Source organism: Achromobacter sp. 1011811831 (assembly GCF_059760905.1).
Genome location: NZ_JCBANG010000002.1, coordinates 1 through 56,256, shown reverse-complemented (window position 1 = coordinate 56,256; position 56,256 = coordinate 1). Strand labels below are relative to the sequence as shown.

Sequence of the window (56,256 nt, the reverse complement as noted above, 5' to 3'; positions counted from 1 at the left end):
AAGGCGCGACGGCACGGACGGCCGGGCAAGGCGGCGTTGGCCGGGGCAACGCCCCGGCCGGGGGGATCGGATCAGACGCCGGCGATGGCCATCTGCTCGATCAGGATCGAGCCCGTGGTCTTGGTGCCGCGCGAGATGACGTCGGCGCCCACCGCCACGATCTGGCGGAACATGTCGTTCAGGTTGCCGGCGATGGTCACTTCCTGCACCGCGTGCTGGATCTTGCCGTTCTCGACCCAGTAGCCGAACGCGCCGCGCGAATAGTCGCCGGAGACGTAGTTCACGCCCTGCCCGATCAGCTCGGTGACCAGGAAGCCCGTGCCCATCTTGCGCAGCATGGCTTCGAAATCGTCGCCGGCCTTGGTCTGGATGGAGCTGAAGGTCAGGTTGTGCGAGCCGCCAGCGTTGCCGGTGGTGGTCATGCCGAGCTTGCGGGCCGTGTACGAGGACAGGAAATAGCCTTCCAGCACGCCGGCCGTCACCACGCTGCGCTTGCGCGTGCGCACGCCTTCGTCATCGAACGGCGAGCTGCCCATGGCGCCGCGCACGTGCGGATCCTCGGTCAGGTTGATGTGCGACGGGAAGATCGGCTTGCCCAGGGCGTCGAGCAGGAAGCTGGCCTTGCGGTACAGCGCGCCGCCGTTGGCCGCCTGCGTCAGGGCGCCGACCAGGCCCAGGGCCAGCGGCGCCTCGAACAGCACCGGGAACTTGCCGGTGCGGATACGGCGGGCGGACAGGCGCGACAGCGTGCGCTCGGCGGCGTAGCGGCCCACGGCCTCGGGCGAGGCCAGGCGGGCCGGGTCGCGCTCGGACGTGTACCAGTAGTCGCGCTGCATGCCATTGCCGCGGCCGGCGATCGGCGCCACCGACAGGCTGTGGCGCGAATAGGCGTAGCCGCCCAGGAAGCCACGGGTATTGCCCATGACGAACTGGCCTTCGTAGGTGCCCACCGAGGCGCCATCGGTATTGGTGATGCGGGCATCGACCTCGCGGGCGGCGCGCTCGGCGCGCAGGGCCAGCTCGGCCGCCTCTTCGGTGGACACCGGCCAGGCGTGGTGCAGGTCCAGGTCGGGGAATTCGGTGGCCAGCTGGTCGGCGTCGGGCAGGCCGGCGGCCGGGTCGGCGGCGGTGTGACGGGCGATGTGCCAGGCCGCTTCCACCGTCTGGCGCAGCGCCGCCTCGGAAAAGTCGGAGGTCGAGGCCGAGCCGCGGCTCTGGCCGGCGTAGACCGTCAGGTCCAGTGAGCGGTCGCGGGTCTGCTCGACGGTTTCGATGTCGTTCTTGCGCACCGAGACCGACAGGCCCAGGCTCTCGGAGACTTCAGCCGCCGCGTCCGAGGCGCCGATCTGGCGCGCGTAGGCGAGGGTTTGCTCGACGAGTTCGGAAAAACGCGCGTGATTTGCCGCCAGCGGCAGGGATGATGTGGGTTTGACCATTGCTGTCCAATTTGCAGAGACGGTTATCATAGCCAAGTCTGTCATTGCGCAGTTTTCCATGAATTCCCATCCCGAAGAAGAATCCGTCGACGAAGGCTACGACGAGAACGGCTACGACCGTCCCAGCAAATCCCAGATCAAGCGCGACATGCACGCGCTGCTGGACCTGGGCAAGCAGCTGATCGCCCTGTCGCCCGAACGCCTGAAACAACTGCCGCTGGCGGAACGCCTGTACGAGGCCATCCGCATGGCCCAGCGCACCACCAGCCGCGAGGGCCTGCGCCGCCAGACCCATTTCGTGGGCAAATTGATGCGCGACGCCCCCGCCGAGGAAATCCGCGCCCAGCTCGACGTCTGGGAAAACGGCTCGCGCGAGGAAACCGCCGCCATGCACCGGCTGGAGACCCTGCGCGACCGCCTGCTCGACGATGACGAGGCCCTGACCCGCCTGCTGGAGAACAATCCGCAGGCCGACGTGCAGCACCTGCGCGCCGTGATCCGGGCCGCGCGCAAGGAAAAGCAGGCCAACGCCGCCCTGCTGCAAGGCCAGGAACCGCAAAAGAAGCAGTACCGGGCGCTGTTCCAGGCGCTCAAGGCCCTCATCCACTGATTCCGCCCATGACCGCCACGACCGACCTGCTCGACTGCATCGAGATCGAAACCGCCCCCAACCCCACGCACGCCGTGATCTGGCTACACGGGCTGGGCGCCGACGGCAACGACTTCGCGCCCATCGTGCCGGAGCTGGACCTGCCGGCCGGCAGCAAGGTGCGCTTCGTGTTCCCGAACGCGCCGGTGCAGCCGGTGACCATCAACAACGGCATGGCCATGCGTTCCTGGTACGACATCCTGGTGATGGATCTGGTGCGCGTCGAGGACGGCGCCGGCATCCGCCGCTCGGAAGCCGAGATCCACAAGCTGATCGCGCGCGAGAACGCCCGCGGCATCCCCACGTCCAACATCGTGCTGGCCGGCTTCTCGCAGGGCTGCGCCATGACGCTGCACACCGGCCTGCGCCTGCCCGAGAAGCTGGCCGGCATGATGGGCCTGTCGGGCTACCTGCCGCTGCTGGACACGGCCGAGGCCGAGCGCCACGGCGCCAATGCGCGCACCCCGATCTTCCTGGCCCACGGCACCTTCGACCCGGTCGTGCCGCTGGCGCGCGCCAAGGCCACGCTGGCCGAGCTGCAGCGCCTGGGCTGCGACGTGCGCTGGCACACCTACGGCATGCCGCATTCCGTATGCGCCGAGGAAGTAGCCGACATCTCGCGCTTCCTGCGCGAAGTGCTGGGCTGAGCAAATCAACGACCGCCCCCCGGATACGCCACCTGCAGCGTAGATAGCAGGCGCTACCCCATCGAGGCCGCACGGAGCCGGCTCCGCCGGTCCGTAGCGGCGCCCCCCTGGGGGGAAGCGCGCAGCGCTTCGGGGGGGGTCCTAAACCTCGAGCCAGACCCGCCGCATGGTCGGATCTTCCGGGTCGGGATCATTGGTGAAACCCAGGCTGGTCATCAGCGCCAGCATGGGCCGGTTGGTCGACAGCACCAATCCGTCTATGTACTCCAGCCCCTGCTCGCGCGCCGCGTCGATCAGCGCCGACATCAGCTGACGCCCCAGGCCGCGGCGCTGCCAGTCGTCGCCGATCACCAGCGCGTACTCGGCGCCGCGCCCGTCCGGGTTGCGCAGATAGTGCGCGAAGCCCACCAGCACCTCTCTCGGATGGCCGCGATTGGCGGGATTGGGCACCAGCGTGGCGGCGACCAGCGCCAGTTCGCGGTGATAGTCCACCTGGGTGTAGCGCGACACCATGCGCGGCGTCAGCTCGCGCATCATCGACACGAAACGCATGTAGCGCGAGCGCTCGGACAGGCCGCGGATAAACTCCTGCAACGACTCGGCGTCCTCGGGACGGATCGGCCGCAGCACCCACGGGATGCCGTCGTTGAAGCGGCGCACCTGCACCAGCCGCGCCGGATACGGGTGGATCGCCATGTGCGGGTAACCGGCGGTCTGCGGCGTGGCGCAGCCTGGCGTTTCGGTCAGCGTCATGCGCAGTCCGCCCGCGCGCAACTGGGTTTCGCCGGCGTAGAGCGGATCGATGTCCAGCGACTCGATGTCCGGCAATTCCGAGACCAGCTCTGACACCTGCACCAGCGCCTGCTGCAGCGCCTCGGCCGCCAGATGGCCGACGCGCGGCGCCAGCACGCGGCGCCATAGCCGGCTGCGCTCGATCAGCTGGCGCGCCAGGAAGCCGTTGAGCGGCGGCAGGTCCATGCCACGGTCGGATTGCGACAGGAAGGCATCCGGGCCGCCCGCGCCAAAGCGGATCACGGGACCGAATTGCGGATCGCGGCGCACGCGCACCGCCATGGGACGCGACTCGGGCTCGGCCGAGGCCACTTCCAGCGGCGCATCGCGCAAGGGCACGTAGAACAGCGCCAGCAGGGTACGGATCTCGGACGTGTTCAACTCGCGCCGGCATTCGGCGCGCACCCGCGCCAGCAGGTCCCGGGCCGCGACCAGGTCGGGGACATGGCTGGCGGGCTCGGGCGGCTGGGTCTGCAGCAGCAGTTGTTGGTTGTAGTGATGCGTGGCCAGCACGCCGAAGGCGTCGGCCGCGGATTCGGGCGTGCGGAACGCCGAGGTGCCCGCGTCGTCCAGCATGCGCCTCAGCGGCCGCATGCCGGCATCGCCCATGAAACAGGTCACCACGGGCTTCCTGGCCTTGGGCGCGACCTGGGCCAGATCGCGCGCCACGGCCGGCATGTCGGCCAGCGCGTCGGGCGCCAGCAGCACCAGCACGCCGTCCACGCCGGCATCGTCCAGCACGGCGTCGAGGATCGCGCGGATGCGCTCGGGCGTCAGCGGCACATAAGTGATGACGGGATTGGCGATGGCCGCGTCCGGCTCCAGCATGGCCGCCAGCGCCCGCTGCGTCGCGGGCGTCAGCTCGGCCTTGAGCACGGCAGCGTCCGGGCCGATCAGGTCCATGGCCAGCTGCGGCGGTCCGTTGCCGTTGGAGATCAGCGCCACGCGCCGCCCCTTTGGCCGCCGGGTATAGCCCAGCACCTTGACCGCCGAGAACAGCTGCACGAAGTAGCGCACCCGCACCGCGCCGGCGCGCCGCAGCGCGGCGTCGAACACCGCATCGCTGCTGTCGGCGCCGTGCTGGCCGGCCTTGAGCACGATGACCGGCTTCACGCTGGCGGCGGCGCGCAGCACGCTCATGAATTCGCGCGCCGGTCCGACATCTTCCAGATAGAGCACGATGCTGTCGGTGCGCGGGTCGCTGGCCAGGTAGTCCAGCACCTTGGACAGGCCGACCACGGCCTCGTCGCCCAGCGAGACGGCGACGGAAAAGCCGATGTGCACGTCCTCGGCCCAGTCCATGACCGCCGCCATGATGGAGCGCGACTGCGCCAGCAGGGCCACCCTGCCCGGGCGCGCCAGCACCGGGTGCTGGCTGAGGTTCAGGCCCGCGTGCGGGCGCTGCGCGCCGAACGAGCGCGGCCCCAGCAGTTCGCAGCGGTTTTCCTCGGCCCAGGCGCGACACAGCGCCAGCGTGCCGCGCGGATAAGGATCGGGCAGTTCGTGCGGCAGCAGGATGACCGAGCGGGGCGACAGCGCCGCCAGCCGGCGCAGCGTTTCCGGCAGTACCGCCGGCGACACGCAGACCAGGACCAGGTCGGGACGCTCGCCCGGCGCCAGGCCGTTCAGGCTGGCGGGCAGCTCGGGCGCCTCGCCCACGGCGCAGTCGACCACCGTGCAGCGGGCCTTGAGCGCCGGCGACAGGGATCCCGCCGCCGGCAGGGGCCGGTCGGCCACGATCACCAGCGAACCGGGTTCGAACATCGGGGCCAGGGCGTGTCGCAGCATGGGGTGGCGGGGCGCGATTCGGGCGCTAATCTAAAATAGCGTCCATCGTAACAAGACCAGCCCGCCACATGTTTGATGTGGCCCCTGCCGGACGCCGCTTTGTGGCGTCGCCGCCATCACCGCTACGCTTCCTATGACCGCCAACGCTTCCTCCCCCATCCGCACCCGCTTCGCGCCCTCGCCCACCGGCTTCCTGCACCTGGGCGGCGCGCGCACCGCGCTGTTCTCGTGGGCCTTCGCCCGCCACCACCAGGGCACCTTCGTGCTGCGCATCGAAGACACCGATGTCGAGCGCTCCACGCCCGAGGCGGTGCAGGCGATCCTGGACAGCATGGACTGGCTGGGCATGCAGCCCGACGAGGGCCCGTTCTATCAGATGCAGCGCATGGACCGCTACCGTGAAGTGGTCGCGCAGATGCTGGCCGCCGGCACCGCCTACCACTGCTACAGCTCGCCCGAGGAAGTGGAAGCCATGCGCGAGGCCGCCCGCGCCCGCGGCGACAAGCCGCGCTACGACGGCACCTGGCGTCCCGAGCCGGGCAAGACCCTGCCGCCGGTGCCCGCCGGCCGCCAGCCCGTGGTCCGCTTCAAGAACCCGCAGGATGGCGCCACCTCGTGGAACGACATGGTCAAGGGCGTGATCAGCTTCGACAATACCGAGCTGGACGACCTGATCATCGCCCGTCCCGACGGCACCCCCACCTACAACTTCTGCGTGGTGGTGGACGACTGGGACATGGGCATCACCCACGTGCTGCGCGGCGACGACCACGTCAACAACACCCCGCGCCAGATCAACATCCTGCGCGCGCTGGGCGCCGCGCTGCCCGAATACGGCCACGTGCCCATGATCCTGGGCCCGGACGGCGAGAAGCTGTCCAAGCGCCACGGCGCGGTCAACGTCATGGAATACGACAACGAGGGCTACCTGCCCGAGGCCATGATCAACTACCTGGCCCGCCTGGGCTGGAGCCACGGCGACGACGAGCTGTTCAGCCGCGAACAGCTGGTGAGCTGGTTCGACACCCGCCACCTGTCCAAGTCCGCCTCGCAGTGGGATCCGAAGAAGCTGAACTGGGTCAACGCCCACTACATCAAGCAGATGGACGACGCCGAGCTGGCCGAGCGCGTCGCGCCGCGCGTGGCCAAGCGCGGCGGCCATCCGGAAAAGACCAACCTGCCCGGCATCATGGGCCTGCTCAAGGACCGCGCCGAAACGCTGGAACAGCTCGCCGACGGCGCCATGCTGTTCTGCGGCGAGTTCAAGCCGGCCCCCGCCGAGCTGGCCGAACAGCACCTGACGCCGGCCGCGCGCGAGGCGCTGGCGGACTTCGCGCAACGCGCCCAGGGCACCGAATGGACCCGCGAGGCGCTGTCCGCGCTGATCAAGGCCGTGCTGGCCGACCGTGGCCTGAAGATGCCGCAGCTGGCCATTCCTCTGCGCGTGGCGGTGGTGGGCCAGACGCAGACGCCGGCGGTGGACGCCGTGCTCGCGCTGCTGGGCAAGGAAACGGTGCTCGCGCGCCTGGCCTCGGCCTGAGGCTCGCGCCCGGTCATGCAACTGTCCCTGGACGACCTGGCCAATCTGGCGTCACAACGCCCGATCGGCGGCCGCCATCCCTGGGACAGCAACGACGAGGCCCAGGTCGATGGTTTCTACCGGCACGTCTGCGCCGAACTGGAGCGGACGCTGCCAGCGGCCTCGCGTATCGCCTGGGGACACTATGGATCGGGCTACGCGTCCTTCGTCGACGCCTGGTTCTACCGCGAGGAGCGTGATTTCAAGACGGGCAAGGGCGACCAGCATATCGGCCTGGTGATCCTGCTGTGCCGGCTGGCGCCCTGCTTCGTCTTCATGCAGGGCGAGAAATGGCGCCATGCCACGGGCGGCAGCAGCTACCTGCCCGCGCTGGACATGGTCGACCGGCTGGACTCGCCGGCGGTCGCGGCCCTGGCCGAGCGTGCCCAGCCCGTGCTGGAGCGACACGGATTGGCACGTGCCAGGCGTGCCGAACTGGAAGCGCCGCTGCCGCCGGATCTGAGCGTCCCCACGATACTGTCCGATCCGCCCTACGCCGTGTTCGACGCCTTGTTCCACTGGGAAGACTGAAACACGCGGCCAACTGGCCGCATGTTTTCTTGGCCGCGCCCGCCGCCTCAGGCCGTGGCCGGCGCCGCTCGGCGCATGAGCGCCCAGGCGAAGCCCGCGCCCAGCACGGGCAGCATCACGGCCGAACCGCCGAACAGCGCGGCCGCCCCGATCTCGTCCACCACCGCGCCGGCCAGCGCCACGCCGGCGGCCTGCCCCATGAACAGGCAGGACGCGAACCAGGCCACGGCCGTGCCGCGCGCGGACGGCACCATCTGGGTGGCATTGGTCTGCAAGGTGGCGTGCAGCAGGTAATAGCCGAAGCCTGCCAGCACGCTCGCCGGCAGGCTCCACACCCAGGCCGGCCCCAGCAGATAGGACAGGAAGGCCACGCCCAGCACCAGCCCGCCCGCCACCGCCAGTCCGCGCTCGCCGAGCCGCTTGAGAATGCGCCCGGCCACCACGGTGTAGAGCAGTCCGCCCACCGCGTAGACGGCCACCAGCGCGCCGGCGGCCGTCAGCGAAATGTCGAAGCGCTCGTGCAGATAGGACGGGGCAAAGGCCAGCGCGCCGAACACCAGCAGCCCCTCGATGAAGACCGTCGCCAGCACCACGCGCGGCCAGGGCGCGCCCAGCACCAGCCGTGCCTGCGCGACAAAGCCCTGGCGCGCGCCGGCGGCCAGGCCCGCGCCCAGGCCGGCCGCCTGCTGGCGCCGAACTTCCTGGCGCAGCAACAGGCCGACGATCAGGTAACCGCAAACCAGCGCCGCGAAGGCCCAGCGCCAGCCCACCGTGTCGGCGAACAGGCCGCCGGCGAGCTGGCCGGCGGACATGCCCAGGATGGTACCGGTCAGGAAACGCGCCAGCGTGGCCTGCCGACGCTCGTAGGGAACGGTGTCGCCGATCCAGGCCATGGACAGCGGCACGATGCCGGCCCCGGCCGCGCCCGACAGCGCCCGGCACAGCACCAGCACGTCCAGCGACTGAGCCATGACCGCGCCCGCGCTGCCCAACGCACAGGCGAAAGTGGCCACGCTGACCACGCGGTACTTGCCATAACGGTCGCCCACGGGACCGAAGAACATCTGCAACACGCCATAGGCCACGGCGAAGGCCGTGACGGCGCGCGCGGCCTGCCCGGTGGTGGTGCCGAACTCGGCCGCGAGCTGCGGCAGCATGGGATCACAGATGCGGAAGGCGCTGGCGCTGACGAAGGCGGCCAGGGCAAGCAGCGCGATGGCGCGCACTTCGGAGGACAGGGCGGGCATGATGGCCGGGACGTGGTGGCAGGCGAAACCCGCACCTTACCGCAGCCTGCCGCGGCCGGCCCGGCCGCCGGGCGAAATGTCCGCCCGGCGCAACGCTCAATACGGCAGGCGGTAGCCCTGCGGCATGCGGCGGGCGGTCACGACCTGGCCGCCGGACTTCAGCTCGCGCAGCGTCAGCTTGGCCTGCTCGACCTTCTCGACGCGGTAGCGGTTCAGGTAGATGGGATCGTCGAAGTCCACGATCTCGCCGTTCGAGACGGTGGTGCGCATGGTGTAGACGCCGTCGGCCACGGTCCAGCAGCCGCTCTCGCGCAGGGCCGGACGCGTCTTGCGGCCGATCTTGAGCTGGGTCTCGTACGCCATGGAGCCATCGGCGCGCAGCACGGTCAGCGACTGGAAGTCGCCGCTCACGCCACGCGGCTTGGAACTCGAATACCAGGTGCCAACCATCGGGTCGCCGCTCTTGACCGGCACGCAGGCCGGCGGCTTGGGCGGTCCTTCGGGCTTGGCCTCGGTGATGGCGGCGGGCTTCCTGGCGGCGCAACCGGCCAGGATCAGGGCGACGCCAAACGCGCCGGCCATACGCAAATACAGACTGCTCATGAATTCCTCAACACGTCCGCCGACGCGCCGCGCCGATCCCCCGGCGCGCCCCTCGCGCGACAAACATCACGCACTCTAAAGAGGGCATGATGAAGAATCAACGACGATTGCTGCGACGGCGCGCGCGTAGTGCAATTGCGCAACAGTCGATCTGGAGCAAGACCGGTTTTAGCGCTGGAACCCGCAAAAATGCGTTGGTTTCAAGCGACACGGCGTCGGGCGCGCACGATGCCGACGCACGGGTATGTCGCGGCGCTCTGTATATATAGAGCGCCGCGCATTCGTCACCATGCCCGCGCCTCACAGCGGCAGGCGCTGCTCGTGCTTGATCTCGCGCAGCGCCACGATGGTGCGGGTCTGGCGGATGCCCGGCATGTTGAACAGGAAGCGATGCAGGAAGCGGTCGTAGGCCTCGGGGCTTTCCACCAGGATCTTCAACAGGAAGTCCGAGTCGCCCGTGACCGCATAGCATTCGAGGATCTCGGGCGCGTCGCGCACCGAGCGCTCGAAGTTCTCGACCGTGTTCGCGGAATGCCGCTCCAGGCTGATCTGCGCGAACATGCAACCCAGACCGACCTTGGCCCGGTCCACCTGCGCGCTGTAACCCTGGATCACGCCGCTGGCTTCCAGCGCCTTGACCCGCCGCCACACCGGCGCGGCCGACAGGCCGACCTTGTCCGACAGCTGCTGCGCCGAGGCCCGGCCGTCCTCCTGCAGGGCCTTGAGGATGTTGATGTCGGTCTTGTCCATATGGCTTTGTCTCCAGTTTTGATCTGATTATCGGCAAAACGAAATATTCATTGCGAATTATAGGGATAGCACGATCCGATAACGCAATAAACCCGATGCTCCGCGAACCTATCATGGTGCCAAATTAGGAGCATCGACCATGGACGGCACCCCCGCCCCCGAACCTCAGCTGGATCTCGACTACCAACTGGGCGACAACCTCACGCGCAGCACCGGCCGCATTTTCCTGACCGGCACCCAGGCGCTGGTGCGCATCATGCTGACGCAGCGCCGGATGGACAAGGAGCGCGGCCTGAACACGGCCGGCTTCGTGTCCGGCTACCGCGGATCGCCGCTGGGCGGCGTGGACATGGCCATGTGGAAGGCGCAGAAGGCGCTGGACGCCAACCAGATCAGCTTCCTGCCCGGCATCAATGAAGACCTGGCGGCCACGGCCGTCATGGGCACGCAACAGGCCGGCATGCGCGCGGACCGCAAGGTCGATGGCGTGTTCGCCATGTGGTACGGCAAGGGTCCGGGCGTGGACCGCGCCGGCGACGCCCTGCACCACGGCAATGCCGCGGGCGCCTCGCGCAACGGCGGCGTGCTGGTGGTGGTGGGCGATGACCATACCGCCGTCTCGTCCTCGATCCCGCACGCCAGCGAGGCCTCGCTGATCGGCTGGCAGATGCCCATCGTGCATCCTTCGTCCATCGACGAATACGAGACCTTCGCGCTATGGGGCTGGGCGCTGTCGCGCCACTCGGGCGCCTGGGTGGCGTTCAAGGCCGTGTCCGAGACCATCGAGTGCGGCCATTCCTTCGCGCCCGCGCTGCCGCAGCGCTACGACATGCCGGCGGACCCGGACCTGCCGCCGGAAATGCTGGAGTACTCGGCCCGCGACTTCCTGTCGCTGGCGGTCGAGACGCGCATGAACCTGCGCATGAAGGCGGTGGCCGCCTTCGCGCGTCGCCACAGCATCGACAGGCTCACCTGTCCGGCGCCCAAGGCCGTGGCCGGCATCGTCACGGTCGGCAAGGCGCACCTGGACACCATGGAAGCGCTGGCGCGGCTGGGCGTGGACACGGTCACCGCCAACGCGCCGGTACGCATCTACAAGCCCGGCCTGACCTGGCCGCTGGACGCCGAACGCCTGCTGGAATTCGCGCGCGGCCTGTCGCACATCCTGGTGATCGAGGAAAAGGGCGCGGTGGTCGAGAGCCAGATTAAGGACCTGCTGTTCAACCTGCCCGACCGCCCCACCGTCATCGGCAAGAAGGGCTTTGACGGCGAAGCGCTGGTGCCCTCGGCCGGGCAGCTGCGTCCGTCGCTGCTGGCGCGGCCGCTGGCCGCCTGGCTGACCCGCGCGGCCGGCTTGCCCGCCGCCGGCGACCTGGCCACCTTCGATTGCCAGGCGCCGCTGTCCAACGAGGCCGACGGCATGCGCCGCCGCCCCTACTTCTGTTCGGGCTGTCCCCACAGCACCTCGACCAAGGTGCCCGAGGGCAGCCAGGCCCTGTCGGGCGTGGGCTGCCACTACATGGCTGCCTGGATGGACCGCGACACCGGCGGCCTGACCCAGATGGGCGGCGAAGGCGTGGACTGGATCGGCCTGTCCCGCTACACCAATATGCCGCACGTGTTCCAGAACATGGGCGAAGGCACGTACTACCACTCCGGCTACCTGGCCATCCGCCAGGCGGTCGCGGCGCGCGCCAACATCACCTACAAGATCCTGTTCAACGACGCCGTGGCCATGACCGGCGGACAGCCGGTGGACGGCCCGATCTCGGTGCCGCAGATCTGCCAGCAGCTGCGCGGCGAGAACGTGGCCCGCATCGTCGTCACCTCCGACGAACCCGAGAAATACCAGGGCGTGGACCTGGGCGGCATCCGCGTGCACCACCGGCGCGAGCTGGACGCGCTGCAGCGCGAACTGCGCGAGATTCCCGGCGTCACCGTGCTGATCCACGACCAGACCTGCGCCGCCGAAAAGCGCCGCCGCCGCAAGAAGAACCAGTTCCCCGACCCGGCCCGCCGCATGCTGATCAACAGCGCGGTCTGCGAAGGCTGCGGCGACTGCGGCGTGCAATCGAACTGCCTGTCGGTGGTGCCGCTGGAAACGCCCTACGGCCGCAAGCGCGCGATCGACCAGTCCAGCTGCAACAAGGACTACTCCTGCGCCGAGGGCTTCTGCCCCAGCTTCGTGTCCGTCATGGGCGGCAAGCCGAAGAAGAGCGCCGCGCCCAAGGCCGACCAGGAACGGCTGCAGCAGCTCATCGCGCAACTGCCGGCGCCCGCGCCGGCCGCGCTGGACCGGCCGTACCGCCTGCTGGTGGCGGGCATGGGCGGCACCGGAGTCATCACCATCGGCGCCATCATTTCCATGGCCGCGCACCTGGAAGGCCTGTCGGCCGCCGTGCTCGACCTGACCGGCCTGGCGCAGAAAGGCGGCACCGTGGTCAGCCACATCCGCCTGGCGCCGGCCGGCGCCCAGCCCGGCCCGGTGCGGCTGGACTGGCAGCAGGCCGACGCCGCCATCCTGTGCGACCCGGTGGCCTCGGTGGCGCCGGACTCGCTGGGCGCGCTGCGCCACGGCCACACCCAGGTCACCGTGAACACCTACGTGGCCCCGGTGTCGGACTTCACCCGCAACCCGGATGCGGCCATGCGCCCCGAGGCGCTGCTGGCCAAGATCCGCCACGCCGCCGGCGACGCGCACACCGCCGCGATCGACGCGCACGCGGCCGCGCTGGCCCTGTTCGGCGACAGCATCCTGTCGAACATGTTCATGCTGGGCTATGCCTGGCAGCGCGGCGGCGTGCCGCTGTCGCACGCCGCCATCAACCGCGCCATCGAGCTGAACGGCGTGGCCGTGGCCGCCAACCGGGCCGCCTTCGACAGCGGCCGCCTGGCGGCGCACCAGCCCGACGCGCTCTCGACCGCGCTGCGGCCGCGCGCCCAGGTCGTGCAGCTGCATGTGCCGGAATCGTTCGAGCATGCCGTCGCCCGCCGCCTGGCCGACCTGACCGCCTACCAGGACGCCGGCTACGCCCGCCAGTATCAGGACGTGGTCGAACGGGTCGCGGCGCGCGAGCGCGAACTGTCGCCCGACGCCAAGCCGCGGCTGGCGCTCGCGGTGGCGCGCAGCCTGTTCAAGCTCATGGCCTATAAGGATGAGTACGAAGTGGCGCGGCTCTACACCGGCGACGCGTTCCGGGCCCAGCTCCAGGACCAGTTCGAAGGCGAATACAGCCTGCGCTTCCACATGGCGCCGCCGATCTTCGCGCGCAAGGATCCGCGCACCGGCGTGCCGCGCAAGATGACGCTGGGTCCGCGCACCATGACCGCGCTCAAGCTGCTGGCGCGCTTCAAGCGCGTGCGCGGCACCTGGCTCGATCCGTTCGGCCGCACCGCCGAGCGCAAGATGGAACGCGCCCTGATCGCCGAGTACCGCCAGACCGTGGATCAGTTGCTCGACGGCTTGAACGCGGACAAGCTCGAACAGGCGGCCACCATCGCCGCCCTCGCGGAAACGGTACGCGGCTTCGGCCACGTGAAGGCCGCCAACGTCGAGAAGTACCGGACCGAGTTGGCGCGCTTGATGCAAAGCTATGTGGCGCCTGCTCCTCGCGACATGCCCCTGCGCAAAACCGCGTAAACACTCGCTCTCACGAGTCCGATCCTGGGCGCGCCTTGCTGGGCGCGCCCAGTGCATTTCGTAACAATCTTTTGGAGGAATGGTCACATCTTCTTCTTGTAGCTGTCTTAGTCGATCACTAGAATTAGTGCGAAATGAGGGGTGCTACACTACATGTTGTGGTCGCCCAAGCGCTGATTCCCGTCGGCCACGCCATCCGGACGACACCGTCCCAGCGTCGCGATCCCCCTCAAAACAGAACCCATTCCGTATCCGGCGCGATGCCGTCGCGCCCTATCTACGCGCTTTCCACACAGGAGCTTCCATGCAGACTACGATCGCCTCTGTGACCCGGCCCACGGCCGTGCCGCCCTCCCAAACCGACTCTCCGGCCGACGCCAACGGCGGCCAGTGGGGCAGCTACAACCTGATCCGCCGCAATGGTTCGGTGGTCGGTTTCGAGCCCAGCAAGATCGCCATCGCCATGACCAAGGCCTTCCTGGCCGTCAATGGCGGTCAGGGCGCGGCTTCGGCCCGCGTGCGCGAGCTGGTCGAATCGCTGACCAGGCAGGTCGTCAACGCGCTGGTGCGCAACCGTCCCGGCGGCGGCACCTTCCACATCGAAGACGTGCAGGACCAGGTCGAACTGGCGCTGATGCGCTCGGGCGAGCATGACGTGGCCCGCTCCTACGTGCTGTACCGCGAGAAGCGCACCCAGGAACGCGCGGCCGCCGCCGCGGCCGACGCGCAGCAGCAAGCCGCCGCCCCCGCCGCCGGCCCGTCGCTGAACGTGACCGACAACGGCGTGCGCCGTCCGCTCGACATCGCCGGCCTGCGCGCCACCATCGAAGCCGCCGGCGTGGGACTGACCGAGTTCATCGACACCGAAGCGATCCTGAAGGAAACCGTCAAGAACCTGTACGACGGCATCCCCGTGGACGAAGTGTTCAAGTCCGCCATCCTGTCCGCCCGCGCGCTGGTCGAGAAGGATCCGGCCTACAGCCAGGTCACCGCCCGCCTGCTGCTGCACACGATCCGCAAGGAAGTGCTGGGCCAGGAAGTCTCGCAGGCCGACATGAGCCAGCGCTACGCCGACTACTTCCCCACCTTCATCTCGCGCGGCATCGAAGGCGGCCTGCTGTCGCCCGACCTGTCCCAATACGACCTGGCCAAGCTGGGCCAGGCGCTGGACGCCGGCCGCGACCTGCAGTTCGGCTACCTCGGCCTGCAAACCCTGTACGACCGCTACTTCCTGCACATCCGCGGCACCCGCATCGAACTGCCGCAGGTGTTCTTCATGCGCGTGGCCATGGGCCTGGCGCTGAAAGAGACCAACCGCGAAGCGCGCGCCATCGAGTTCTACGAGATCCTGTCCTCGTTCGACTTCATGAGCTCGACGCCCACGCTGTTCAACTCGGGCACGCTGCACTCGCAGCTGTCATCGTGCTACCTGACCACCGTCTCGGACGACCTGGAAGGCATCTACGACGCCATCAAGGAAAACGCGCTGCTGGCCAAGTACGCCGGCGGCCTGGGCAACGACTGGACCCCGGTGCGCGCGCTGCGCAGCCACATCAAGGGCACCAACGGCGAAAGCCAGGGCGTGGTCCCGTTCCTGAAGGTGGTCAACGACACCGCCGTTGCGGTGAACCAGGGCGGCAAGCGCAAGGGCGCGGTCTGCACGTACCTGGAAACCTGGCACCTGGACATCGAGGAATTCCTCGAACTGCGCAAGAACACTGGCGACGAACGCCGCCGCACGCACGACATGAACACGGCGAACTGGATTCCCGACCTGTTCATGAAGCGCGTCATGGAGAACGGCGAATGGACCCTGTTCTCGCCCTCCGACTGCCCCGACCTGCACGACAAGTACGGCCATGAATTCGAGCAGGCCTACCTGGGCTACGAAGCCCGCGTGGCCAGCGGCGACCTGAAGCTGTTCAAGAAGATGCCGGCGCTGACGCTGTGGCGCAAGATGCTGTCGATGCTGTTCGAAACCGGCCACCCCTGGATCACGTTCAAGGATCCGTGCAACATCCGTTCGCCGCAGCAGCACGTGGGCGTGGTCCACAGCTCGAACCTGTGCACCGAGATCACGCTGAACACCAACGACTCCGAAATCGCGGTGTGCAACCTGGGTTCGGTGAACCTGGTCGCGCACATGAAGCCGGCCGCCGGCGGCGGTTTCGAACTCGACCACGAGAAGATCAAGCGCACGGTCAGCATCGCCATGCGCATGCTCGACAACGTGATCGACATCAACTACTACGCGGTCGACAAGGCGCGCAATTCCAACCTGCGCCACCGTCCGGTGGGCATGGGCATCATGGGATTCCAGGACTGCCTGCAGATGATGCGCGTGCCTTACGCCTCGCAAGCCGCCATCGAATTCGCCGACACGTCGATGGAATCCGTGTGCTATCACGCGTACTGGGCCTCGAGCCTGCTGGCCGAAGAACGCGGCCGCTATCAATCGTATGAAGGCTCGCTGTGGTCGCGCGGCATCCTGCCGCAAGACACGTTGAAGATGCTGCGCGATGAACGCGGTGGTCATGTCGAGGTCGATGAATCGAGCACGCTCGATTGGGATACGTTGCGCGCGCGCATCAAACAACATGGCATGCGCAACTCCAATTGCATCGCAATTGCCCCAACCGCCACTATTTCCAATATCATTGGCGTATCTGCGTGCATCGAACCCACTTTCCAGAACTTGTACGTCAAATCGAATCTCTCCGGCGAGTTCACGGTCGTAAACGATTACCTCGTGCGTGACCTGAAGAAACTCGGTCTCTGGGACGAAGTCATGGTCGCCGACCTCAAGTACTTCGACGGCAGCCTGTCCCGCATCGATCGCGTACCTTCCGAACTCCGCGAACTCTACGCCACCGCGTTCGAAGTCGAACCGAGCTGGCTGGTGGAATGCGCGTCGCGTCGCCAGAAGTGGATCGATCAGGCCCAGTCGCTGAACATCTACATGGCCGGCGCATCGGGCAAGAAACTCGACGACACCTACAAGCTGGCGTGGAAGCGTGGCCTGAAGACCACGTACTACCTGCGTACCCTGGGCGCGACCAGCGCCGAGAAATCCACGGGCCGCGGCGGCGAACTGAACGCCGTCAGCGCCGGCGGCCAATCCGCCGCCTCGCCTGTGGCCGCTGCACCTGTTTTGCCGGAACCCGAAGTTCTCGGGGCGGTTTGCACCATGCGGCCGGGCGATCCCGGCTTCGAAGAGTGCGAAGCCTGCCAATAACCGCCTCCGGAGAATGAATCATGATTAATTGGGAAGACGACAACCTCGCCACGCAACCTGCACAAGCCCCCGCGCCCGCGGCGGGCTCGCAGGGCGCGCCCGCAGTCCGGGCGGCGACCGGTGTGTTCGGCGACTCCGCCCTGCCCACGCCCGCCGCGCCTGAACACGCGGCCGGCCTGGCGGCCAGCGGCGATGCCGTCTCGCACCGCGTGAAGGTTGCCGACAAGCGCATCATCAACGGCCAGACCGACGTCAACCAGCTGGTGCCGTTCAAGTACAAGTGGGCCTGGGAAAAGTACCTGGCCACTTGCGCCAACCACTGGATGCCGCAAGAAATCAACATGTCGCGCGACATCGCCCTCTGGAAGAACCCGAACGGGCTCACCGAGGACGAGCGCCGCATCGTCAAGCGCAACCTGGGTTTCTTCGTCACGGCCGACTCGCTGGCCGCGAACAACATCGTGCTGGGCACCTACCGCCACATCACGGCGCCCGAATGCCGCCAGTTCCTGCTGCGCCAGGCGTTCGAGGAAGCGATCCACACCCACGCCTACCAATACATCGTCGAAAGCCTGGACCTGGACGAGGCGGAGATCTTCAACGCCTATAACGAAGTCCCGTCCATCCGCGCCAAGGACGAATTCCTGATCCCGTTCATCGACGCGATCGCCGACCCGAACTTCAAGACCGGCACGCCGGAAGCCGACCAGACGCTGCTGAAGTCGCTGATCGTCTTCGCGTGCCTGATGGAAGGCCTGTTCTTCTACGTCGGGTTCACGCAGATCCTGGCGCTGGGTCGCCAGAACAAGATGACCGGCGCGGCCGAGCAGTACATGTACATCCTGCGCGATGAATCCATGCACTGCAATTTCGGCATCGACCTGATCAACACCATCAAACTTGAGAATCCGCATCTCTGGACGCCGGAATTCCGCGAAGAAATCCGAGAACTCTTCCGCAAAGCGGTCGAACTCGAATACGCTTACGCCGAAGACACGATGCCGCGCGGCGTGTTGGGCCTGAACGCTCCGATGTTCAAGTCCTACCTGCGCTTCATCGCCAACCGTCGCTGCCAGCAGATCGGCATCGAGCCGCTGTTCCCCCAGGAAGAAAATCCCTTCCCGTGGATGGCGGAGATGATCGACCTTAAGAAGGAACGCAACTTTTTTGAAACTCGCGTGATCGAATACCAAACCGGTGGCACGCTGAGCTGGGAGTAAAGCCGTACGCCGCCAGGCCCGGCGCGGGCACGCCTCGAGACACGAGGCGTCGCGTTCGCGACAGGCCATGGCGGCGCGCTCCCCGGTCAGGGTGCTTCGAACACGCAAGACTAGCGGTAGGCGGCCTGTTTCAGGCTGACCTGCCGGCGCCATTTGAAATGGCTCGCGCCAAAGGAGCGGGGGCCATATCAAATGGCTGTGCCGAATTCATTAGCGCAAACCGTAGTAGCTGTTGCTCGCACAGAACAGCGGCATGCGCCGATGAATAGCCCGGGCACGGTCCGCTTTGTTGGCGGGTCGGGGCACGGGTTTAAGTTCTGGGACCCCTGAACCTAAGGAGCATGACCATGGCAACAGCCAAGAAAGCCGTAAAGAAAGCGGTGAAGAAGCCCGCCGCCAAGAAGGCAGTAGCGAAGAAGGCCGCCCCGGCCAAGAAAGCTGCCGCCAAGAAGGTTGCAGTGAAGAAGGTCGCCGCCAAGAAGCCGGCGGTGAAGAAGGTTGCCGCCAAGAAGCCGGCAGTCAAGAAGGTCGCCGCCAAGAAGCCGGCAGCCAAGAAGGTCGCCAAGAAAGCGGTAGCCAAGAAGGCCGTCGCCAAGAAGGTCGCGGCCAAGAAGCCCGCAGCCAAGAAGGCCGTCGCCAAAAAGGCCGTCGCCAAGAAAGCGGTAGCCAAGAAGGTCGTCGCCAAGAAGGCGGTAGCCAAGAAGGCCGTCGCCAAGAAGCCGGCTGCCAAGAAGGCCGCTGCCAAGAAGGCTCCTGCTGCCAAGAAGGCCGTAGCCAAGAAGGCTGCCCCGGCTGCCAAGAAGGCCCCGGCTGCCAAGAAGCCCGCTGCGAAGAAAGCCGCTCCGAAGAAGCCCGCCACGCCGCCGTCCACGGCTGCCGCCCCGGGTGCGAAGACCGCGCTGAACCCCGCCGCGTCGTGGCCCTTCCCGACCGGTGGCCGTCCCTAATCCGGACTCAGCCGTCTAGCGGTACTGAAGCCGCCTGGCCTGGCCAGGCGGCTTTTTCATTGGGCGCCGCCGCCCAAGCCGGATCATCCCTGGCCCTGACCGTCGCCACGCGGAGGTATTTTTTCATCTGCCCGTGCGACAATGGAATCCGTCTTTTTCTGGTAGATCCCACCCATGCTCGGTGAAATCCTTCGCTTCCTGCTCGAAATCGTCTTCACGCTATTCGGCGCCGCCTTGATCGCCCGGGCATGGATGCACGCGATCCGGCTGCCGCCGTTCAATCCGCTGGCGCGCGCGATCTACCAAGCCACCAACTGGCTCGTGCTGCCGCTGCGCAAGATCATTCCCGCCGGCAACAAGATCGACTGGACCAGCCTGGTGGCGACCTGGCTGTCGGCGCTGGTCTACCTGGTGCTGATCTGGCTGGTGGCCATCGGCGCGCTGATCCCCGTCGCCCTGCTGCCCGCCGCCATGGGCTCGGCCCTGATCATGGCGATCAAGTGGGCGCTCAACCTGGTCGTCTGGCTGACACTGATCCAGGCCGTGCTGTCCTGGGTCAACCCCATGGCGCCGCTGATGCCGCTGCTCTCGACCCTGACCGCGCCGCTGCTCGATCCCATCCGCCGCATCCTGCCGCGCAGCTCGATCGATTTCTCGCCGCTGGTCCTGCTGGTGGTCGCGCAGATCGTGCTGATGGTCCTGGCCCGCCTCAGTTATTCGCTGATGGGGGTGTAGAAGGCCCCCCCGAGGCGCTGCGCGCCTTCCCCCAGGGGCGCAGCTGCGGACCGGCGGAGCCGGATCCGCGCTGCCCGGCTTGGGGAGGCAGTGCTGCTTGGGAAGGTGTGTTCTCAAGGAGAGACGACGGCGTAGAAGCAATGTGGATCGCCTCAGTGCCAGCTGCTCGGCGCCCACATCAAGCCGCCCATATCAATCGATCCCCGACGAGCTGACGGCATGTCTAGCGCCACGCTCACCAGCGCATGCGGCCACGCTGCCCCTACGCGGGTATCCCGGCGTAGATATCGATCAGCTTCTTGCGGTCGATCTTGTGGTTGTTCGACATGGGCAGGGCCGGGCAGGCTACCAGCTCGGACGGCACCATGTAGGGCGGCAGGCGTTGCGCCAGCAGGTCTTTCCAGTTCGATAGCGCCTGCGCGTCCAGGAAGGCGGGCTGCTCGCCTGCCACCGCCGCGCCCGTGACGAAGCCGATCAGGCGTACCGCCGTGCCATCCGGACGGCGCAGCACGGCGCAGGCGCCGCCCTCCGCGCCGGGCAGCCCGTGCAGCGCCTCGTCGATTTCCGCCAGTTCGATGCGATAGCCGTTGAGCTTGATCTGGTCGTCCATGCGGCCGCGGCAGAACAGCAGGCCGCCCTCTTCCATCTGGCCCAGATCGCCGGTGCGAAAGCCCCGGCGGCCGTCGGCGTGGACGAAGAGCTTCTGCTCGTTCAGGTCCGCGCGGTTCAGATAGCCGCGCATGACATGGTCGCCGACGATGCAGATCTCGCCGTCCGTCACCAGCAGCTCGCAATCCGGCTTGGCGTGGCCGACCGGCAGCGGATCGTGCCGCGCCAGCACCGCGTCCGTGATCTGGATCCAGGTCGTGGCGACAGTGGCCTCGGTCGGACCATAGGTATTCAGGATGGCCGCATCCGGGAAACGCTGGCGCAACTTTTTGGCCAGGGCGGCCGGCAAGGGTTCGCCGCAAAATAGAAACGTGCGCAAGGTCGGCAGCGTCGCGGGCGAGAAATCCCGGTTGGCCAGCTGCTGATGCGCGAAGGACGGCGTCGATACCCACACCGTGATGCCTTGTTCGGCCAGCCTGGCGATCCACGCGGCGGGCGTCGCGATCAGTTCGCGCGAGTTCAGTACGCAGGCGCCGCCGGATGCCAGCGTGGCGAAGACTTCGTACATCGACAGGTCGAAGCTGAACGGCGCCTGGTTCATGAACACCGGCGCATCGCCCAGTCCGAAGCTGCCCAGCATCCAGTCGCCCAGCAGGCCCACGCTCTCGCGCCCGATCTGCACGCCCTTCGGATCGCCGGTGCTGCCCGAAGTGAACATGACGTAGGCCAGGCCGCGTTCGGCCAGCGGCGCGCCGTGGCCGGGTTCAAAACGGCCAGCGGCCGCATCGAAAACCGCCGCCGGCCGCACGATCTCGACGATGCGGCGCAGGCGCTCGGGCGGATAGATCGTGTCGACCGGCACGAACGGCGCGCCGACCAGCAGCGCGCCGACCATGGCCACGAAGAACGAAGCCTGCTTGTGGCCATAGATGGCCACCGGCACATCCGGCGCCGCGCCATGCGCACGCGCGGCGTCGGCCCAGGCCAGCGCCTCGGCGCGCAGCTGCGCCCAGCTCAGGTTCCGGTCGGCCGCGGCCACCGCCAGCGCATCGGGCGCGCGCTCGCATTCCACGAAGTCGAAGGATTTCAGGTCGAAACGCATGCCGATGCTCCCGGCGTATGAAAATGGATCAGATCGGGCTGCGGCCGCTGAACACGTACAGCGCCAGCGCGGCCAGGATCAGGGTGAACACGCGCCCCGCGAAACGCATGACGGGCCGGGCCAGCGTGGCCTGCAACCCCGGCCGCGTGCGGGCGGCATTGACCAGCAGGTTGTGGCCCACCGAATAGGCGCCGAACATCAGGCCGCTGACGATGTAGTGCAGCGACAGGCCGTTCCACACGCCCATGGCCAGCAGCGTGGCGAAGATGCCGATGTTCTGCGCCGCCATCCGGTGCCGCCCGAAGAACGCGGTCTTGCTCAGCGCCTTGTAGATCGGCATGAACACCACATCGCGCAGCCATTCGGACAGGCTGATGTGCCAGCGCCGCCAGAAATCCTGCGGGTTCAGCGTGGCCAGCGGATTGCGGAAGTTGATCGGCAGGTTGAAGCCGAACAGCATGCCGATGCCGATCGCCATCGTCGAATAGCCGGCGAAATCGAAGAACAGGTAGGCGCTGTACAGCGAGGCATTGAGCGCCACACCGGTGAACGAGTAATCGTGCGCGTCCAGCGTCGACAGGCCGTAGCGCCAGATCAGCTCGGCCAGGCCGAACTTCTGGATCACGCCGACCATGATCAGTTCCAGGCCCGAGAGCCAGGTATTCAGGCTCACGCCTTCATAGCCGCGCTTCAGGTCAGCCTGGAAGTTGCGCCAGCGGTACATGGGGCCGGCCAGCAGCGTCAGCGGGAAAAACACGTAGATGCAGTAGTCCAGCAGCGAGATGCGCTCGTTGCGCGGCGCGAACAGCAGCACGTCGATGGCGCGGAAGGTCGCGAAGGACAGGCCCAGCATCGCCGCCAGGTGCGATGCACCGGTCTTGACCAGCAGCAGGGGCGTCATCGTGATGACGACCGCGAGCCAGGTCGGAATGTACTTGCGGCGCACCGCCCACAGCGCGGCGCCGGAGATGGCCAGCAGCGCCAGCGGCTGCCAGGGCCGGTGCCAGAACACCGCCATCCACACCGCCAGGCAGATCGCGCCGATGATGTGGCGATAGCCGATGCGCAACGGCATGCCGAAGGCGCGATAGGCCAACAGGCCCAACCCGCCGAACAGGGCGCCACCAAAGAAACTCAAGCTTGCGAACAATTCCATGCTGGGGCCGCGCTCAGAATTGCTGGTACTGGAATTCGACCTTGATCGGTCCGCCGCTGCCCGTGGTGGGCTGGGCCTGGAGCACGAATACCAGGATCACGCCAAGGTACAGGCACAGGTGCCACAGGAACCGCCGGCCCCAACCCTTGCCGGCGTCCCGGTCCGGGGACGCTGCATCATCCGGCTTGGCGAATGCCCTGCAGAAAAATTGCTTCATCGGGAAAAATACTCCGCAATGCCCTGATCGGCGAGAGCCCAACCCAGCTCAGCCAGGTGCATGTCGTCGCGCACCATGCCGGGTTCGAAGGGAATGCTGTAGAGGTCCAGGCAGCCCATCTGGTAGCGCGTGCACATGCCGGTGATGGCGGCCACCACCGGATCGAAACGCTCCATGTCCAGGATGAGCTTGGGATTGAACGGCTGGATCACGAAGTACGCCTTGACCTTGCGCTTTTGCAGCAGCGCCATCAGGCGCGACAGGTCACCCAGTTCGGTGCGGGTAAGCGGGTCGACATTGGCGAATTCGTTGCGCGCCGGCGAATACAGGGATGCCAGGTACTGCTTGTAGTAGTCGTCGCGCACATCGTAGGGATTATTGCCGCCCAGCTTGTGCTCGACTTCGCGCGCCTCCTGGGTAAGGCGGCTCCAGTGCCCCGCGTTCAGGCGGGCCGCCGAGGGCCAGACCACGTAGCGGTGCGCCGGCACGGACAGCTTGCTGCGCGGCTTGTCCGGCGCGGGTTCCTGGCGCGCGTTCCACCACAACGAGACCTTGTCCTTCAGCTCGGCCACCTGGCCGTTCGCGATGAGCCAGAGCAGGCCCCAGTTCGCGTTGTCGCTGATCCAGGTCTGCATCTGCTCGCGCGTGCTGGGCTTGTCCCAAAGGCGGTTCCAGACCGGCCCCGTGACGTGCTCGGCAAAGGCGCTGCGCGGCAATTGCCCGCCGGAAGCGAACCAGGCGGGCGACACCATGATGACCAGGCGCGTGTTCGGCGTGAGCGAATCGGCCACGGACTCCAGCACGCTGACCATGCCATAGGACTGGAACATGGCGTGGCCATAGGCCAGCGTCGGCACCTTCAACTCTTCGGGAAAGAAACGGTACGGCACGAAGCGCAAATCGTGGCTGGACAGCTCGGACGAGCCCAGCACCACCAGCGTGCCATCGCTGAGCGCATTGCCCAGGCGGTTCAGGTTGACGTGCTGGGTGCCCCAATCCGGCCCCAGATTGGGCAGGTAGTTGCTCTTGTCCGCGGCGGGCGCGGCGACCGGCAGGACGATACGGCTGAGCACGTCGTCCGCGCCCAGGTACGCGCCGATGGCCAGCGCAACCGCCGTGGTGGCGGCCGCGACGTGCGACAGCAGCCGGGAATTACGCAGTATGGGCAGCGACATAGCCGGCAAGCGTGCGAACCGACTGTAGATGCTCCGCGATTTCCGGAGCCGGTATGCTGCAGCCGTACTCGGATTCGACAGCCAGCGTGATGTCCACGGCGGCGAGCGAATCCACCAGGCCGGTAGCGATCAACTGCGTGTCGGGAGTGACTTTCTTGAGGACGATCGACTCGACGATCTCGCCGATCTTGGTGTGGAGTTCTTGCTCGGTATGCATAGATAGTGCAGCGTTATGTCGCCTCGAAAGGCACAACATCCCCCGCCCCGAGATACAGGACGGCGAGTTTACAGAAAAAACCTGAAAATCAACTGACGATGCCGACCGGCTTCCCGGGTGGCGCCGATGCAAGCCGTTACAACATCGTTCCGGCCCTTGTCGGCGTGGCAGGCGAATCATGGCACTTCAACCGTTGAATCGCCATGAAACTTCCGGCCGAAATCATGGGAAAGCACAAAAAGCACGGCATTTCGAGGGTAATCACGGTGCACCGCGTTGCGGCGGAACGACAGCCAGCGAGAGGAATCCGGCGCCAGCGGCGCCCAGCACGACGCCGCGGCGTTCCGGCGGCATTGCTGTCGCGGCCCGCGCCAATGAAAAAAGCCCGCTTGCGCGGGCTTTTCTCTGGCGACGACGATTTACATCGGGGTGACGCGCGTGGGGCCTGCCCCGCTGATCACCTGGACGCGTTGGCCAACGCTGATGGGCACATCGGCTTCCTGGGCCACGACGCGGGTTTCGCCGTTGTCCAGGCGCACCGTGATTTCGTAGCCGGACGACTTGCCAACCGAGTTCTCGATGGCGTTGCCCGCCAGCGCGCCCAGGATGGCGCCGCCAACCGTGGCAATGGTGCGGCCCGTGCCGCCGCCGACCGCGTTGCCCGCGACGCCGCCCAGCGCGCCGCCAGCCAGCATGCCTGCGCCGCTGGACTTGTCGTTCTGGATCACGATGGGACGCACGCCGGTGACCGTGCCCGTGCGGACGATCTGCTCGCGCTGGGCCTGGTCATAGCTGTACACGCCGCTGGAGGCGCTGCGGTTGGCGCAGCCACCCAGCACGGCCATCGACGTGACGACGGCGGCGACGGCCAGCCAGCGGCCGGCGCGCGGCGAGACCAGGGAAATGGATTTGGTTTGGTTCATTTGGACTCCTCGATCGGGCATCGCCGACGAATTTTGATCATACCCCAGCCCGAAAAGGGTGATGGAGCAGCCTGCAACACAGTGAAACGCGATCGTCCATTTCGACCGGCGCCAAGGGCGCCGGTTCCCCGCCCTGCCCAGGGATTCAGGCAGGCAAATGAATGCCGTAGGTGGCATGCAGCACCGTGTCGATCTCGGCGCGCGACGGCGCATAGTTCTGCGGACCGCGCGAAGCGATCTTGAGGGCGCCCATGACATTGCCCAGGCGGCAGCTGTCTTCCCAGCTCCAGCCGCAGGTCAGGCCGTAGAGCAGGCCGCCGCGCTGCGAATCGCCGCAGCCGGTGGGGTCCACGACCTGGGCCGCGCGCACGGGCGCGATCTGGGTCGTCTTGCCTTCGGTATACAGCGTGGCGCCCTCGGCGCCGCGGGTGACGACCACCGCGATCAGGTCGCGCGCGATGTCCTCGATGCTGCGGCCGGTGCGCTGTTCCACCACGCTGGCCTCGTAATCATTGACCGTCAGCGCCTGCGCCATCTTGAGCATGCGCTCCAGGTCGTCGCGGTCGAACAGGGGCATGGCCTGGCCCAGGTCGAAGATGAACGGAATACCGCTCTTGTTCAGCCGTTCCGCGTGGGCGAACATGCCTTCCTTCGCGTCGGGCGCGACGATGGCCCAGGCGGCCGTGGCGCCGGTCACGTCGTTCTGCGCGGCAAAAGCCATGGCGCCGGGGTGGAACGCGGTGATCTGATTGTCGTCCAGATCGGTCGTGATGAAGCACTGGGCGGTGAAGGTATCGGGAATGGTCTTGATTCGGCTGACGTCGATGCCCAGGCCCTGCAGCCGCTCCAGATATTCGCCGGCATCCTCGCCGACGGTGGCGACCGGCACGGGCTTGCCGCCCAGCAGCTGCATGCTGTAGGCGATGTTGCCCGAGCAGCCGCCGTATTCCTTGCGCATGCTGGGCACCAGGAACGAGACGCTCAGCGAATGGATGCGGTCAGCAAGGATGTGCTCCTTGAAGCGCCCCTCGAATACCGCGATGGTGTCGAAAGCCATCGAACCGCAGACCAGGACCGAATTCGTCATGCCTGTCATCCTTGAAGAAAAATTTAGGGAAAGAATTTGTCGAGCTGATAGCCGTTGACCTGGACGCCCGCCACTTCGATGGGCACCGAGATCTTGAGCTCGCCGGCCGGGCCGAAGGGGCCGCGCAACTGCTCCGGCGTCAGGTAGTCCTCGGGCCGCAGCACCTTGCGCACGACCACGGTATCCGACAAGTCGGTCAGGTCCAGCACCAGCGCGGGCCAATGCTGCGGCTTGTCGTAGCGGTTGCGCAGCATCAGGTTCAGCACCAGGCGGCTGCGGCCGTCATCGATGGCCGCGGCGCCCGGCGGCGGCTGCAGCGACGAGGCTGAAATCGCGATGCGCTCCAGGCGGCGCGCGTAGCCCACCGTGCAGCCCATGGAGCGGCAGGCTGCTTCCAGCGCCGGACGCAGCGCGGGCACGGAATTGGCGATATCCACGCGATAGGCATAGAGCAGTTGCAGGCCGAGCGCGATCAGGCCCAGCAGGCATCCATAGCCCCAGAGCCTGCGCAGCAGGCCCCGGCGCGCCTGCCGGTCCTGATCCAGGAATTCCGGCGGAGCGCGTCCCACGTCGGTGGCGCTGGAATAGCGGGTGCGGGACTCGCCCAGCACCGGCGCGCCATCCGGAAGCGCGTCGCCGTCGGCGTCTTCAAAGTCCTTGGCGTCTTCATCGACACGGTCGCGGTCGTCGTCGAAGGCGTCATCGTCCCCTTCGCGCGCCCGCAGCGCCGGTTCACGCACCGCCTCGGCGCGCGCCGGCGCGCTCCAGGACAGCGACGGCTCGCCGCGCCGGTCGTCGGCTACGAACGCCTCGCCGCGACGCTTCTCGAATCGTGGCGCCACAGGACGCGAGTCCGGGTGGCGCTCATCAGCATGGTCGTGCCAGTCGTTCGCATCATCATGCTCGTCCTCGCCATGGCGATGGCCGCCCCGCGGTTCGTCGCCCTGCGATTCGTCATCATGCAGTTCATCGTCCAGCAGCTCATCGTCATCCAGTTCGTCCGCGCGCGCGTCCTTGTCCTCTGCCTGTCGGCGGATCTGTTCGCGGCTGCGCAGCACGGCGGGCGGCGTCGCGGATGGCGGCGGCTCCCAAGACCGCGCCAGGGATTGCGATACGGCGGGCTCATCTTCCCAGGGAGGCACCGGCTCGGAAGTCCGGGCAGGTGGGGTCTCGGGCCGGACCAAGGGAGGAACCGCATGGGCCGGCTCGACGACGCGGACTGGAGTTGCGGCCGGCACGGCAATCGGCGTCTCGGCCTGCCATCCGGAAACGTCCGCAGGCTGCACCAGGCTGGCCCGGCCGTCGAACACCGTGGAGCAGGCGCCGCAACGCACCAGCCCATTGCGGATCCGCAACTGATCCGGCACCACCTTGAAGGCGGTACCGCAATGCGGGCAGCGGGTGGTCAAAGCCATGGCGTTGCGCGGCTGTTATGCGTTCAAGCCTTGCGGCCGTGCAGGCAGACCCAGCCGTCGCGCGCGCGCCAGACCGACATGGCGATCCATGGCGCATAGGCAGCGGCGACTTCCTCGGCCTGACGTTCCAGCACGCCCGAGAGCACCAGTTGCCCGCCGGGCGCGACGCGGCCGGCCAGCATGGGCGCCAGCACCTTCAGCGGGTTCGACAGGATATTGGCGACCACGACCTGGAACGTGCCGTCTTTCAGGCCGTCAGGCAGCATGGCATCCAGCTCGACGCCGTTGACCTGGGCGTTGAACACGGTGCTCTGCACGGCTTGCGGATCGATGTCCACCGCCTGGGTCGGCCCCGCGCCCAGCTTGCGCGCGGCGATGGCCAGGATGCCCGAGCCGCAGCCGTAGTCCAACAGCGTCGCGCCGGCCGGCAGCTCGGCCTCGAGCCAGGCCAGGCACAGGTGGGTCGTGGGATGGCTGCCGGTGCCGAAAGCCAGGCCCGGATCGAGTTCGATGTGGATGGCGCCGTCGGCGGCATCCAGGTCCAGTCCCGGCACGTCCGGATTGTCGCGGTGCCAGCTGGGCACGATCCACAGCCGCTCGGCGACCTGGATGGGGCCGAACTGCGATTGCGTCAGTCGCACCCAGTCGGCATCCGGCACGTCACGCAGGCTCCAGTCCTGGAACAGCGCGGGGTCCAGTTCGCCGGCCTCGGCCGCCTCGGCCATGATCTGGGCGGGATCGGCGCCATCGGGCAGCAGGGCCACGACGCGGTTGCGGTCCCAGGCCTGTACGTCGGGCTCGGTGCCCGGTTCGCCGAACAACGGGCGCTCGTCGTCAGTGCCGAAATCGGCGTCCTCGACCGACACCGACAGCACGCCGGCTTCCAGCAGCGCGTCGGACAGGGCTTCGGCCTGGGCTTCCAGGCAATGGAGCACGAGTTCACGCATGAGATTCTTCCATCTGGACGACGGGCCGCGGCATGCGCCGCGGCCCGTTCGACCGTAAAAACACAAAAGGGGCCTCGCGGCCCCGGAAAAAGCGGATCAGGGCCGCTGGGCCAGCTTGTTTTCCAGATAGTGGATGCTGGTGCCGCCTTCGATGAAGCGGGAATCCTGCAGCAGCTCGCGATGCAGCGGGATGTTGGTCGAAATGCCTTCCACCACCATTTCCGACAGGGCCGTGCGCATGCGGGCCAGCGCCTGGTCCCGGGTATCGCCGTAGGTAATGACCTTGGCGATCATGGAATCATAGTTCGGCGGCACGAAATAGCCATTGAACGCATGCGAATCGATACGCACGCCAGGACCGCCCGGCGTATGCCAGTTGGTGATGCGGCCAGGGCTGGGCACGAAGCGGAACGGATCTTCCGCGTTGATGCGGCATTCGATCGCATGACCCTTGAAGCCGATGTCGCGCTGGCGCAGCGTGAACTTCTCGCCGGCGGCGATCAGGATCTGCTGCTGGACCAGGTCCACGCCCGTGATCAGCTCCGTGACGGGATGCTCGACCTGGATGCGGGTGTTCATTTCGATGAAATAGAACTCGCCGTTTTCATACAGGAACTCGAACGTGCCCGCGCCGCGATAGCCCATCTTGCGGCAGGCGTCGGCGCAGCGGTCGCCGATGCGCTCGATCAGGCGGCGCGCGATGCCGGGGGCCGGCGCTTCCTCGATGACCTTCTGGTGGCGGCGCTGCATGGAGCAATCGCGCTCGCCCAGCCAGACCGCGTTGCGGCCGCCGTCGGCCAGCACCTGGATTTCCACGTGGCGCGGATTCTCCAGGAACTTCTCCATATAGACTTCGGGGTTGTTGAACGCGGCGCCCGCCTCGGAACGCGTCATCGTGACGGCGTTCAGCAGCGCGGCTTCCGTGTACACCACCCGCATGCCGCGGCCACCGCCGCCGCCCGCGGCCTTGATGATGACCGGGTAGCCGACTTCGCGCCCAATGCGCACGATTTCCTGCGGATCGTCGGGCAACGCACCCTCGGAACCGGGCACCACCGGCACACCGGCCTCGATCATGGCGCGCTTGGCGCTGACCTTGTCGCCCATCAGGCGAATGGTGTCGGGACGCGGACCGATGAACACGAAGCCGCTTTTCTCGACGCGATCGGCGAAATCGGCGTTTTCCGACAGGAAGCCGTAGCCGGGGTGAATCGCCTCGGAATCGGTGACTTCGGCGGCCGAGATGATGGCCGGCATGTTCAGGTAGCTTTCACGCGAGGGCGCGGGCCCGATGCACACGGACTCATCGGCCAGGCGCACATACTTGGCTTCGCGGTCGGCCTCGGAGTGCACCACCACGGTCTTGATGCCCAGCTCGCGGCAAGCGCGCTGAATGCGCAGGGCGATCTCGCCCCGGTTGGCGATCAGGATTTTTTCGAACATATCAGCTATCAGCCAATGACGAACAGAGGCTGGCCGTACTCGACGGGTTCGCCGTTCTCGACCAGGATTTCCTTGATCACGCCGGACTTGTCGGCTTCGATCTCATTGAGCAGCTTCATGGCTTCAATGATGCAGAGGGGATCGCCTTCCTTGACGCTCTGGCCGACGTCGATGAACGGCGCGGCGCCCGGATTCGGCGAGCGGTAGAACGTGCCGACCATCGGCGCCTTGACCACGTGGCCCTGGATCGCGGCCGGCGCCGGCGCGGCGGGCGCGGCGGCGGCGGCGGGAGCGGGCGCGGCCACCGGCGCGGCGGCCACGCCGGCTTCGGGCTGGTGGTACGCGACCGGCTGCAGGGTCTGCGAGAACTTGACGATGCGAACCTTGCCTTCGCCTTCGGTGATTTCCAGCTCGGCGATGCCCGATTCAGCCACCAGGTCGATCAGGGTTTTGAGTTTTCGAAGGTCCATAGAAGCTGCTTCCCGAAATAGTGTCGGCAACGTCCCTGCGTCGGGACCGCGCCGTTTAAGATGTAAAAGCGATGAGTTGGAGCGAGATCAGTGCCGCACCGCGTAGCGCAGGGCCGCTTCGTAACCGTCCGCGCCCAGGCCGCTGATGAGGCCTACCGCCAGATCGGACAGATACGAGTGATGCCTGAAGGGCTCCCGCTTATACAGGTTGGACAAATGTACTTCAATAAATGGGATCGCGACCCCGGCCAGCGCATCGCGAACAGCGACGCTGGTATGCGTGTATGCCGCCGCGTTGATGATGATGAAGTCCGTGCCGTCTTGCCGCGCCGCCTGGATGCGATCGACCAGTGCGCCCTCGTGATTGCTCTGCCACGCCGTGAGCGTGGCGCCCAGTTCCCCTGCAAGCCGTTCCAGGTTTTCATTGATCTGCTGCAGCGTCAGACTGCCGTAGATATGAGGTTCCCGGGTGCCTAGCAGGTTCAGATTCGGGCCATGCAATACCAGTATGTTTTGCGCCATGCGCTTGCCAATGAGTGGATTGCCAATCTTGATTTGTTGGCAAAACAGCCGATAAACCAGCTTTTTACGCCAATTCCCACCATTTGTCCAACAGACTTACGCCTTCAAACCGGCCAGTGTCTGATCCAGATCCTGGGGCTGAATTTCACCCAGGATCTTCCGGTTAATTCCACCATCTGCATTGAAAACAACCGTAAAAGGCAAGCCGCCGCTAGGGTTGCCCAGCTTGCGCAGCACGTCGATGCCACCGGCGCCCAATACCCACAGCGGGTACGAAACCTGCACTTTCTCGACAAATTTCTGCATATTCGCCGCCGAATCAACGCCGATACCGACAAAGCGCACTTTCGGATATTTTTTCTGCAGGGCGTCGAGCTCGGGCATCTCCTTGACGCAAGGCGCGCACCAGGTCGCCCAGAAATTCACCAGCATGGGCTGGCCCTTCCAGCCATCCAGCGAATGCGAGGCGCCACTCAGGTCGGGCAGGCGCAGAGCCATCAGCGAGGCAACGGGATCGACCTGCGCGTCGGCAGCCTGGGGCGCCTGCGGCGCCTGGGACTTGCCGCGGCCCAGCCAGGTGAACACGCCGGCCGCGGTGGCGGCGGCGGCCACGCCGGCGGAAAGAATGAGACGTCGATTCATGGCGCGATCATAACCGCTGCCGCCGGTTTGCGCCTTGCGCCGGCACAGTCCGGTGCGCCGCCATGCAGAGCAGCCTGCCTCGCCTCTATATATACAATGCAGCACAGGAGAGTTTTTCAATGCATCTGCATATTCTTGGCATCTGCGGTACGTTCATGGGCGGGCTGGCGCTGATCGCGCGCGCCGCCGGACACAAGGTCACCGGCTGCGACGCGGGCGTCTATCCGCCCATGAGCACGCAGCTGGCCGAACAGGGCATCGAGCTGATCGAGGGTTTCGGTCCCGAGCAACTGGCGCTCAAGCCCGACCTGTACGTGATCGGCAACGTGGTCAGCCGCGGCAACCCGCTGATGGAAGCCATCCTGGAATCGGGCGCGCGCTATGTCTCCGGCCCGCAATGGCTGGGCGACAACATCCTGCCCGGCGCCCACGTGCTGGCGGTGGCCGGCACCCATGGCAAGACCACCACCAGTTCCATGCTGACCTGGATCCTGGAAGCGGCGGGCCTGGCGCCCAACTTCCTGATCGGCGGCGTGGCGCCCGACCTGCACGTCTCGGCCCGGTACAGCCCCACGCAGGGGCATTTCGTGATCGAGGCGGACGAGTACGACACGGCCTTCTTCGACAAGCGCTCGAAGTTCGTGCACTACCGCCCCCGCACCGCGATACTGAACAACCTCGAATACGATCACGCCGACATCTTTCCCGATCTGGCCGCGATCGAAACCCAATTCCATCACCTGGTCCGCACCATTCCCGGCTCGGGCCGCATCCTGCGCCCGACGCATTCCGACGCGCTGGACCGAGTGCTAGCGCGCGGCTGCTGGTCGGAAACGGTCACGTTCGGCGACGATGGCCGCTGGCAGGCGTCCGAACCCGACGCCGACGGCGCCTTCCTCGTCCGCCGCGATGGCCAGGACCTCGGCACGGTGCGCTGGTCGCTCGGCGGCGAGCACAACCGCATGAACGCGCTGGCCGCGCTGGCCGCCGCCGAACATGCCGGCGTGCCGGCAGCCCAGGGCATCGAGGCGCTGAGCCGCTTCGGCGGCGTCAAGCGCCGCATGGAGCTGCGCGGCACGGTCCAGGGCGTGAAGGTCTATGACGACTTCGCGCACCATCCCACCGCCATCGCCACCACCATCGCCGGCCTGCGCCGCCAGGTCGGGCAGGCCCGCATCCTGGCCGTGCTGGAACCCCGCTCCAACACCATGAAACTCGGCACCATGGCCGCCCGCCTGCCCGACGCGCTGGCCGGCGCCGACCTGGTGTTCTGCTTCGGCGCCAAGTCCGGCAAGCACGCGCTGGGCTGGGACCCGGCCGAAGTGCTGGCGCCGCTGGGCGCGCGCGCCAGCCATCGCGACGACATCGACGCGCTGGTGGACGCGGTGGTCCAGGCCGCCCGCCCCGGCGACCATGTGCTGGTCATGAGCAACGGCGGCTTCGGCGGCATCCACGGCAAGCTGCTGGACGCGCTGGAGCGACGCGCTTGAGGCGCGCAAGGACGACGCGATGAGCAGTTCGATCCTCTATCTGCACGGCTTCCGTTCGTCGCCGACCTCGTTCAAGTCCCGCCTGATGGCCGATGCCATGGCCGAACGCGGCCTGGCCGGCGCCTGGGCCTGCCCCCAATTGCCCGCCAGCCCGCGCCAGGCCATCGCCCTGGCCATGGATATCGCCCGCCGCCAGCTGGACGGCGCGCCCGATCCGCGCGCGCTGACGGTCATCGGCTCATCGCTGGGCGGCTTTTACGCCACCTGGCTGGCAGAGCAACTGGGCTGCAAGGCCGTGCTGCTCAATCCAGCCGTCGAGGCCCCGCGCGATCTGGCCACCCAGGTGGGCGAGCACCGCATGTATCATTCGGACGAACCCTTCGTTTTCCTGCCGGAATACGTGGACGAGCTGGCTGCTATCCACGCGCCCGCCATCACCCGGCCCGAGCGCTACTTCCTGGTGGCAGCCACGGGAGACGAAGTGCTGGACTGGCGCGAAATGCGCGACCGCTACGCGGGGTGCCGCCAGCGCATCGTGCAGGGCAGCGACCATGGCCTGTCCGACTTCGCCCGCTGGATGCCCGAGGTCCTGGAATTCGCGCTTGGCGCGGAACCGGTTCGCCCCCAATAATCCAATCTGTGCCCCGAACTCCATAACGACAGCAGCACCACGGCGACGCGTGCGCGCCGCCCAGGACGATCCACCACCATGTATGTGTTTTACGAAGACGACGGCAGCTTCAAGGCCGGCAATATCCTGTCCGAAACCGACGCCAGCCTGCAGGTGGAATCGGAATCCGGCAAGCGCAGCAAGATCAAGCGCGCCAATACGCTGTTCACATTCGCCGCGCCGGAACCCGCCGCGCTGATGAGCCAGGCGGCGACCGCCGCCGAGGCGCTGGACCTGCAGTTCCTGTGGGAATGCGCGCCCCAGGAGGAATTCGATTCCCCCGCCCTGGCCGCCGATTATTTCGGCCACGCCCCCACGCCGGTCGAACAGGCCGCGCTGCTGATGCGGCTGCACGGCGCGCCCGCCTATTTCCACCGCCGCGGCAAGGGTCGCTACCGCCCCGCTCCGCCCGACATCCTGGCCGCGGCGCTGGCCGCGCTCGAGAAAAAGCAGCGCCAGGCCGAGCAACAGCAGGAATGGGTGGACGCAATGGCCGCCGGCCGCCTGCCCGAGGAAATCGCCCAGGCGGCGGAATCCCTGCTGGTGCGCCCCGACAAGAACTCCCAGCAATGGAAGGCGCTGGACGCGGCCTGCACCAAGCTGGGCAAGACGCCCGACCGCCTGCTGCTGGACCTGGGCGCCTGGCCGCACGCGCTGGCGCTGCACAAGCGCCGCTTCCTGGCGGTGAATTTCCCGCGCGGCCTGGCCTTCCCCGATCTGCCGCTGCCCGCCTTCGAGCGCGAACTGCCGCTGGCGGATGCCGAGATCTATTCGGTGGACGACATCACCACCACCGAGATCGACGACGCGCTCTCGGTCACGACGCTGCCCGACGGCAAGCTGCGCGTCGGCGTGCACGTGGCGGCGCCGGGCATCGTGGTCACGCGCGACAGCGAGTTCGACAAGCTGGCGCGCGCGCGCCTGTCCACGGTCTACATGCCGGGCGACAAGATCCCCATGCAGCCCGACAGCGTCATCAGCGCCTTCTCGCTGGACGCCGGACGCGCGGTGCCTGCCCTGTCGCTATACGTGACGGCTGATCCCGAGACCGGCGAGGTCCTCGAATCGGAAACCCGCCTCGAACGCGTGATGGTGCGCGAGAACCTGCGCCACAACATGCTGGACGCGCAGGTCACTGAAGCCAGCCTGGCCGATCCTGCCGCCGAGCTGCCCTACGGCCACTGGCTGCGCCCGCTCTGGAAGCTGGCGCAGGCGCTGTCGGCGCAGCGCGAGAACGTGCGCGGCAAGCCCGAGAACAACTCGCGCGTCGAATACAGCTTCTACCTGGACGGCAACCCCGACGACCCGGACACTCCGGTGCGTCTGGTGCCGCGCCAGCGCAACGCGCCGCTGGACCGCATGGTGGCCGAGTACATGATCCTGGCCAACAACCTCTGGGGCGGACTGCTGCACCAGCATGGCGTGCCCGGCATCTACCGCTCCCAGCAGGCCGGCCGCGTGCGCATGAGCACGCAGGCGCTGCCGCATGAAGCCATCGGCGTGCCGCAGTACGCCTGGAGCACCTCGCCGCTGCGCCGCTACGTGGACCTGGTCAACCAGTGGCAGCTGATCGCGGCGGTCGAGCACGGCGTATCGGCGCGCCTGGTCGCGCCCTTCAAGCCGCGCGACGCCGACCTGTTCGCCATCATCGGCGCCTTCGACGCGCAATACGCGACCTGGGCCGAGTTCCAGAGCGCGATGGAACGCTACTGGTGCCTGCGCTGGCTCAAGCAGCACAACATCACCCGCACCGTGGCCCATGTGCTGCGCGACGACCTGGTGCGCTTCGGCAACGCGCCGCTGGTCACCCGCGTGGGCGGCATGCCCGAACTGGAACGCGGCACGGCGGTGGAGATCGACATCCTCGGCATGGACGAGCTCTCGCTCGAACTGGACTGCCGCTACCTCGGCCAGCTGGCGCCCGCCGCCCAGGCGGAACCGCAAGCCTGACCGCGCCCGCCGTCCCGCCCCGACGGGACGGCGGCTCGCGACTGCCCGCAGCCGCCGCGCTGCCGGTACACTTCCTCTCAAAAAGCCCCGCGCGACGCGGACCGCTGCCCGCTCCGGGCGACGGCCGCCTTGCCGTCGGCGGCACAAAACAATCATCAGATGGAGGAATGACATGCGCATTCTGCTGGTCGAGGACAACCTCGACCTGGGCGATGCCGTGGAAAGCAAGCTGCGCCTGGCCGGCCACAGCGTCCAATGGGCGCGCGACGGCCTGACGGCGCTGCGGCGCGGGCTGGACGAAACCTGGGACGCGCTGGTGCTGGACATCAACCTGCCCGGCAAGGACGGTTTCTCGGTCATCCGCGAACTGCGCGCGGCCGGACTGGAAGCGCCGGTGCTGGTCATGACCGCGCGCGCCGAGATCGAGGACAAGATCGACATGCTGGACCTGGGGGCCGACGACTATCTGGTCAAGCCCTTCGACCTGCGCGAACTCGAAGCCCGCCTGCGCGCGCTGATGCGCCGCCCTGCCGGCCAGACCAGCAGCGTCACGACCTACGGCAACCTGGGCCTGGACCTGGCCGCACGGGGCGTCAGCGTGGACGGCGCGCCGGTGGATCTGGGTCGGCGCGAATTCCGCCTGCTGGAAATCCTGCTGGGCAAGTTTGGCCAGACCGTGGCCAAGGAGCGCCTGATGAACCAGCTCTTCGACCTGGACGACGGCTCGCTCAATGCGCTGGAACTGCTGATCTCGCGCCTGCGCAAGAAGCTGGCGGGCGCCTCGGTGGATATCGTCACCGTGCGCGGCGTCGGCTACCTGGCCCGCCTGCACGAGACGCCGGCCGCGCCGAACGACGCCGGCGCCAGCCCGTCGACCCCGGGCTAGGCGATGAAGCCGGCCGCAAGCTTCTCGATCCGCCGCCGGGTATTCGCGCTGGGCGTCGCGCTGCTGGCCTGCGCCCTCATCGGCCTGTTCTTCTTCCTGCGCGGCTACGCCCAGCGCGCCGCCGAGCAGGCCTTCGACCGCCTGCTGGCGGCGTCGGCGCTGACCATCGCCGGCTCGGTCCAGATCGAGGACGACGGCGTGACCGTGGAGCCGCCCGTGTCCTCGCTGGCCATGCTGTCCGGCAGCGAACGGGTGTTCTACGAAGCCCTGGCCTCGAACGGCCGGCTGATCACCGGCTACGGCGACCTGGCGCCCGGCCTGCCGCTGGCGCAATCGGCCACGCCGGTCTACGCCTACCTGAGCTATCACGATGAACCCGTGCGCGTGGCCACCGTGGGCAGGCTGGTATCCGCCAGCCAGCACGCCGGCTGGGTGACGGTGCGCGTGGCCGAGACGCTGGGCTCGCGCGAAGCGCTGGCCGACGAGATCCTGGGCCGCAGCGTGCTGCCGCTGGTGGCGGTGGCGCTGGTGGCGCTGGGCCTCCTGTGGTTCGGCGTGCAGCGCGCCTTCGCGCCCCTGGCCGTGGTCGAGCGCGAGCTGCGGCGCCGCGCGCCGGACGATCTGCAACCCGTCTGCGCGCCAGTGCCGCAGGAAGTGAGCCGTCTGGTCGAGGCGCTGAACGCCTTCATGCACCGCCTGTCCGGCCTGATGAACACACTGAACACGCTGGTGGCCGACGCCGCCCACCAGGTCCGCACGCCGCTGGCCTCGCTGCGCGCGCAGGCCGAAGTCGCGCTGGAAGAACCCGACCCCGAACGCCTGCACGCCCGCATCCAGCGCATCCACCAGAACGCCACGCACGCCAGCCAGCTGATCAACCAGCTGCTGATGGACGCCACCATCACGCACCGGCTCGGCAAGGGCGCGCGCGCGCCGGTTGGCGTGGCCGAGGCCGTCAACGAAACGCGGCGCCGCATCGGGCCGCTGGAAGCGCAGCGCCTGCACATCGAAATCGCGCCCGAAGTGCGGCGCGCCCGTATCGCCGGCGACCGCGTGGCGCTGCGCGAGATGCTGCGCAACCTGGTCGACAACGCGCTGCGCTACGCCCCCGACGGCCCGGTCGAGATCCAGGCCACCCCGGTGGCCGGCTACCGGGTGGCGCTGACCGTGTCAGACCGCGGCCCCGGCATCGCCGACGATGAAAAGGAAGCCGTGCAGCAGCGCTTCACGCGTGGCCGCGCCGGCGAATCTCTGCCGGGCTCGGGCCTGGGCCTGGCGATCGTGCGTTCCGTGGCCGTCGCCCATGGCGGCTCACTGTGGCTGCAGGACCGCCCAGGCGGCGGCCTGAGCGCGCGCGTCATCCTGCCGCTGGCGCGCCATCACGCGGGCCGCAAGCTCGCGGCCTGGTTCGGCGCCGCCTGCGCCGCCAGCCTGATGCTGGCGGGCGCGCCGGGCGACGCGCGGGCCGCCGGCATCCCGGAGACCGTGACCCGCTACCCCGCGCCGCAGCCGTCGGCGCGCGTGCTCACCATCGCCGGCCCCACCGACACGCCGGTGGTGGCGCCGCTGATCCAGGGCTTCCAGTCGCAGCGGCCGGACGTGAGCGTGGTGTACCGGGAAATGGGTAGCCGCGAGCTGTACGAAGCCATGATCGCGGGCGAGCTGAAGGACGTGGACGTGCTGATGAGTTCGGCCGCCGACCTGCAGATCCGCCTGGCCAACGACGGCTACGCGCAGCGCTACGCCTCGCCCTACGCCGCCAAGCTGCCGTCCTGGGCGGTCTGGCGCAACGAGGTCTACGGCTTCACCTTCGAGCCCGCCGTCATCGTCTACAACCCCAGGCGCTACACCGAGGCCACGGTGCCGCGATCGCGCCAGGACCTGCTGCGCGCCCTGGAGCGCGACAAGGACAAACTGCACGGCCGCGTCGGCACCTACGACATCTCGGCCAGCAGCGTGGGCTACCTGATGGCCGAACAGGACGAACTGGTCTCGTCCAACTTCTGGGGCCTGGCCAACGCCTTCGGCCAGGTGGGCGTGCGCCTGGCCGCCACCAGCGCCGAGATCCTGAACGCCATCGAGCGCGACGAACTGGACCTGGGCTACAACATGCTGGGCTCCTACGCGCTGTCGCGCCAGGCCGCCGGCAGCGACATCGGCGTGGTCTTCCCGCAGGACTATGTACTGGTGCTGGCGCGCTCGGTGCTGATCGCGCGGCGCGCGCCCAACCCCGACCTGGCCCGCCAGCTGGTCGACTGGCTGCTGTCGCCGGCCGGCCAGCAGGTCGCCTCCAGCCACGCGGCGCTCGGCTCCATCATGGAAGACACGCCGGGTCGCTGGACTTCCGAAGCCGTGCTGGCGCGCTCGCGCGGCATCGTACAGCCCGTGGTGCTCAGCCCCGCCCTGCTGGTGGGCCTGGACCAGCGCCGCCATTCGCGCTTCGTGCAGAACTGGATCCGGCTGGTGACGGATACGCCGCCGCACAAGTGATGTGCCACCGCGACAATTCCTAGGGTTTTCCCCTGGCTCCGGTGCACGTCCATGACAGGACGCCGACAGACGCCGCCTCCTAAGATGCCCGCAAGCCGGATCGAGAGTCCGCTCGTACAACATCCCTCTGGAGACGACACCCATGCTTGCCCAGTCCAAACTGGCGGCGCCGCGCGCCGCCCTGCTCGCCGCCACCTTCGTCCTCGCCGCCGGCAGCGCCTACGCGCAACAGGTGCCCGCCGGGTATCCCGCCGACTACCAGAAGATCCTGGACGGCGCGAAGAAGGAAGGCAAGGTCATCATTTATTCGACCACCGACACCAAGGCCGCCGGCCCCATCATCAAGGGCTTCGAGGCGCTGTACCCGGACGTGAAGGTCGAATACAACGACATGAACAGCACCGAGCTGTACAACCGCTACATCAGCGAACAGGCCGCCGGCGGCAGCAGCGGCGACATCGTCTGGAGTTCGTCGATGGACTCGGCGCTGAAGCTGGCCACCGACTACGCGATGCAGTACAAGTCGCCCGAGATCGGCAAGCTGCCGGCCTGGGCCGTGTGGAAGGATTCGGCCTACGGCACGACCTTCGAGCCGGCCGTGTTCATCTACAACAAGCGCCTGATCCCGGCCGCTGAAGTGCCCACCACGCACGGCGCGCTGGCCAAGCTGATCGCCAGCCAGCCGGACAAGTTCAAGAACAAGGTCACGACCTACGACATCGAGAAGTCGGCCGTGGGCTTCATGCTGGCCGTGCAGGACAAGGCCAATGATCCCAAGTACTTCGACACGCTCAAGGACATCGCCAAGGGCGGCCTGATCGTGCAGTCGTCCACCGGCACCATGATGGAACGCGTGTCCTCGGGCGAGAACCTGATCGGCTACAACATCCTGGGCTCGTACGCCGAGACCCGCGCCAAGAACGATCCGTCGCTGGGCGTGGCCTACCCGACCGACTACGCGCTGGTGCTGTCGCGCGTGGCCTTCATCAGCAAGAAGGCCAAGAACCGCAACGCCGCCAAGCTGTGGATGGACTACATGCTGTCGCAGAAGGGCCAGGACATCATCGCCAACCAGGCCGACCTGGCCTCGGTGCGCGACGACATCCCCGGCGACAACGACGTCGACGGCATGACCAAGAAGCTGGGCGCCTCGCTCAAGCCGATCCCGGTCAACGAAACGCTGCTGGACTACCTGGAGCAGAACAAGCGCCTGGAATTCATCAAGCAGTGGCGCGCCGCGGCCGGCAAGTAAGCCCGCCGCCGCCGGGACGCGAGCGCCGTCCCGGCAGCGCCTGACACGCGTCGGGCGGCGACCCTCCGCCCCAGCCCCGCCGCCACGCCCGCCCCGCCGGCGGCGCGGCCCGCGTACCCCGAACACAGGATTTCCCCATGCAGTCATTGCGCAGAAAATGGCAGTCCCTGCCGCGCGGCGTGGTGGTGCTGATCACGGCCCTGGCCATCTACGTGCCGCTGTCGTTCATCATCATCCAGAGCTTTCTGTCCGCGCCCTTCTTCTCGCCGTCCAAGGTCTTCAGCCTGGACGCGTTCCGCTTCATCTTCGCGGATTCCGATTTCTACAAGGCGCTCAAGAGCGGCTTCATCCTGGCCTTCGGCCTGGCCGCCATCGCCATTCCGCTGGGTGGCATGCTGGCCTTCCTGATGATCCGCACCGACCTGCCGGGTCGCCGCTGGATCGAGCCGCTGATCCTGGTGCCGATCTTCGTGTCGCCCATGGTGCTGGGCTTCGGCTACGTGGTGGCCGCCGGCCCGGTCGGCTTCTTCTCGACCTGGGCGCAGAGCCTGCTGGGCTTCGTGCCCTGGAACGTCTATTCGCTCACCAGCATCGTCATCATCGCCGGCCTGACCCACGTGCCGCACGCCTACCTGTACATCTCGTCGGCGCTGCGCAGCATGGGCTCGGACGTCGAGGAAGCCGCGCGCGTGGCCGGCGCCTCGCCGTTGCGCGTGATGGTCTCGGTCAGCCTGCCGATGGTGCGGCCGGCCATGCTGTACGCCACGGTGCTGCTGTTCTTCCTGGGCCTGGAGGTGTTCGGCCTGGTGCTGGTGCTGGGCGATCCCGAAGGCAACCTGGTGCTGGCGACCTATCTGTACAAGCTGACCAACAAGCTCGGCATCCCGTCCTACCACCTGATGGCCGCCGTGGCCGTCGTGCTGATCTGCATGACCATTCCGCTGGTCATGCTGCAGCGCCGCCTGATGCGCACCGCCAACCGCTTCGTCACCGTCAAGGGCAAGGCCTCGCGCGCGCGCCCGCTGCCGCTGGGCAAGTGGCGCTGGGTGGCGGGCGCGGTCGTCGCGTTCTGGCTGCTGGTCACCATCGTGGTGCCGCTGCTGGGCGTGCTGCTGCGCGCCTTCGTGTCGAACTGGGGCATGGGCGTGTCGCTGCTGGACGTGCTGTCGCTGGACGCGTTCCGCACCGTGCTCTCGCAGCCCAACCTGATGCGCGCCATCGTCAACTCGGTCGCCATCGGCGTGTTCGGCGGCGCGCTGGCCGTGTTCTGCTACACCTTCGTGGGCCTGGCGATGCACCGCAAGCCGGACAATGTCACGCGCTTCATGGACTACAGCGTGCTGGTGCCGCGCGCGGTGCCCGGCCTGCTGGCCGGCCTGGCCTTCCTGTGGGTGTTCCTGTTCGTGCCGATGTGGCTGGACAACGCGCTGGACGCCGACCTGGGCGGCTGGCTGTCGGGCCTGCCCTTCGCCGAATGGCTGCGCGAGAACTTCATCGAATGGCTGCGCGCCATGCGCAGCACCATCTTCAGCGTGTGGCTGGCCTACACCGTGGTCTGGATGGCCTATGGCCTGCGCCTGATCTCGTCGACGCTGCTGCAGGTGGGCCCCGAGCTGGAAGAGGCCGCCCGCAGCGCCGGCGCGCGCCGCGGCCAGGTCACCCGCCACGTGACGGTGCCGCTGGCCAAGTACGGCCTGATCGGCTCCTGGCTGCTGATGTTCCTGATCTTCGAGCGCGAATACTCCACCGGCGTCTACCTGCTGTCGCCCGGCACCGAGACCATCGGCTCCATGCTGGTGTCCTTGTGGGCCTCGGGTGCCATCGACATCGTGGCCGCGCTTTCCTTCATCAATATCGTTCTGGTCGTCATCGGCCTGGGCATCGCCCTGCGATTCGGAGTCAAACTTCATGATTGAGCTTTCTGTTGAAGACCTGCACCTGGACTACGGCGACAACCCGGTGCTCAAGGGCGTGTCGATGCAATTGCGCCAGGGCGAAGTGGTATCCCTGCTGGGTCCGTCCGGCAGCGGCAAGACCACGCTGCTGCGCGCCGTCGCCGGCCTGGAAGGCCCAAAGCGCGGCCGCATCACCATCGGCGAGCGCGTGGTCTACGACGGCGCCGCGCGCAGCGAGATCCCGGCCGAGGAACGCAACCTGGGCCTGGTGTTCCAGTCCTATGCGCTGTGGCCGCACAAGACCGTGTTCGACAACGTCGCCTACCCGCTCAAGCTGCGCAAGACGCCGCAAGCCGAGGTCCGCGAACGCGTGCAGGCCGTGCTGGACCAGCTCGGCCTGGGCAAGCTCGGCCAGCGCCATCCGCACCAGCTGTCCGGCGGCCAGCAGCAGCGCGTGGCCATCGGCCGCGCGCTGGTGTACAGCCCGCCCGTGATCCTGCTGGACGAACCGCTGTCCAACCTGGACGCCAAGCTGCGCGAAGAGGCCCGCGCCTTCCTGCGCGAGCTGATCGTGCGCCTGGGCCTGTCGGCGCTGATGGTCACGCACGACCAGAGCGAGGCCATGGCCATCTCCGACCGCATCCTGCTGCTGAACAACGGCAAGATCGAGCAGCAGGGCACGCCCCAGGAAATGTATGGCTCGCCCAACACGCTGTTCACCGCCGAGTTCATGGGCAGCAACAACCGCCTGAGCGGCAAGGTCGCCGAACTGCGCGACGGCCAGGCCCGCATCGAGGGCGCTGGCTGGGCGCTGTGGGGCAAGGCCGCGCCCGGACTGGCCGCCGGCCAGGACGCCACCGCCGTGATCCGGGTGGAACAGGTGCGTCTGGCGGACGATCCCGACGGCAATCACCTGGAGTTGCCGCTGGTGACCAGCATGTACCTGGGCGACCGCTGGGAGTACGTGTTTCGCAGCGCACAGGCCGATCCGGCCGCCCTGGCGCTGCGCGCCTACGGCGCCGAGGGCCGCGAACCCGGAGCCTGCCGCCTGGCCCTGCCGGCCCGGCATGTATGGGTGTTCCCCAATCAGTAATCGGCCCGCTCCGGCTGGTGTCGCCGCCCGCGGCGGCGCCAGCCCCTGACACACGTCGGCAAGCTGCGCGGGGCTTACAATGCCTGCGTGCAAAGCCTTGCTGATTCCCCCTCCCCGCCGAGCCGTTACCTGCGGTGGCTGGGCGCGCCCGCCCAGCACTACCTGCGCATCGGCCTGGCGATCTCGCTGTTGGTGCACGCCGGCGCGCTGGCGTGGCGCTTCGGCGCGCCCGCCCTGAGCAAGCCCGCCTCGCCCAGCCTGGAAGTGCTGCTGCTGAACGCCCGCAGCGAGACGCCGCCCGACGCCGCGCGCGCCCAGGCCCAGAACCAGATGAGCGGCGGCGGCAACGCCGAACGCGGCCTGGCCACCACCCCGCTGCCCCAGACCGGCGCCTCGGCCGAGACCATCGTGCTGGAAGCCATGCGCAAGCGCCAGGTCCAGCTCGAGGCCGAGCAGACCCGCCTGATGACCCAGCTGCAGGCCCGCGACAAGGCCGGCGCCGAGCGCCAGGCCGTCAATCCCTGGCCGGACGGCGCCGACCATGGCCGCGACGCCGAAGAGCAGGCCAGCGTGATCCAGAATTCCCAGGTGGCGGCCCTGGCCGCGCGCGTGCAGCAGTACAGCGCTGAACCGCGCAAGCAATTCGTGGCGCCGTCGGCCGAAGCCTCGCGCTACGCCGCCTACCTGGACGCCTGGCGCACCCGGGTGGAATCCGTGGGCACGCAGCACTACCCGGACGAGGCGCGCGGCCGCATCTACGGCTCGCTGCGCCTGACCGTGTCGATCCGCGCCGACGGCAGCATCGCCAACGTCGAGATCGACGAACCATCTCCGCACGCGGTGCTGAACCAGGCCGCGCGGCGCATCGTGCAGCTGGCCGCGCCGTTCCCGCCCTTCCCGCCCGAGATCGCGCGCGACACCGACGTGCTGGTTATCACCCGCAGCTGGCACTTCGTCAACGACACCCTGGAAACCCAAGCCCCATGACCGAGGCCCGCTACGCCGTGATCGGCAACCCGATCGCCCACAGCCGCTCCCCGCAGATCCATGCCATGTTCGCCCGCCAGACCGGTCGAGCGCTGCGCTATGACCGGCTGCTGGCACCGCTGGACGCTTTCGTGGCGACGACGGTGGCCTTCGTCGCCGAGGGCGGGCTGGGCCTGAACGTGACGGTGCCCTTCAAGCAGGAGGCCTGCGCGCTGGCGGCCGGCAACCTGTCCGACCGCGCCAGGCTGGCAGGCGCCGTCAACACGCTGTCCTGGCGCGACGGCGCCTGGCACGGCTGCAACACCGACGGCGTGGGCCTGGTGTCGGACCTGCTGCGCCTGGGCCTGCGCCTGGACGGCGCCCGCGTGCTGCTGGTCGGCGCCGGCGGCGCCGCCCGCGGCGTGCTGCAGCCGCTGGCGCAGGCCGGCTGCGCCCGCATCCATATCGTCAACCGCACCGCCGCCCGCGCGCTCGAACTGGCCGAGGCCTGGCGCGCCAGCGGCGCCGGCCTGACGGTCCAGGTCACGGCCGGCACGCTCGCCGAGGCGGCGACGCCCGGCGGCTGGGACGCGGTCGTCAACGCCACCGCCAGCGGGCTGGCCGATGCCGCCCCCGACCTGCCCGGCGGCCTGTATGCCCCCGGCGCGCTGGCCTACGACATGATGTACGGCGCCGCCCCCACCGCCTTCATGAAACAGGCCGGGGCCGACGGCGCCGCGCGCACGGCGGACGGCCTGGGCATGCTGGTGGGCCAGGCGGCCGAGAGCTTCCATATCTGGCACGGCCTGCAGCCCGATCCCGAGCCCGTGCTGGCGGCGCTGCGCGCCGATCTGGCGGCGGGACGCTGAAGGCATGGCGGGCCGCGCCGGCAAGGGCCGCAGGTCCTGGTTCCGGATCATCACCGGCGTGATGATGGCGCTGGTCTGCGCCGTGCTGCTGTACCAGTTCTGGCTGTTCGGCCTGGTGGTCTGGTACAAGTACCAGAACCCCGGCACCAGCGCGGTGATGCGCGAGGAGTACGCGCGGCTCAGCGAAGGCCACGCCGACTTTCGCCTGCAGCATGAATGGGTGCCCTACGACAAGATCAGCAACTCCCTGAAGCGGGCGGTCGTGGCGGCCGAGGACTCGAATTTCACCGAGCATGACGGTGTGGAATGGGAGGCTATCCGCAAGGCCTGGGAATACAACCAGAAGCAGGAGGAGGCCGGGCGCAGCAAGATGCGCGGCGGCTCCACCATCACCCAGCAGCTGGCCAAGAACCTGTTCCTGTCGAGTTCGCGCAGCTATGCGCGCAAGGGCCAGGAACTGGTCCTGACCTACATGATCGAACACGTCATGAGCAAGGAACGGATCCTGGAGTTGTATCTGAACGTGGCCGAATGGGGCGTGGGCGTGTTCGGCGCCGAAGCGGCCGCGAAGCACTATTTCAACGCCTCGGCCGCCGGCCTGGGCGCCAGCCAGTCGGCCCGCCTGGCCGCCATGCTCCCCAACCCGCGCTTCTACGATCGCAATCGCAACTCCAACTATCTGAACTCGCGGGTCGGCGTGCTGACCCGCCGCATGCAGATGGTCGACATCCCCTGAACAGGATCCGCCCCCGCCGAGGCGAACCCACCCGCCACTCCCCCCGAAACTCCCCGCAAAAAATATTTCCGGCGCCGCCCCCCATGTCGGGCGGCCGGATTTGTTAAGCTTTCACGTTTACGCGCTTTCCTCAGACCGTCCTTTTTCATGCGTACCGCCCGTCGCTACCTGGCCCGCGAAATCTATCGCTCCTGCGCTGTGGTCCTTTTGGCCCTGCTGGGCCTTTTCACGTTCTTCGCGATGGTGGACGACCTGGACAACGTGGGCGAAAAGTTCACGATGATGGCGCTGCTCTACATGCAGGCGCTGGCCCTTCCCACCCGTCTCTACGACCTGCTGCCCATCGGCCTGCTGATCGGCGCCATCCTGGCGCTGGCCGGCCTGGCGCAACGCAACGAACTGGTGATCCTGCGCGTGTCCGGGGTCAGCGGCATGCGCCTGCTGCGCATGCTTTGGATCGTCACCATCCCGCTGATGATCGGCGCAGCGCTGCTGTCCGAATACGTCACGCCCTGGGCCGAGATGAAATCCGGCGAAGCCAACCTGGCCCTGCGCGGCAAGGCCGGCGGCGACCGCCTGAACAGCGGCTACTGGTTCAAGGAACCCACCGCCAACGGCGGCACCCGCATCATCAACATCGGCGACCTGAAGGGCGACGGCCAGGTGGCCAACGTCACTCTGTACGAGTTCAAGAAGAACCTGACGCTGTCGGTGCTGTCGACGGCGCCCGTTGGCGTGTTCTCCCATGGCGACCTGGTGCTCAAGGACGTGTCCGAGACGCGCCTGGACGACGAGGCCGCCGACGCGCTGGCCAACGCCCGCCCGCCCAAGAATCCGCCGGCCGCCGTGGTCAAGGTACCCGAGCGCACCATCGACACCACGCTGAGCGCCGAGCGCCTGATCGCCCGCGTGCTGACGCCCGAGCGCATGTCCATCGTGACGCTGCTCGACTATGTGGATTATTTGCGCAACAACCAGCTTCAATATGGTCGACAGGTCGTGGCCCTGTGGCGCAAACTGGCGTATCCGTTCACGCTGCTGGTCATGATCACCATCGCCGCCCCCATCGGCCTGATGCAGACGCGCCGGGGCGGCGTGGGCGCGAAAGTCTTCATCGGCATCCTGCTGGGCGTGGGCTTCTTCATGCTTAACCAGCTGGCGTTGAACGTGGGCATGTTGGGCAAATGGCCGCCCTGGCTGACCGCCTTGGGCCCGAACATCGGGGCCATGATCCTCGCCTTCGGCGCCATGTCCTACATGGAATACCGCCACGCCCTGGCGCGGTTCTTCCAACAACGCTGGCCCTGGAGCAAGAGTCCCGCATGAACGGCAGTATCTGGATGATCGGCGACGTGCAGGGTTGCTGCTCGCCGCTGGATCGCTTGCTGTCCCATCCCGAGCTGGCGGGCGATCCGCACTCGCGCCTCTGGTTCGCCGGCGACCTGGTCAATCGCGGCCCGGAATCGCTGGCCACCCTGCGCCGCATCATCGATCTGGGCGACCGCGTCACCGCCGTGCTCGGCAACCACGACCTGCACCTGCTGGCCGCGGCCGCCGGCGTGCGCAAGCCGTCCAAGTCCGACACGCTGGAAGACATCCTCCGCGCGCCCGACGCCGCCGCCCTGATCGACTGGCTGCGCTTCCGCCCGCTCGCGCATTTCGAGCAGAACCACCTGATGGTCCACGCGGGCACGCTGGCGAAATGGGACGTGGCCAAGACCCTGGCGCTGGCCAGCGAGGTTCAGGACGCGCTGCGCGGGCCGAACTGGCAGAAGGCGCTGCAGAAGATGTACGGCAACGAGCCGGCCACCTGGAAGGAAGACCACACGGGCGGCAAGCGCATGCGCGTCATCATCAACGCGCTCACCCGCATCCGCCTGTGCACGCCCAACGGCCACATGGAATTCGCCACCAAGGTCGCGCCCGGCGCCTGGCCGCCCAACCTGATGCCCTGGTTCGACGTGCCCAATCGCGCCACGCGCGACGTCACCACCGTCTTCGGCCATTGGTCCACGCTGGGCCTGCTGCTGCGCCCGGACGTGATCTGCCTGGACACCGGCTGCGTCTGGGGCGGCGCGCTGACCGCGCTGCGCCTGCAGGACCGCAAGCTGGTGCAGGTGAAGTGCTCGCGCTTCCAGGATCCGAACGCCGAATGAGGCATGCCTGCCGGCCCGACGACGGGTCCGGCGGCGCTCACCCCCGATAACTACAGCGCCCGCTGAATCGCGTCGCGCGCCTGGTGCGACAGCTCCAGCCGCGTCGGCAGGCTGCCGTCCGCGTTGCGGGTCGCCAGCGGCGGCAGGAACACGACTTCGACGGACAGGCCGGTGGTGCCCATGACGCGCCACAGATTGGCGACCAGGCTTTCGTCGCCGATGAAGGCGGCGAAGCCGCTGCGCTGGCCATGCTGCAGGAAGCGCAAGGCCACGGGCTGGATCTCGACGGCGGCCGCGCGGGCCGGTTCGAACAGGCTGGCATGAAACGGACGCAGCTCGCTGCCCTCGCTGGTCGTGCCCTCGGGAAACAGGCCCACCGCATCGCCCTGGCGGAAACGCGCCTGCATGGACTCGCCCATCGCGTGCACCGCGTGGCGCTGGCCGCGCTCGATGAACAGCGTGCCGGCGCCGGCCACCAGCCAGCCGATGACGGGCCAGCTGCGGATCTCGCTCTTGGCCACGAAGGACGTGGCGCGCGCCGAGTTCAGCACGAAGATATCGATCCAGGACACGTGATTGGCCACCAGCAGCACGGGACCGGTCATGCGCGGTTGGCCCCGGAAGACGACCCGCACGCCACAGGCGGCCATGAGGAAGCGCGACCAGCTGCGGTTGAGCCAGGCGCGCGATTTGGGTCTGAGCCATGGATACACCAGGCCCACGCAAAGCAGGCCGAACACGATCCACGGCAGGACGAGGATGAGCCGAAGGACAAAGCGCAGCAGCTTCAAGCAGGAGTCTCCCAGGCCAGGCTGCCACCCACCACGGTGACGCGTACGCGGCCGGGCAGCATCATACCCGCGAACGGGCTGAGGGCGCTGCCACAAGGCAGCATTGCGGAATCCGGCGCCTGTTCCGCGTCCAGGTCGACCAGGCACAGATCGGCGGGCGCGCCCGGGGCCAGGGTGCCGGCCAGGGCCATGCCGCTCGGCGCTTGCGGCGCCACGGCGCGCAGCACGGCCGCGGGACCGCTGGTCACCCGCGCCAGCGCCTCGGCCAGCGGCACACGCTGGTCGCGCGCCCATTTCAGCGTCAGCGGCAGCAGCGTGGCCAGTCCGGGCGCGCCGGGCTGGGCCTCGGCGTAGGGCGCGGCCTTGCCGGCCGCCGTCACCGCCGTATGGTCCGAACACAGCGCATCGACGGTGCCGTCGGCCAGCGCGGCACGGATGGCGTCGCGATCGCGCTGGCCGCGCAGCGGCGGCAGCAGGCGGTAGCGGGCATCGAAGAATCCGATGTCCACGTCGGTCAGGTGCAGGTGATTGGCCGACACGTCGCAGCTGACGGGCAGTCCCTCGCGCTTGGCCGCGCGCACCAGCGCCAGGCCGGCTGCGCTGGACAGGCGCGACAGGTGCAGGCGCGCGCCGGTGTCGCGCTGCAATTCGAACAATGTTTGCAGGGACACTGTTTCAGCCAGGTCCGGCAGGCCTTCCAGGCCCAGCCGCGCCGCATAGGCGCCGCCGGCCGCCGAGGCGCCGCGCGCCAGCCAGGGATCCTGCGGCCGCAGCCACAAGGCCAGGCCGGCGCCGGCGGCGTAGCGCATGGCGTTCCATAGCAGGCGGGTATCACTCAGGCCAGCCTCGCCCTGCCCGAACGCCAGGCAGCCCGCCTGGGCCAGCAGGCGCAATTCGGCCAGGGCCTCGCCGCGCAGGCCCGGCGTCAGCGCGCCCACGGCGTGGATGCGGCACGGTCCGGCCGGCGATTCATTCAGGAAGGCATGCACCCGCGCGGGATCGTCCAGCATGACGCCGCCATCGGGCGGCTGCACCAGCCGGGTCACGCCGGCCGCCAGCGCGGCGCGCTGCGCATCCGGCGACGGCGAAGCATCGGGATTGGCCACGCGCGCGCACAGGTCCACCAGGCCCGGCAGCACCGCCAGGCCGTCGGCCTCGATGCGCCGATCGGCGCGGAATCCCGCTGGCGCGACGTCCACGGCGGCCACATGGCCGTCGACGATGTACAGGTCCGCCCGCCGGTCCACGCCGGCGGCGGGATCGATCAGCCTGCCATTGGCGATATGCAGGCTCATGCGCGACTCCCCGGGGCCAGCGCGCGGCCCAGCGATTCCGCCAATAGGCGCAGCGCCGCCAGCCGCAGCCCGTGCTCCAGCGCATCCCGCTCATGGCCGGCCCGCGCCAGCGCGGCGTCGAACGTGGCCTCGGCTTCGATGCCGGCCTGAAGCCCGGCGGCGGACAGCAGCAGCGCATCGGGCCGCGCCAGGGCCAGCGCCCGCGGGCTGAGCCGGTAGCCGGCGGCGTAGTCGCGCGGCGACGGCAGTCGCCCGGCGGCGACCGCCTCGGCGCTCAGCGGCAACAGGATGATGACGTCGGCATCGCGCAGCCCCTCGTCCAGCGCGCTGAACGGAAATACGCCCAGCTGCGGCAGGCCCTCGGGCAGCAACGCCGGCGGCGCGGCCACGCGCAGCTCGGGCACTCCCAGCGTGGTGAGGGCATGGATCAGGGAACGGGCCAGGCCCGAATGGCGCACGTCTCCCACCAGCGTGACGACCAGGCGCGTCAGGTCGGGCTTGGCGCGCAGGATGGCGCGCAAGAGCGCCAGCGCGGCCAGCGGATCGGCATGAACGCCGTCGCCCGCGTTCAGGACGCGCAGGCCCGGCGCGGCGGCGTGGTCGAAGCCACCATCAAAGAGACTGTTTCCGAAAAGACCGCCTGCGGCAGCGCCGCCGCCCCGCGCCTGCGTGGCGGCCCAGTGCGTCGCCGCCCACAGCGCGGCGCCGCTGGCGGGATGGCCCAGCACCAGGATGCCGGGCGGCAAGCCGACCACGGCTTCGGCCAGCGGCTCGGCGGGATCCAGCGCCGTGACGGGCAGCAGCAACTGTTCGGCGGCGCGCCAGTAGGCCGCGCGCGTGGCGCGACGCGTGTCGGGCAGGCGCAGGAACACCGGCGGCAGCGGGCCGTAGCCTGCCGCTGGCCAGGAGGGTTCATCGGCCGCCGCCGCCGTCTCCAGCAGCCGCTCGGCATGGCGGCGCGGCAGGCCTTCCGTGCTGAGCAGGTGTATCAGTTCGCCGCGGCGGTCGAGTTGCGGATTGAGCATGGGCGTCGCGCCGGCGTCAGGCGGGCAAGGCGTCCAGATAGCGCTGCAGGATCACGGCCGCGGCCATGGCGTCGTCGGCGGCGTGCGTGCCCAGCAGGCGCTGCGCCTCCATGCTGGAGCCGCGCTCGTCGACCAGCTCCACCGCCATGCCGAAGCGGCCGTTCAGTTGATTGGCGAAGCGACGGCAGCGCGCGGTGGCCGGCTGTTCGCCGCCGTCTGCGGTCAACGCCAGGCCCACGACCAGGCGCTGCGGCTGCCATTCGCGCAGCAACGCCTCGATGCGCGCGAAGCGCGCGTCGCGCACTTCACCGTGAATGATCTCCAGCGGCCGGGCGTGGCGCGTCAGCGTGTTGCCGATGGCCACGCCGATCTTCTTCTCGCCGAAGTCGAAGGCCAGCAGGGTTTCTTCAGGCATGGCCCGCGTCGCCCGCCAGCATCACCGGATCGATGCCCAGCAGCTTGAGCGCGGCGGGATAGCGTTCCTCGGGCGGCACGTCGAAGATGATGTGATCGTCGGCGCCCACGCTCAGCCAGGCGTTCTGGCCCATCTCGCTTTCGAGCTGGCCCGCGCCCCAGCCGGCGTAGCCCAGCGTGACCAGCATGCGCGCCGGCCCCTTGCCGTCGGCGACGGCCTGCAGCACATCGCGCGAGGTGGTCAGCGCCATGTCGCCCAGCTTGATGCTGGAGCTGTAGTCGCCGGCCGGCGCGTGCAGCACGAAGCCACGGTCGGTCTGCACCGGGCCGCCGAAGAACACCAGCGTGTCCTTGACCGGGCCGATCTCCAGCTCCAGGTCGATGCGCTCGAACAGCGTGCCCAGCGTCAGGTCGGTGGGCCGGTTGATGACCAGGCCCAGCGCGCCGCGCTCGGTGTGCTCGCAAATGTAGATGACGGAGCCCGCCAGGCTGCCCTCGACCATGCCGGGCATGGCGATCAGGAACTGGTTGGCGAAATTGGCCGCCTGCGTCGTCGTGTCTTCGTGGTGTTGTTCCGTCATGGCAACCCCTAGCCTAGTAGTCTGATTAAACCCCGGGGCCGGGCCGCTGACGCGGCCCTCCCATGCTTGGCGGCAGACCATTCTTGCAGTGACCAGGACGGGGCCGCGCCCCGTCCCGCTAGCCCTGGCGGAATATGTCGGCTTGAGCGGATTCAGATTTCCATCAGTTCGAAATCCTCTTTGCGCGCGCCGCATTCGGGACAGACCCAGTTCGGCGGCACGTCTTCCCAGCGGGTGCCGGGAGCGATCCCTTCGTCGGGCAGGCCGGCTTCTTCATCGTAGACCCAGCCGCAAATCAGACACATCCAAGTACGCATAGCTCTCTCTTACATCAAATCCCGGTTACTGCCCGCGCAGCGGGGGCAGGGCAAAGACGGGGTGCATCCATTAGAATGGGGACAATCTTACCGAAACCCAATAGGGGTTCCCCTGATTCTCCGCAAACGGGTCGGGGCGCCCTTGATCTAGCGCTGTCCACGTGGCTCCCGTTACCCCCCCTCTCGTTTTGGTCCTCGGTCCGCTCGATCCTTCGGGCGCCGACGGTTTGCCGGCAGACGCCGTCACCTGCGCCCGCCTGGGCTGCCACGGCCTCGCCGCGGTCACGGCCCTGACCGTGCAGGACACCGCCGGCATCGAGGAAATCCACCCCGTTTCGCCAGACTTGCTGGACGATCAGGCGCGCTGCCTGCTCGAAGACATGTCCGTGCAGGCCATCAAGGTGGGCGGACTATACACCGCCGAAACGGCAAGCGTGGCGGCGCAGATCGCCGCCGACTACAGCCAGGTCCCGCTGGTGCTGCACCTGGGCCAGCGCGCCCAGCTGCCGCCGACCGACGCCGCCGACGAGGACGACGCCGACGATCTGCTGGCGGCCACGCTGGAGCTGGTGCTGCCGCAGACCGACCTGCTGGTCATCGAGCACCTGCGCCTGGCGCAGTGGCACGCCGACGGCGACATCGATATCGGGGACGCACCTACTCCCATGCACGCCCTGGTGGCGGCCGGCGCCCAGTGGGTGCTGGTGCTGGGCAGCCCGCAACGGCCCGGCCACTACGCCAACGTGCTGCTCGGCCCCGGCGGCCAGACCAGCACCTATCCCTGGCAGGCGCCGCCCGATCGCAACGGCGACGCCGGCGGCCTGGCCGCCACGGCCATCACCGCCATGCTGGCGCGCGGCCTGGAAATGCCCGAGGCCGTGCGTCAGGGCCTGGCCCACGCCGACGCCGCCGTCGCCTCCAGCTTCCTGCCCGGCATGGGCCGGCGCATCCCCTACCGGATCCAACCGCAATGAAAGCCCTGCGTTTTCCCGCCGGCCTGTACGGCGTGACGCCCGAATGGGATGACACCGAACGCCTGCTGCAGGCCGTGCGCGCTGCCGCCGAGGGCGGCATGCGCGCGCTGCAGCTGCGCCGCAAGAACGTGCCCGACGCCGAACGCGCCGCCCAGGCGCGCGCGCTGGCGCCGCTGTGCCGCGAGCTGGGCGTGGTGTTCCTGATCAACGACGACTGGAAGCTGGCGCTGGACGTCGGCGCCGACGGCGCCCACGTGGGCCGCGACGACGACAGCCTGGCGCGCATCCGCGCCGAGGCGGGCCCCGACCTGATCCTGGGCGGCTCCAGCTACGACGATCTGAACCGCGCCCGCGAACTGCTCGACGCCGGCGCCGACTACATCGCCTTCGGCGCCATGTTCGCGTCCACCGTCAAGCCCGATACCGTGCGCGCGCCGCTGTCGGTGCTGACCGAGGCCAGGAAGCTGGTGGAGACGTTCGACGGCCCCCGGCCCGCCGTGGTCGCCATCGGCGGCATCACGCCCGACAACGCGCGCCTGGTGGCCCAGGCCGGCGCCGACTCGATCGCCGTCATCACCGCGCTGTTCGCCGCGCCCAGCGTGCGCGCCGCCGCGGCCGCCTGCGCAGCGCCCTATTCCATCAACCCCAAATCCAAGCCCTGACCGCCATGTCCAGCAACGCCCAGCTCTTCGAACGCGCCTGCCGCAGCATTCCCGGCGGCGTCAACTCGCCCGTGCGCGCCTTCCGCTCCGTGGGCGGCACGCCGCGCTTCATCAAGCGCGCGCAAGGCCCCTACGTCTGGGACGCCGAGGACAAGCAGTACATCGACTACGTGGGCTCCTGGGGTCCGGCCATCCTGGGCCACTCGCATCCCGAGGTCGTGCGCGCGGTGCAGGAAGCCGCCGTCCACGGCCTGTCGTTCGGCGCTCCCACCGAGGCCGAGATCGAACTGGCCGAAACGCTGATCGCCCGCCTGCCGTCGCTGGAACAGGTGCGCCTGGTCAGCTCCGGCACCGAGGCCACCATGACGGCCATCCGCCTGGCGCGCGGCGCCACCGGACGCGCCAAGATCGTCAAGTTCGAAGGCTGCTACCACGGCCATTCCGACAGCCTGCTGGTCAAGGCCGGCTCGGGCCTCCTGACCTTCGGCAATCCCAGCTCGGCCGGCGTGCCGCCCGAATTCGTCGCGCACACGCTGACCCTGGAATACAACAACCTGGACGCCGTGCGCGAGGCCTTCGCCCAGCACGGCGCGGACATCGCCTGCATCATCGTCGAGCCGGTCGCCGGCAACATGAACCTGATCAAGCCGGCCGCGGGCTTCCTGGAAGGCCTGCGCGAGGTCTGCACGGCCCATGGCGCGCTGCTGATCTTCGACGAGGTGATGACCGGTTTCCGCGTCGGCCCGCAAGGCGTGCAGGGCCTGACCGGCGTCAAGCCCGACCTGACCACGCTGGCCAAGGTGATCGGCGGCGGCATGCCGGTGGGTGCCTTCGGCGGCAGCGCCGACATCATGAAGCACATCGCCCCGCTGGGCGGCGTCTACCAGGCCGGCACGCTGTCGGGCAACCCGGTGGCCGTGGCAGCGGGCCTGGCCACGCTGCGCCTGATCGCCGCGCCCGAATTCTACGAAAAGCTGTCGGCCCAGACCGCCAAGCTGGCCCAGGGCCTGCAGGAGCGCGCCCGCGCCGCCGGCCTGGCCTTCTCGGCCGACTCGGTGGGCGGCATGTTCGGCATCTACTTCAGCGAGCGCATCCCCGCGTCCTTCGCCGAAGTCTCGGCCTGCGACACCGCGCGGTTCAATCGCTTCTTCCACGCCATGCTGGACCACGGCGTGCATTTCGCGCCGTCCGCGTTCGAAGCCGGCTTCGTCTCGGCCACGCATGACGACGCCGTCATCGCGGCCACGCTGGACATCGCCGAGAAGGTCTTCGCGACGCTGTGAGCGCGCGGGGCGGCCGCGCGCCGCCCGCCTTCCAGACGCATCCCCCGCCCGGCGCGCTGCGCGTCGGACGGCGGCGCATTGCGGTACGGCTCACGGCGCCTTGTAGCGCTGGTAGAGCGCCGTCACCGCTCTCACATACTGCTGCGTTTCCGCATACGGCGGCACCCCGTCGTACTTGCTGACCGCGCCCTCGCCCGCGTTATAGGCGGCCAGCGCCAGGTCCAGCCGGCCCGGATACTGGTCCAGCAGGCGCCGCAAATGCCGCGAGCCCAGCCGCACATTGGTCGCCGGGTCCACCAACGCCCGTTCCATGTTGTCCACCGTCAGCAGCGTGGCGGCGGTCGCCGGCATCAGCTGCATCAGGCCCAGCGCGCCCTTGGGCGAGCGGGCATCGCTGCGGAATCCCGACTCCACCGCGATCACCGCGGTCAGCAGCGCCCGGTCCACGCCCGAATCCAGCGCCGCCTGCGCGATCAGCCCGTCGTGCAGGGCCGGCGGCGGTCCGTCCCAAGGCAGGGCCAGCCTCGGCGCCCAGATGATCAGGCCCGGCCGGCGCGCGCCCTGGCCGGACTCCGGCTCGCACATCAGGCACAGCGGTGCGCTGCGCGCGGCCACCCGGGGCAAGGGCCGCGCGCCATGCCTGACATAGCCCTTGGGCACCTTCATGCTGCGCCAGACGCCGTGGGGGTCCTTGTAGCGGTAGGTCTCCATGGCCGCCGCGCCGCGCGGAGCCAGCG

General features: G+C 68.3%; 50 protein-coding genes. 25 read left to right on the top strand and 25 right to left on the bottom strand.

Features of this window, described 5'->3' with window-relative positions:
* Positions 1-71: 71 nt before the first annotated feature.
* On the bottom strand, positions 72-1,436 hold the full coding sequence (pmbA, locus tag AC6LJ9_RS01170; protein WP_498146171.1) for a metalloprotease PmbA: 1,365 nt from the start codon (positions 1,434-1,436) through the stop codon (positions 72-74).
* 58 nt (positions 1,437-1,494) lie between these two features.
* Between pmbA and yjgA the strand changes: the two genes are divergently transcribed.
* Positions 1,495-2,046: a ribosome biogenesis factor YjgA gene (gene yjgA, locus AC6LJ9_RS01165; protein WP_212320662.1), complete on the top strand. Its 552-nt coding sequence runs from the start codon at positions 1,495-1,497 to the stop codon at positions 2,044-2,046.
* Positions 2,047-2,054: 8 nt separating this feature from the next.
* A complete protein-coding gene (locus AC6LJ9_RS01160; RefSeq protein ID WP_498146170.1) occupies positions 2,055-2,732 on the top strand; it encodes an alpha/beta hydrolase in 678 nt (225 codons plus the stop codon).
* A 141-nt stretch (positions 2,733-2,873) separates the two neighbouring features.
* Here AC6LJ9_RS01160 and AC6LJ9_RS01155 read toward each other — a convergent pair whose 3' ends face one another.
* Positions 2,874-5,312 carry a bifunctional acetate--CoA ligase family protein/GNAT family N-acetyltransferase gene (locus AC6LJ9_RS01155; protein WP_498146169.1) on the bottom strand — a complete coding sequence of 813 codons (2,439 nt, stop codon included), beginning with the start codon at positions 5,310-5,312 and terminating at the stop codon, positions 2,874-2,876.
* A gap of 133 nt (positions 5,313-5,445) precedes the next feature.
* Between AC6LJ9_RS01155 and gltX the strand changes: the two genes are divergently transcribed.
* A complete protein-coding gene (gene gltX / locus AC6LJ9_RS01150) occupies positions 5,446-6,852 on the top strand; it encodes a glutamate--tRNA ligase (protein WP_212316829.1) in 1,407 nt (468 codons plus the stop codon).
* A gap of 15 nt (positions 6,853-6,867) precedes the next feature.
* Positions 6,868-7,422 (top strand): hypothetical protein, encoded by a 555-nt coding sequence (locus tag AC6LJ9_RS01145; RefSeq protein WP_212316831.1) that lies wholly within the window; start codon positions 6,868-6,870, stop codon positions 7,420-7,422.
* A 47-nt stretch (positions 7,423-7,469) separates the two neighbouring features.
* Here AC6LJ9_RS01145 and AC6LJ9_RS01140 read toward each other — a convergent pair whose 3' ends face one another.
* The 3 genes from AC6LJ9_RS01140 to AC6LJ9_RS01130 all read right to left on the bottom strand — a co-directional run bounded on the left by AC6LJ9_RS01140 (position 7,470) and on the right by AC6LJ9_RS01130 (position 10,022).
* Positions 7,470-8,669 (bottom strand): MFS transporter, encoded by a 1,200-nt coding sequence (locus tag AC6LJ9_RS01140; RefSeq protein WP_498146168.1) that lies wholly within the window; start codon positions 8,667-8,669, stop codon positions 7,470-7,472.
* 96 nt (positions 8,670-8,765) lie between these two features.
* Positions 8,766-9,272: a hypothetical protein gene (locus AC6LJ9_RS01135; protein WP_498146167.1), complete on the bottom strand. Its 507-nt coding sequence runs from the start codon at positions 9,270-9,272 to the stop codon at positions 8,766-8,768.
* Between the two features lie 300 nt (positions 9,273-9,572).
* Positions 9,573-10,022 carry an Lrp/AsnC family transcriptional regulator gene (locus AC6LJ9_RS01130; protein ID WP_103272360.1) on the bottom strand — a complete coding sequence of 150 codons (450 nt, stop codon included), beginning with the start codon at positions 10,020-10,022 and terminating at the stop codon, positions 9,573-9,575.
* 139 nt (positions 10,023-10,161) lie between these two features.
* Between AC6LJ9_RS01130 and AC6LJ9_RS01125 the strand changes: the two genes are divergently transcribed.
* From AC6LJ9_RS01125 to AC6LJ9_RS01105, 5 genes are all read left to right on the top strand, one after another.
* Positions 10,162-13,662 (top strand): indolepyruvate ferredoxin oxidoreductase family protein, encoded by a 3,501-nt coding sequence (locus AC6LJ9_RS01125; protein WP_498146166.1) that lies wholly within the window; start codon positions 10,162-10,164, stop codon positions 13,660-13,662.
* A 304-nt stretch (positions 13,663-13,966) separates the two neighbouring features.
* Positions 13,967-16,897 carry a ribonucleoside-diphosphate reductase subunit alpha gene (locus AC6LJ9_RS01120; RefSeq protein ID WP_498146165.1) on the top strand — a complete coding sequence of 977 codons (2,931 nt, stop codon included), beginning with the start codon at positions 13,967-13,969 and terminating at the stop codon, positions 16,895-16,897.
* Between the two features lie 20 nt (positions 16,898-16,917).
* The gene (locus AC6LJ9_RS01115; protein WP_212316840.1) at positions 16,918-18,117 is read left to right on the top strand and encodes a ribonucleotide-diphosphate reductase subunit beta; all 1,200 of its coding nucleotides are present in this window, start codon (positions 16,918-16,920) and stop codon (positions 18,115-18,117) included.
* A 347-nt stretch (positions 18,118-18,464) separates the two neighbouring features.
* On the top strand, positions 18,465-19,064 hold the full coding sequence (locus tag AC6LJ9_RS01110; protein ID WP_498146164.1) for a histone H1-like DNA-binding protein: 600 nt from the start codon (positions 18,465-18,467) through the stop codon (positions 19,062-19,064).
* A 174-nt stretch (positions 19,065-19,238) separates the two neighbouring features.
* On the top strand, positions 19,239-19,799 hold the full coding sequence (locus AC6LJ9_RS01105) for a YggT family protein (protein WP_212316844.1): 561 nt from the start codon (positions 19,239-19,241) through the stop codon (positions 19,797-19,799).
* A gap of 262 nt (positions 19,800-20,061) precedes the next feature.
* On the opposite strand, the gene AC6LJ9_RS01100 is transcribed toward AC6LJ9_RS01105, so the two are convergent.
* The 13 genes from AC6LJ9_RS01100 to AC6LJ9_RS01040 form a co-directional block, all read right to left on the bottom strand.
* Positions 20,062-21,510: a D-alanine--poly(phosphoribitol) ligase gene (locus tag AC6LJ9_RS01100; RefSeq protein WP_498146163.1), complete on the bottom strand. Its 1,449-nt coding sequence runs from the start codon at positions 21,508-21,510 to the stop codon at positions 20,062-20,064.
* A 28-nt stretch (positions 21,511-21,538) separates the two neighbouring features.
* Entirely contained in the window at positions 21,539-22,666 is a 1,128-nt protein-coding gene (locus tag AC6LJ9_RS01095; protein WP_498146162.1) for an MBOAT family O-acyltransferase, read from the bottom strand.
* Positions 22,667-22,679: 13 nt separating this feature from the next.
* Positions 22,680-22,883: a hypothetical protein gene (locus AC6LJ9_RS01090; RefSeq protein ID WP_212316878.1), complete on the bottom strand. Its 204-nt coding sequence runs from the start codon at positions 22,881-22,883 to the stop codon at positions 22,680-22,682.
* Positions 22,880-24,058, bottom strand: a complete 1,179-nt coding sequence (locus tag AC6LJ9_RS01085; RefSeq protein ID WP_212316850.1) for a D-alanyl-lipoteichoic acid biosynthesis protein DltD — start codon at positions 24,056-24,058, stop codon at positions 22,880-22,882. Before AC6LJ9_RS01085 ends, AC6LJ9_RS01090 begins: the two co-directional genes overlap by 4 nt.
* Positions 24,036-24,275, bottom strand: coding sequence for an acyl carrier protein (locus tag AC6LJ9_RS01080; protein ID WP_212316852.1), 240 nt, complete (start codon positions 24,273-24,275; stop codon positions 24,036-24,038). Before AC6LJ9_RS01080 ends, AC6LJ9_RS01085 begins: the two co-directional genes overlap by 23 nt.
* Positions 24,276-24,694: 419 nt before the next feature.
* The gene (locus AC6LJ9_RS01075) at positions 24,695-25,198 is read right to left on the bottom strand and encodes an outer membrane lipoprotein (RefSeq protein ID WP_212316854.1); all 504 of its coding nucleotides are present in this window, start codon (positions 25,196-25,198) and stop codon (positions 24,695-24,697) included.
* A 145-nt stretch (positions 25,199-25,343) separates the two neighbouring features.
* Positions 25,344-26,285, bottom strand: a complete 942-nt coding sequence (locus AC6LJ9_RS01070; RefSeq protein ID WP_498146161.1) for a carbohydrate kinase family protein — start codon at positions 26,283-26,285, stop codon at positions 25,344-25,346.
* Between the two features lie 23 nt (positions 26,286-26,308).
* Positions 26,309-27,700, bottom strand: a complete 1,392-nt coding sequence (locus tag AC6LJ9_RS01065; RefSeq protein WP_498146160.1) for a DUF3426 domain-containing protein — start codon at positions 27,698-27,700, stop codon at positions 26,309-26,311.
* A 23-nt stretch (positions 27,701-27,723) separates the two neighbouring features.
* On the bottom strand, positions 27,724-28,647 hold the full coding sequence (gene prmA / locus AC6LJ9_RS01060) for a 50S ribosomal protein L11 methyltransferase (protein ID WP_103272347.1): 924 nt from the start codon (positions 28,645-28,647) through the stop codon (positions 27,724-27,726).
* 96 nt (positions 28,648-28,743) lie between these two features.
* Complete coding sequence (accC, locus tag AC6LJ9_RS01055; RefSeq protein WP_212316860.1) at positions 28,744-30,090, bottom strand: acetyl-CoA carboxylase biotin carboxylase subunit; 1,347 nt, start codon at positions 30,088-30,090, stop codon at positions 28,744-28,746.
* Between the two features lie 8 nt (positions 30,091-30,098).
* Positions 30,099-30,560 (bottom strand): acetyl-CoA carboxylase biotin carboxyl carrier protein, encoded by a 462-nt coding sequence (gene accB / locus AC6LJ9_RS01050; RefSeq protein ID WP_498146159.1) that lies wholly within the window; start codon positions 30,558-30,560, stop codon positions 30,099-30,101.
* Between the two features lie 87 nt (positions 30,561-30,647).
* Positions 30,648-31,082, bottom strand: a complete 435-nt coding sequence (aroQ, locus tag AC6LJ9_RS01045; RefSeq protein ID WP_103272344.1) for a type II 3-dehydroquinate dehydratase — start codon at positions 31,080-31,082, stop codon at positions 30,648-30,650.
* 96 nt (positions 31,083-31,178) lie between these two features.
* Positions 31,179-31,724 (bottom strand): TlpA family protein disulfide reductase, encoded by a 546-nt coding sequence (locus tag AC6LJ9_RS01040; RefSeq protein WP_498146158.1) that lies wholly within the window; start codon positions 31,722-31,724, stop codon positions 31,179-31,181.
* Between the two features lie 119 nt (positions 31,725-31,843).
* Between AC6LJ9_RS01040 and mpl the strand changes: the two genes are divergently transcribed.
* The 13 genes from mpl (at position 31,844) to AC6LJ9_RS00975 (ending at position 48,177) form a co-directional block, all read left to right on the top strand.
* On the top strand, positions 31,844-33,214 hold the full coding sequence (gene mpl / locus AC6LJ9_RS01035; protein WP_498146157.1) for a UDP-N-acetylmuramate:L-alanyl-gamma-D-glutamyl-meso-diaminopimelate ligase: 1,371 nt from the start codon (positions 31,844-31,846) through the stop codon (positions 33,212-33,214).
* Positions 33,215-33,233: 19 nt separating this feature from the next.
* Positions 33,234-33,845, top strand: coding sequence for a YqiA/YcfP family alpha/beta fold hydrolase (locus AC6LJ9_RS01030; RefSeq protein ID WP_498146156.1), 612 nt, complete (start codon positions 33,234-33,236; stop codon positions 33,843-33,845).
* 78 nt (positions 33,846-33,923) lie between these two features.
* Complete coding sequence (locus AC6LJ9_RS01025) at positions 33,924-35,834, top strand: ribonuclease catalytic domain-containing protein (protein WP_498146155.1); 1,911 nt, start codon at positions 33,924-33,926, stop codon at positions 35,832-35,834.
* Between the two features lie 172 nt (positions 35,835-36,006).
* Positions 36,007-36,720: a response regulator transcription factor gene (locus AC6LJ9_RS01020; RefSeq protein WP_498146154.1), complete on the top strand. Its 714-nt coding sequence runs from the start codon at positions 36,007-36,009 to the stop codon at positions 36,718-36,720.
* A gap of 3 nt (positions 36,721-36,723) precedes the next feature.
* Positions 36,724-39,210 carry a sensor histidine kinase gene (locus AC6LJ9_RS01015; protein WP_498146153.1) on the top strand — a complete coding sequence of 829 codons (2,487 nt, stop codon included), beginning with the start codon at positions 36,724-36,726 and terminating at the stop codon, positions 39,208-39,210.
* A gap of 142 nt (positions 39,211-39,352) precedes the next feature.
* Entirely contained in the window at positions 39,353-40,462 is a 1,110-nt protein-coding gene (locus tag AC6LJ9_RS01010; protein WP_498146152.1) for an ABC transporter substrate-binding protein, read from the top strand.
* Between the two features lie 137 nt (positions 40,463-40,599).
* Positions 40,600-42,378, top strand: a complete 1,779-nt coding sequence (locus AC6LJ9_RS01005) for an ABC transporter permease (protein ID WP_498146151.1) — start codon at positions 40,600-40,602, stop codon at positions 42,376-42,378.
* Positions 42,371-43,450: an ABC transporter ATP-binding protein gene (locus AC6LJ9_RS01000; protein ID WP_498146150.1), complete on the top strand. Its 1,080-nt coding sequence runs from the start codon at positions 42,371-42,373 to the stop codon at positions 43,448-43,450. Before AC6LJ9_RS01005 ends, AC6LJ9_RS01000 begins: the two co-directional genes overlap by 8 nt.
* 87 nt (positions 43,451-43,537) lie before the next feature.
* Positions 43,538-44,437 carry a TonB family protein gene (locus AC6LJ9_RS00995; protein WP_498146149.1) on the top strand — a complete coding sequence of 300 codons (900 nt, stop codon included), beginning with the start codon at positions 43,538-43,540 and terminating at the stop codon, positions 44,435-44,437.
* Positions 44,434-45,285, top strand: a complete 852-nt coding sequence (gene aroE, locus AC6LJ9_RS00990) for a shikimate dehydrogenase (RefSeq protein WP_498146148.1) — start codon at positions 44,434-44,436, stop codon at positions 45,283-45,285. Before AC6LJ9_RS00995 ends, aroE begins: the two co-directional genes overlap by 4 nt.
* A 4-nt stretch (positions 45,286-45,289) precedes the next feature.
* Complete coding sequence (gene mtgA / locus AC6LJ9_RS00985) at positions 45,290-46,021, top strand: monofunctional biosynthetic peptidoglycan transglycosylase (protein WP_498146147.1); 732 nt, start codon at positions 45,290-45,292, stop codon at positions 46,019-46,021.
* 147 nt (positions 46,022-46,168) lie between these two features.
* On the top strand, positions 46,169-47,347 hold the full coding sequence (lptG, locus tag AC6LJ9_RS00980; RefSeq protein WP_212321252.1) for an LPS export ABC transporter permease LptG: 1,179 nt from the start codon (positions 46,169-46,171) through the stop codon (positions 47,345-47,347).
* Complete coding sequence (locus AC6LJ9_RS00975) at positions 47,344-48,177, top strand: symmetrical bis(5'-nucleosyl)-tetraphosphatase (RefSeq protein WP_498146146.1); 834 nt, start codon at positions 47,344-47,346, stop codon at positions 48,175-48,177. The genes lptG and AC6LJ9_RS00975 overlap by 4 nt, the downstream gene beginning before the upstream one ends.
* A 50-nt stretch (positions 48,178-48,227) precedes the next feature.
* Here AC6LJ9_RS00975 and AC6LJ9_RS00970 read toward each other — a convergent pair whose 3' ends face one another.
* From AC6LJ9_RS00970 to AC6LJ9_RS00945, 6 genes are all read right to left on the bottom strand, one after another.
* A complete protein-coding gene (locus AC6LJ9_RS00970; RefSeq protein WP_498146145.1) occupies positions 48,228-48,968 on the bottom strand; it encodes a lysophospholipid acyltransferase family protein in 741 nt (246 codons plus the stop codon).
* Complete coding sequence (locus tag AC6LJ9_RS00965; RefSeq protein WP_498146144.1) at positions 48,965-50,263, bottom strand: dihydroorotase; 1,299 nt, start codon at positions 50,261-50,263, stop codon at positions 48,965-48,967. Before AC6LJ9_RS00965 ends, AC6LJ9_RS00970 begins: the two co-directional genes overlap by 4 nt.
* A complete protein-coding gene (locus AC6LJ9_RS00960; protein WP_498146143.1) occupies positions 50,260-51,288 on the bottom strand; it encodes an aspartate carbamoyltransferase in 1,029 nt (342 codons plus the stop codon). The genes AC6LJ9_RS00965 and AC6LJ9_RS00960 overlap by 4 nt, the downstream gene beginning before the upstream one ends.
* Before the next feature lie 16 nt (positions 51,289-51,304).
* Entirely contained in the window at positions 51,305-51,703 is a 399-nt protein-coding gene (ruvX, locus tag AC6LJ9_RS00955; RefSeq protein WP_103272320.1) for a Holliday junction resolvase RuvX, read from the bottom strand.
* Positions 51,696-52,283 carry a YqgE/AlgH family protein gene (locus tag AC6LJ9_RS00950; protein ID WP_212321237.1) on the bottom strand — a complete coding sequence of 196 codons (588 nt, stop codon included), beginning with the start codon at positions 52,281-52,283 and terminating at the stop codon, positions 51,696-51,698. The genes ruvX and AC6LJ9_RS00950 overlap by 8 nt, the downstream gene beginning before the upstream one ends.
* A 152-nt stretch (positions 52,284-52,435) precedes the next feature.
* The gene (locus AC6LJ9_RS00945) at positions 52,436-52,600 is read right to left on the bottom strand and encodes a rubredoxin (protein WP_003814980.1); all 165 of its coding nucleotides are present in this window, start codon (positions 52,598-52,600) and stop codon (positions 52,436-52,438) included.
* 161 nt (positions 52,601-52,761) lie between these two features.
* On the opposite strand from AC6LJ9_RS00945, the gene AC6LJ9_RS00940 reads away from it, so the two are divergent.
* Genes AC6LJ9_RS00940 through hemL form a run of 3 tightly spaced genes read left to right on the top strand, consistent with a single transcriptional unit; the run spans position 52,762 to position 55,519 of the window.
* Positions 52,762-53,574, top strand: coding sequence for a hydroxymethylpyrimidine/phosphomethylpyrimidine kinase (locus AC6LJ9_RS00940; RefSeq protein ID WP_103272318.1), 813 nt, complete (start codon positions 52,762-52,764; stop codon positions 53,572-53,574).
* A complete protein-coding gene (gene thiE, locus AC6LJ9_RS00935; RefSeq protein WP_498146142.1) occupies positions 53,571-54,236 on the top strand; it encodes a thiamine phosphate synthase in 666 nt (221 codons plus the stop codon). Before AC6LJ9_RS00940 ends, thiE begins: the two co-directional genes overlap by 4 nt.
* Positions 54,237-54,241: 5 nt before the next feature.
* Positions 54,242-55,519, top strand: a complete 1,278-nt coding sequence (gene hemL, locus AC6LJ9_RS00930) for a glutamate-1-semialdehyde 2,1-aminomutase (protein WP_498146141.1) — start codon at positions 54,242-54,244, stop codon at positions 55,517-55,519.
* A gap of 90 nt (positions 55,520-55,609) precedes the next feature.
* Here the strand turns inward: hemL and AC6LJ9_RS00925 are convergent.
* The coding region (locus AC6LJ9_RS00925; RefSeq protein WP_498146140.1) for a lytic transglycosylase domain-containing protein at positions 55,610-56,256 on the bottom strand (647 nt) is incomplete at its 5' end.

Excerpts from the sequence above, each read along its gene's own strand:
- pmbA (WP_498146171.1), bottom strand. The coding sequence starts at position 1,436 with ATGGTCAAACCCACATCATCCCTGCCGCTGGCGGCAAATCACGCGCGT.
- yjgA (WP_212320662.1), top strand. The coding sequence starts at position 1,495 with ATGAATTCCCATCCCGAAGAAGAATCCGTCGACGAAGGCTACGACGAG.
- AC6LJ9_RS01160 (WP_498146170.1), top strand. The coding sequence starts at position 2,055 with ATGACCGCCACGACCGACCTGCTCGACTGCATCGAGATCGAAACCGCC.
- AC6LJ9_RS01155 (WP_498146169.1), bottom strand. The coding sequence starts at position 5,312 with ATGCTGCGACACGCCCTGGCCCCGATGTTCGAACCCGGTTCGCTGGTG.
- gltX (WP_212316829.1), top strand. The coding sequence starts at position 5,446 with ATGACCGCCAACGCTTCCTCCCCCATCCGCACCCGCTTCGCGCCCTCG.
- AC6LJ9_RS01145 (WP_212316831.1), top strand. The coding sequence starts at position 6,868 with ATGCAACTGTCCCTGGACGACCTGGCCAATCTGGCGTCACAACGCCCG.
- AC6LJ9_RS01140 (WP_498146168.1), bottom strand. The coding sequence starts at position 8,669 with ATGCCCGCCCTGTCCTCCGAAGTGCGCGCCATCGCGCTGCTTGCCCTG.
- AC6LJ9_RS01135 (WP_498146167.1), bottom strand. The coding sequence starts at position 9,272 with ATGAGCAGTCTGTATTTGCGTATGGCCGGCGCGTTTGGCGTCGCCCTG.
- AC6LJ9_RS01130 (WP_103272360.1), bottom strand. The coding sequence starts at position 10,022 with ATGGACAAGACCGACATCAACATCCTCAAGGCCCTGCAGGAGGACGGC.
- AC6LJ9_RS01125 (WP_498146166.1), top strand. The coding sequence starts at position 10,162 with ATGGACGGCACCCCCGCCCCCGAACCTCAGCTGGATCTCGACTACCAA.
- AC6LJ9_RS01120 (WP_498146165.1), top strand. The coding sequence starts at position 13,967 with ATGCAGACTACGATCGCCTCTGTGACCCGGCCCACGGCCGTGCCGCCC.
- AC6LJ9_RS01115 (WP_212316840.1), top strand. The coding sequence starts at position 16,918 with ATGATTAATTGGGAAGACGACAACCTCGCCACGCAACCTGCACAAGCC.
- AC6LJ9_RS01110 (WP_498146164.1), top strand. The coding sequence starts at position 18,465 with ATGGCAACAGCCAAGAAAGCCGTAAAGAAAGCGGTGAAGAAGCCCGCC.
- AC6LJ9_RS01105 (WP_212316844.1), top strand. The coding sequence starts at position 19,239 with ATGCTCGGTGAAATCCTTCGCTTCCTGCTCGAAATCGTCTTCACGCTA.
- AC6LJ9_RS01100 (WP_498146163.1), bottom strand. The coding sequence starts at position 21,510 with ATGCGTTTCGACCTGAAATCCTTCGACTTCGTGGAATGCGAGCGCGCG.
- AC6LJ9_RS01095 (WP_498146162.1), bottom strand. The coding sequence starts at position 22,666 with ATGGAATTGTTCGCAAGCTTGAGTTTCTTTGGTGGCGCCCTGTTCGGC.
- AC6LJ9_RS01090 (WP_212316878.1), bottom strand. The coding sequence starts at position 22,883 with ATGAAGCAATTTTTCTGCAGGGCATTCGCCAAGCCGGATGATGCAGCG.
- AC6LJ9_RS01085 (WP_212316850.1), bottom strand. The coding sequence starts at position 24,058 with ATGTCGCTGCCCATACTGCGTAATTCCCGGCTGCTGTCGCACGTCGCG.
- AC6LJ9_RS01080 (WP_212316852.1), bottom strand. The coding sequence starts at position 24,275 with ATGCATACCGAGCAAGAACTCCACACCAAGATCGGCGAGATCGTCGAG.
- AC6LJ9_RS01075 (WP_212316854.1), bottom strand. The coding sequence starts at position 25,198 with ATGAACCAAACCAAATCCATTTCCCTGGTCTCGCCGCGCGCCGGCCGC.
- AC6LJ9_RS01070 (WP_498146161.1), bottom strand. The coding sequence starts at position 26,285 with ATGACGAATTCGGTCCTGGTCTGCGGTTCGATGGCTTTCGACACCATC.
- AC6LJ9_RS01065 (WP_498146160.1), bottom strand. The coding sequence starts at position 27,700 with ATGGCTTTGACCACCCGCTGCCCGCATTGCGGTACCGCCTTCAAGGTG.
- prmA (WP_103272347.1), bottom strand. The coding sequence starts at position 28,647 with ATGCGTGAACTCGTGCTCCATTGCCTGGAAGCCCAGGCCGAAGCCCTG.
- accC (WP_212316860.1), bottom strand. The coding sequence starts at position 30,090 with ATGTTCGAAAAAATCCTGATCGCCAACCGGGGCGAGATCGCCCTGCGC.
- accB (WP_498146159.1), bottom strand. The coding sequence starts at position 30,560 with ATGGACCTTCGAAAACTCAAAACCCTGATCGACCTGGTGGCTGAATCG.
- aroQ (WP_103272344.1), bottom strand. The coding sequence starts at position 31,082 with ATGGCGCAAAACATACTGGTATTGCATGGCCCGAATCTGAACCTGCTA.
- AC6LJ9_RS01040 (WP_498146158.1), bottom strand. The coding sequence starts at position 31,724 with ATGAATCGACGTCTCATTCTTTCCGCCGGCGTGGCCGCCGCCGCCACC.
- mpl (WP_498146157.1), top strand. The coding sequence starts at position 31,844 with ATGCATCTGCATATTCTTGGCATCTGCGGTACGTTCATGGGCGGGCTG.
- AC6LJ9_RS01030 (WP_498146156.1), top strand. The coding sequence starts at position 33,234 with ATGAGCAGTTCGATCCTCTATCTGCACGGCTTCCGTTCGTCGCCGACC.
- AC6LJ9_RS01025 (WP_498146155.1), top strand. The coding sequence starts at position 33,924 with ATGTATGTGTTTTACGAAGACGACGGCAGCTTCAAGGCCGGCAATATC.
- AC6LJ9_RS01020 (WP_498146154.1), top strand. The coding sequence starts at position 36,007 with ATGCGCATTCTGCTGGTCGAGGACAACCTCGACCTGGGCGATGCCGTG.
- AC6LJ9_RS01015 (WP_498146153.1), top strand. The coding sequence starts at position 36,724 with ATGAAGCCGGCCGCAAGCTTCTCGATCCGCCGCCGGGTATTCGCGCTG.
- AC6LJ9_RS01010 (WP_498146152.1), top strand. The coding sequence starts at position 39,353 with ATGCTTGCCCAGTCCAAACTGGCGGCGCCGCGCGCCGCCCTGCTCGCC.
- AC6LJ9_RS01005 (WP_498146151.1), top strand. The coding sequence starts at position 40,600 with ATGCAGTCATTGCGCAGAAAATGGCAGTCCCTGCCGCGCGGCGTGGTG.
- AC6LJ9_RS01000 (WP_498146150.1), top strand. The coding sequence starts at position 42,371 with ATGATTGAGCTTTCTGTTGAAGACCTGCACCTGGACTACGGCGACAAC.
- aroE (WP_498146148.1), top strand. The coding sequence starts at position 44,434 with ATGACCGAGGCCCGCTACGCCGTGATCGGCAACCCGATCGCCCACAGC.
- mtgA (WP_498146147.1), top strand. The coding sequence starts at position 45,290 with ATGGCGGGCCGCGCCGGCAAGGGCCGCAGGTCCTGGTTCCGGATCATC.
- lptG (WP_212321252.1), top strand. The coding sequence starts at position 46,169 with ATGCGTACCGCCCGTCGCTACCTGGCCCGCGAAATCTATCGCTCCTGC.
- AC6LJ9_RS00975 (WP_498146146.1), top strand. The coding sequence starts at position 47,344 with ATGAACGGCAGTATCTGGATGATCGGCGACGTGCAGGGTTGCTGCTCG.
- AC6LJ9_RS00965 (WP_498146144.1), bottom strand. The coding sequence starts at position 50,263 with ATGAGCCTGCATATCGCCAATGGCAGGCTGATCGATCCCGCCGCCGGC.
- AC6LJ9_RS00960 (WP_498146143.1), bottom strand. The coding sequence starts at position 51,288 with ATGCTCAATCCGCAACTCGACCGCCGCGGCGAACTGATACACCTGCTC.
- ruvX (WP_103272320.1), bottom strand. The coding sequence starts at position 51,703 with ATGCCTGAAGAAACCCTGCTGGCCTTCGACTTCGGCGAGAAGAAGATC.
- AC6LJ9_RS00950 (WP_212321237.1), bottom strand. The coding sequence starts at position 52,283 with ATGACGGAACAACACCACGAAGACACGACGACGCAGGCGGCCAATTTC.
- AC6LJ9_RS00945 (WP_003814980.1), bottom strand. The coding sequence starts at position 52,600 with ATGCGTACTTGGATGTGTCTGATTTGCGGCTGGGTCTACGATGAAGAA.
- thiE (WP_498146142.1), top strand. The coding sequence starts at position 53,571 with ATGAAAGCCCTGCGTTTTCCCGCCGGCCTGTACGGCGTGACGCCCGAA.
- hemL (WP_498146141.1), top strand. The coding sequence starts at position 54,242 with ATGTCCAGCAACGCCCAGCTCTTCGAACGCGCCTGCCGCAGCATTCCC.